Consider the following 56964-nt stretch of genomic DNA (forward strand, 5'->3'; position numbering starts at 1 on the left):
CGACTCCCACCCCCACACCAAGTGCCGTCTATAAGCCCGCCGATGCGACCGGACCGGCCCAAAACGTCCCGGTTCCCGTGCTTCCCGAGGTGGCTAAGACTGAGACGAAAGAAGGGGCAGAAGCCTTCACCAAGCATTGGTTTTCAGTTCTGAGCTATGCATACGAGACGGGTGATGCTGCCTTGTTCGAGAGCATTGCTCCAAGCCCCTGCGAAGCTTGTCAGAAGGTTAGCAAGGTCATTAGGGATTGGCACTCAGAGGGGCGTTGGTTAGTTGGAGGTAAGTTATCAACTCCCGTCACAAATACGACGTTCAGTAAAAGCCCGAATGGCACCTATCAAGTTGCAGCCCAGGTTCACCAGGAGCCTTTGTCGTATATGAGAGCCGACGGGACTGTGGCCCGGACCGATCCTCAGGGGCCTGACCAAGGAAATCTGCTTGTCCTTACCTTCGGTGAGGGCAAATGGTCGGTGGTTGAGCTCGGAAGCATAGTTGGATAGCAATGTCCGCTTCGCGACTGCTGTCCCTCCTCCTCGTAGCGGTCATGTCTGTTTTGTTTATTGCTTGCCCGGCGACGGCGGGGGGCGGTGATGACCCAGAATTTGGTGGTGCTTGGAGTCCCGGCCTCACGATGGGTGGGCACACTTGGGACGCTGAACGGAACGAGTTTGTTCCGGTAAACCCCGGTGAACCCTCCACCGACCCCAACGAGTACAAATACGAACTCCAATGCCATCTCGGCGGAGGCGACTTTGACACCCCTTGCCTCGGCCGCCAGCTTGACTGCAAGGACCGGGAAGACGGTGCCAAGGGCATTCCGGTCATGTGGCTGTCGCGGCCGCGGGGCGTGCCGGGAGCGGTGTGGGCACATCATTCCGGCCCCACCTGCCTCTACGATCCGAAGCCGGAGGACCTCTTGCCCCGGATCGCCGCAGATATCCAGCGGCAGTTCCAGAACCTGCCGGTCAGCGCAGGGATGGTCGTGGCCCAGCCCAGCCCCAACACACTGCGCGGCGCCGACACGAACTTCTACGCGGAAGCGGTTGAACAGCAGTTCGATATCACCATGTTTGGGCAGCAGGTCCACGTGGTGGCAACACCGGTGCAGTACACATGGAACTACGGCGACGGCACGGTCTTCGGCCCCCAACCTTCCATGGGCGGCCCGTTGCCGCAGGACCGGTGGGGCGAGAAGACCCGGACCAGCCACGCCTATTCATCCACGGGAGATTTCCAAGTCGTCTTGACCACCTCGTTCCAGGGCACTTACTCGGTGAATTCCGGGCCGCCGCTGCCCATCCCCGGTCAGGGCCAATTCAGTGCACCACCCCAAGGCATCAGCGTGTGGCGCTCCGTCACCCGCAATTACGCCGACGACTGCAACGCCAATCCACAGGGCCAGGGCTGCCCGGGCGTCGGAGGATCGCGCTAGGCCCAAAGGAAGCCTGTGATACCCGTCGCACCCGGGAAAGTCCGGAATAGTTGCACGCGCCCCACAGTTGGCATAGGCAGTACGTCTTCAGCCTTCGAAAGGAACTGCGCATGCTGTTTTCCCCGCTCACCCTCGGCGAACTTGAACTTCCCAACCGGCTGGTGATGGCACCCCTGACCCGCCTCCGCGCGGGTGAGGAGGGCGTCCCGGGCCCGCTCATCGCCGAGCACTACCGCCAGCGCGCCTCCCTGGGCCTGATCGTCAGCGAGGGCACGTACCCCACCCCCGCCGGGCAGGCGTACCCGGGCCAGCCCGGCATCGTCACCCAGGAGCAGGTTGCCGGGTGGAAGACGGTTACTGACGCCGTGCATGCCGAAGGCGGCCGCATGTTCGCCCAGATCATGCATGGCGGGCGCGTTTCCCACTCTGACATCACGGGTGGCCTGCCAATCGTCGCTCCCAGCGCCGTAGCCATTGACGGGGTGGTCCGGACGCCGGCCGGCAAGCAGCCGTATCCCGTGCCGCACGCTCTCACCACTGACGAGCTCGCCATGGTCATCCAGGAATTCGTCAACGCCTCGCTGAACGCCATCGAAGCAGGATTCGACGGCGTGGAGCTGCACGCGGCCAACGGTTACCTCCTGCACGAATTCCTGGCACCGAACTCCAACGTCCGGACGGACAGCTACGGCGGATCGCCGGAAAACCGCGCCCGCTTTGTCATCGAAACCATCAACGCCGTAGTGGCAGCCCTCGGCGCAAACCGCGTGGGCCTGCGCATTTCCCCTGAGCACAACGTCCAGGGCATCGCCGAGACGGACGCGGCGGACGTCCGGGCCACCTACGAGGTCCTCGTGGACAGCATCGCACCGCTCAACTTGGCATACCTGAGCATTTTGCACCACGAGCCCACCGGCGAACTTGTCCAGGACCTCCGTGCACGGTTCGGCGGCACCTTCCTGGTCAACACCGGCTTCGGCGTCATCACCACGCGGGAAGAAGCCGTGAACCTCGTGTCCGAGGGCCACGCTGACGCCGTCGTGGTGGGCCGCCCCGCGATCGCCAACCCGGACCTTGCCCGGCGCTGGAAGGAAAGCCTCCCGCTCAACGAGCCCGACGCCGCCACGTTCTACGCGGAGGGCGCCACCGGATACACGGACTACCCGGTGTACCAGGGCTAAGCGGCTCACCAGCCATCCCACATAGAACGACGACGGCGGCACCCACCATGGGGTGCCGCCGTCGTTGGCTGTCAGGGGTGCTGGTCCCGGGCAGCGAAGCCGGGAGGCCATCCGACGGCCGCCCGGCTGAAGAATAATGTGGCCCGCCGGACTCCATCGGATGCCGGCGGTGATCAGATGCTACTCCAACGAATGGACTCTTACCAGAGCCATTTTTGCTGCCCGGGAAAGAGGGCTACAGAACGGCCTCGCGGCCCGTGCCTTCCTTCATCAGCAGGCGCCCGTCCTCGATCGATACCAGCACGCTCTTCGGCTTCCCGCTGACCTTGGTGATGGCCTTCAGCCCCCGATTGGTGATTTCGACCCCCACCTGCGCGCCCTTGGCCGGCAGCTCCACGGACACCTCGGATGCGATGCCGAGCAACGGGTTGGTGGAGACCCCCAGGTCCCTGCGCACCTCCTTGCCGTTGACAGTCACAGTGATGTTGGCCTCGTCAAACCCCTCCCGAAACACCACAAGCAGTTCCCGCATGATGGCCTCTTCCTCGAGCATCGGCGCCACTAACGGCATGTCCACTACAGCACTTTGCGGGGCCCAGCGGAATACCCCTTCTTCTCCTGCTGCGTTCCCACCGGTCCAGCGTCCGGTGGAGCCGGGCAGGCCGGTAGGGCAAGATGTTCAGGTGACTCAACTGCCTGCACCTTCCACCGTTTCCGCCCCCGCCCGCACGTCGGCAGAGGACGCGATCTTTGCCCAGATCGCCGACGAGCTGGGTGTCATGGCCTGGCAGGTAAAGGCCGCGGTCGGATTGCTCGACGGCGGGGCCACAGTTCCGTTCATCGCCCGGTACCGCAAGGAAGCCACCGGCACGCTGGACGACACCCAACTCCGCGACCTGGACGAACGGCTGCGCTACCTCCGCGAACTGGCAGACCGCCGTCGTGCAGTCCTCGAAGCGATTGAGGCGCAAGGCCAGCTGACGCCTGAGCTCCGCAAGGCGATCCTGGCCGCGGATACCAAATCGCGGCTCGAGGACATCTACCTGCCGTTCAGGTCCAAGCGCCGGACCAAGGCCCAGATTGCCCGGGAAGCAGGGCTGGAGCCGCTCGCGGATACGCTGCTGAAGCGGCCGGACCTCGATCCTGTACGCGAGGCTGGGAAATACCTCAACACTGACCACTCCATCGGCGACGCCGCTGCCGCGCTCGCAGGTGCCCGGGCCATCCTGGTGGAGCGGGTGGCCCAGGATCCTGACCTTGCCTCGAACCTGCGGGACAGGATGTGGACCCAGGGCCGGATGGTGTCCCGCGTCAAGAAGGGCAAGGAATCCGAAGGCCAGAAGTTCGCGGACTACTTCGAGTTCGCGCAGGCACCGGACCGGATGCCGTCGCACCGGGTGCTTGCGCTGTTCCGCGGGGAGAAGGACGGCGTCCTTGAGCTGGACCTCGCCGAAGCCGATCCATCGGACGACGCCGCCCTCACCGCCGCCCGCGCCCGCTACGAGTCCGCAGTGGCCAGGTTCCTCGGGGTCGCCGACCGAGGCCGTCCCGCCGACGCGTGGTTGATGCAGACAGCACAGGTGGCCTGGCGTTCACGCGTGCTGGCCCGCCTCACCTCCGACCTCCGGGCCCGGTTGTTCGCGGCAGCTGAGGACGAAGCGGTCAGGGTGTTTGCCGCCAACCTCAGGGACGTCCTGCTGGCTGCGCCGGCCGGAAACCGTGCCACGCTGGGGCTCGACCCTGGACTGCGGACCGGGGTCAAAGTAGCCGTAGTGGACGGCACCGGCAAGGTGGTGGCCACTGACACGGTCTACCCGCACGCGCCAGCGCGGAAGTGGGACGACGCCCTGGCCTCCTTGGTGCGTTTGGCGCGGCAGCACGCCGTCGAACTTGTGGCTATCGGCAACGGTACGGCGTCGCGCGAGACGGATAAACTGGCTGCCGAATTGATCAAACTGCTTCCGGACGTCGACCGGAAACCGCAGAAAATCGTAGTGTCCGAGGCCGGCGCGTCCGTCTACTCCGCGTCGGCGCTCGCCGCCGCCGAACTGCCGGGCATGAACGTTTCGCTGCGTGGCGCCGTCTCCATTGCGCGCCGCCTGCAGGATCCACTCGCCGAACTGGTCAAGATCGACCCCAAGTCCATCGGCGTGGGCCAGTACCAGCATGACGTGACGGCGTCGAAACTGGACCGGAGCCTCGACGCGGTGGTGGAGGACTGCGTGAATGCCGTGGGTGTTGACGTCAACACCGCGTCGCCCGCGCTGCTGAGCCGAGTGGCCGGCGTAGGACCCCTGCTGAGTGAAAACATCGTGGCCTACCGGAACGAGCACGGACCCTTCAACAAGCGGACAGACCTCAAGAAGGTGCCGCGGTTGGGCGCCAAGGCGTTCGAACAGTGCGCGGGCTTCCTGAGGATCACCGGGGGCGCCGACCCCCTGGACGCGTCGAGCGTCCACCCGGAATCGTACGCCGTGGCGCGGAAGATCCTGGTGGCCGCCGGTTCGGCGCCGGCGTCCTCGCTGGACCCGCAAAAATTCGTCGACGACACGTTCGGCCTTCCCACCGTCACGGACATCCTCGCTGAGCTGGACAAACCGGGCCGTGACCCCCGGCCCGCCTTTACCGCTGCCACGTTCTCGGAAGGGGTCGAGAAAATCTCGGACCTGGTGCCGGGCATGATTCTCGAGGGAACGGTAACCAACGTCGCGGCATTTGGGGCCTTCGTTGACGTCGGAGTCCACCAGGACGGCCTGGTCCACGTCTCCGCGCTGGCCAACCACTTTGTGTCTGATCCACGGGAGGTGGTGAAGTCCGGCCAGGTGGTCCGCGTGAAGGTCCTGGAGGCTGATCCGGAGCGGAAGCGGATTTCGCTGACGTTGAGGCTCGACGACGAACCGGCCGGTGGCGGCGCAGGTTCCGGACGGCGGGATTCAGGCAGCCGAAAGGCTGAGCGCAGCGGACGCCCGGGCCGGCAACAGCCGGGAAAGCAGCCATCGGGCAGGGCTGGCGGTAGTGGCCGCCCCACTCCCGCACCCGAGCCCGTCAACACGGCAATGGCGGAGGCGCTCAGGAAAGCAGGGCTGGGCAAGTAGCTGTTCGGGGGACTTTTGGCAGTGGCCGCATTTCTGCAAGGGTGGAGTATGACCTACTTCCTGGAGTACACCGTTCCTGTTGCCCCCGGCGATGCCGAGTTCGAGTTCCCCAACGATGAGATCAACCCCGGCACCACGGTTCCGCTGACCCAGACGGACGCCGACGTGGTGCACACACCGGTTCTCCCGGCCCGCACCGGAATCGTCGGCGCAACCGTGCCCGAGGCGAAGCTCGAGGCTGAACAGCTGATTACCCACAGCCGCGCGTCGGAAGCATCCCTGTACTTCGATCCGTCGAACTCCCTGCAGGCGGGCGTGGGCACCTTGGTGAGCACTTTCAGCGAGGGCCGGGGCTGGCAGGACGTCTAAGGATTGATGCTCAGCCGTGATCCGGGCGTTTAGCCCTTGGCGCCGACCAGGCGTGGCCGCCCAAATCTGGTCCGGACACCGGGGGAGTAAAGGACTGACTCCGGCGGCCCGCTAACGCTGATGCCGGCCGCGTTGGTCAATCCGTCGCTGAACTGATGGACCTCCGCGCCGAAGAGTGGCCACGCTTGGTGCGTGTTCGGTACGTAGGCGGTCCTTCCGTAGAAGCGGCCGTGCATGCCGAACCTGGCGGTTAGAAAGATGGACAGGGGATCCGTGGCGGTGGTGCGGAGCCTGGGGACCACGGTGAAGTCGCTGCGTGCCGCTGTGCGGCCGAACCGGCGTACGGAATAGCCGACAGGGAATTCGTCCGTGATGGCGCCGGCCTCGGACGCGCCCTTGTCCTGCTGCCGCAGGCCGCCATTGTCGGGAAAGGGCGGCCATTGCCGGATCCGCGACCAGACGTAGGGAATGCCCACCGCCCGCGTTGCCAGAACGACGGGCAACCGGTTCGCATCCAGGCTCAGGAACACTACTCCGCGAGTCCCGTTTGGTTCCCGTGAGTAAAGCCGAACATTGACCTCGTTGAAGCTTCCCAGGTAGGGAATTCCGGGACCGCGTCCAAGTCCCGCCTGCTCCATGCGAAAGCCGATCAGGCCCACCCATGAACTGCCGTCGAACACGTCCGGTCGGATCCCGTCAGGCATAAAATTGGCGGCCTCTTCCTCCGGGATGCGCCAGTGGAGGAATACGGCGTCAAGCCACCGCTGGTCGGAGAATACCGGCGCGGGAAGTTCAGGCGGTCGCGGCCACACGGCTGGGGCACTCCAGTTTCCGGTCAAGGTCCGTCTGCTCCTTCGGTCGGTCCAGGTGAAGAAGCTCCCGGGTTTCAGCCCCGGCAGCTCTTAGTTCAACGGTCGTGTGTCCTCAGGAAGCTGGCCACCGGCGAGAAGTTTGGCAGCCGTGTTAGCCAGGGCAGTCAGTGCGACCCTCTGGGTCCAGGGGCCGTATGAAATGCGGGCCACGCCCAGTTCCTGCAGCTTTGCCGGCGGCAGGGACCCCGGGACATTGATGACTGAGACCTTGTTCCAGCCGATTCCCTCTACCAGCGCCGTTACCGTTGATTCGTCTAGGAGCCCAGGGACAAAGACAGTAGTGGCACCGACATCCAGGAAGGCCCTGCCGCGGGCGATGGCATCCGCCAGAACGTCTTCAGGGTCTCGGTCCTTGCCCTTCAGGAAGGCGTCGGTCCGGGCGTTCAGGACGAAGTCAATGCCCTCTGCCGCGCCGGCATGAACTACGGCTGCCATCTGGTTCACCGCGTCCTCCAGCGGGCGCATCTGGTCTTCAATATTTGCGCCGACGATCCCGACTCCGATGGCCTTGCGGGTGGTTTCTCCAGGGTTGCCATAGCCGGACTCAAGATCAGCGCTGACCGGCAGGTGGGTGGCCGCGGTTATGCGGCCAACAAAGCTGATCATCTCGTCGACAGGAATGTTCTCGCCATCTTCATAGCCCAGTGTGGCGGCAATGGAATGGCTGGCCGTGGCGAGTGCCGTGGTTCCCGGAACATCGGTCATGACCTTGGCGGTGATGGCATCCCAGACATTGACCACGTGAAGGATGTCCGGGGACTGATGGAGGCGGAGAAGTTCGGACGCTTTGGCGCTGCTGGTTTCGGTCATGGGTGAAGCCTAACGGACAGCCTTCGCACACTATTCACTGTCGTGGGTGGGGTGGTGGTGGTTTGAAGTAGTGGTTTTGTTGGGGGTTTTGGGTGGGGTCGATGTGGGGTGGGGGTATGAACGACGGGGTGTCGTGGGTGGTGGTGATGGTCCATTGTTCTTTGTGGATGAGGTGGTGGTGGTGGCTGCAGAGCAGGACGCCGTTGCTGGTGGTGGTGGGTCCGCCGTGTGACCAGTAGGTGATGTGGTGGGCTTCGCACCAGGGGGCGGGGATGGTGCAGTTGGGGAAGGCGCAGCCTTGGTCGCGGGTGGTGAGAGCCAGGCGTTGGGCTGGGGTGAAGAGTCGGGTTTTGCGGCCGAGGTCGAGGATTTCGCCTCTGGTGCCCAGGAGTGCGGGGATGATGTCGGCGTCGCAGGCGATTTTGCGCAGGGTGGTGGCGGCGACGGGCCCGGTGAACATGAAGGCGCCTGCCCCTGCCCCCGGCTGTTGTGCTGTGCGTGTTCCCGGCACTGTTTCTGTCCCCGTTGCTGTCCCGTTTCCCGCGCCTGTCCCGCTCCGTGTCCCTGGTTCTGGGCTGGTGGTGTTGGGGAAGAGGTCCTGGTAGTGGATGGTGGCGATGATTTGGGGTCGGTTGCCGCCGGTGGTGGGCAGGGTGTTGGTGGCGAGGGCGGTTTTGGCGGCGATGATGATGCCGTCGAGTTGTCTTTGGGCCCGGGTGCGCCGGTCCAGGTCAATGTCCTCGGGTTGCCTGGGTGCTTCCCGGTCCGCTCCGGTGTCGGGGGCGGTTCCACTGGCGGCGGTGCCGGCGCCCGTGGCGCTGGTGTCCCTGTTGGTGGTGTCTGGGGTGGTGGTGCGGGGGTTGGTGGCGGTGTTCATGACGGTGAGGAGGTGTTCGTATTGGTCGGTGTTGGCGAAGATTTCGAGGTGGTGCAGGCCGTGGCGGGGTTTGCGGATGAAGGCGCCTTGGGTGTGGCGGAGGGCTTCTTCGGTGGGTTCGGTGCCGTCGGCGTCGATGGTGTCGGTCCAGCGTTGGGCCAGGCGGGTGAGGAAGTCGGGGTCGGCGGTGGTGGCGGCGTGGGTGAGGTGGTGTTCGATCTGGTCCAGGGTGTCCGGGGTGGTGTGGTGCTGGAGCCGGTCCAGGGTGGCGGTGATGATGGTCGCGGCGTGTGAAGACACGGCCGGGCCCTGGACGTTCCCGTCGGAACCTCCGGTTGTGGCGGGGGTGAGGGCGGCGGCCAGGCGTGGCCGGGCTGGTGGGAGTGGTTCGCCGGTGAGGGTGGTGCCGGGCAGGACCTGCTGGGCGAGGGTGAGCCGGCGGCGGGCTTCGCGGATGGGGATCCGGAGGCGGAGGCGGAGGAACTCTGCGGTGTTCCGGCACCCGTCGTCGGCCGGGGAAGTCACTACCGGGGGGTCTGGCTGTGCGGGGAGGGCAGGGCAGTCGGCGTCGGTTTCGTTCGGTGCGCCGGTGTGGTTCAAGGCGCCGATGGCTGGCGTAGCGTTCAGGGTTTCGACACCGTTGGCGTCCCACCCGGTGGTCCAGCCCCGGGAGCGGCCGGCGCGGGTCTTGGTGGTGGCGGTGTCGCTGATGGCCTCGGTGCGGGTCCGGTCCACGGCGCCGGCCGAGAGAATTTGCAGGTACTCCGCGGTCCGGACCAGTTCCTCGACTCCGTCGGCGAAATCGGCGGCCTCGACATAGGAGGCGGATGCCAGCACCTCCGGGGCGGCCAGGGCAGCGGCCGCAAGCTGCTCAGCCAGCTGCCTGAGCCCGTCCCGTGCGACAGCCGCTCTCGACGATGGAAGGCCCTGGGATGGCTTTGAAGGCTGAGACGGCGTGAAGGTGGGCCGGGCGCGTCAGCCACCTGTCGGCGTCGTCCGCCTGCCCAAGATCTTCCCCAATGGCCTCCATAACCCAACCCTGCCAGCCACCACCGACAATGAAGAACCCCCAAAGCCCCTATGTGGAAAAGTCCTTGGAGCCTTAGCCTGCCGGGGCGGTGGTACCAGTACGGGCCGCTGCCGGTTCCTTTTGCCACGGCCAGCGCCCCGTAATTTCCAACTCGAGCGAGAAGCTGAGGAACGTCCTGATCAGCACGATAATGGCCAGCACCCCAACGCTGACGAACGTGGGCGTGACGGCAACGGTGCGGATGATGTCCGCAGCCACGAGCAGCTCGAGGCCCAGGAGGATGGACCTTCCCAGTAACTGCCGGTAGGAGCGGTAGAAACTCAACCTGTCCGCGCCCGGTGGGAGCTGCCGCGGCTGATGGCCCCGGAGTGCCATCGGGAGGGACACCACCGCCCCGATCACCATGACCGCGACTCCTGCGAAGTCGACCAGCTGCCCAACCGTTTCGATGATCTGCCGAAAATCCATGCCCTGCCTTACTCCGTGCCGTGCGTGCCCGCGACGACCAACTGCGCGGCCACCCTGGCCGGGATCACGGGACGACGGCCCGGGTCACGGATGGCGGACGCCGTTCCCTGCCATAACGTCCCTGTACCCTTCCCGGAACGTCGGAAACGTGAAGGTAAACCCGGTGCTGCGGAGCAGTGCGTTGCGGCAACGCTTGTTGCCCCCGCGGGCGGGCCCGGCATCGCCGACGGGCGGCGAGGGCTGCCCCATTTGGGTGGCCAGGAAGCGCAGCACGCTTCCCAAGTCAGCTGGCTCGTTGTCTACACCGATATATGCGGGCGCGGACACAGCTTTCAACGTGGCGAGATGCACGATGGCGGCTGCGGCGTCGTCGCGGTGGATCCGGTTGGTGTAGCGCACGTCCTCAGGAATCACGGCGGAGCCCGCCCTCACCTGGTCAATCAGCCGCGTCCGGCCCGGCCCGTAAATGCCGCCCAGCCTGAGCGAGATCCCCGCAGTGCTGGTTCCTGCAAGCCTGGCCTTCAGGAGCGCCTCGGCTTCCAGTAACACCCGGCCGGAAAAGCCGCCCGGATGGGGCGTGGTGGATTCATCGATCCAGCCGCCACCGGCGTCCCCGTAGACGGCGGTGGAAGAAACAAAGATGATCCGCTCCGGTGCCACTGCATCACGCTCCAGCGCATCCAGGACGTTTGCCACCCCGCGTACATACGCGGTCCGGTATGCCTCCTCAGTGGGGGCATCGGCGGCCACGGCAATGACGACGGCGTTGGTATCCGCGGGGACGGGCGGCAGCTCCACCGATCCCAGGTCCGCCGCGGCACCTTCGATTGCTGCCGGCAGTTTCGCGGGGGAGCGGCGCCACCCCACGACCCGGTGGCCCAAGGCAGCAAAACGCAGCCCTGCCTCGGTGCCCAGATCGCCGCATCCCGCCAGAAGAACCGTCATGGCCTACGGTGCCTCCACCGGGAAGAACACGCGGGGGTCCTGCAGAAGGGCGGGGTAGGCGAATGCCGTACGGTCAATGATTTCCGTGACTTCGAAATTCCGTCCAAAACGGCCGTCGTCGAGGGTAAGGGGGCGCCCCACCACCTGTCCCACGGCAAATCTGGCCCCGTTCTCGAACGGAACCGCAACAGGCGTCTTTCCCGGAAGGGTCCGGAAGGCCTCCTCCTGCGCCAGGCGCTTCCGGGTGGGCTTCTTCGCCTGCGGCCTGGGTGGTGCCTTCTTGGGCGCCCGGGACGGCCGGCGGGAGCGGTCGTCCACATAGACGGGGGAGTAGCCGTCATCCCCGGCGGACATGGCGGCCGCGGCAGCAGCGCTCCGGTTCACCGGCGGAAGTGCCACGGTGGTAAGGGACTGGGGGTCGACGTCGTCATGCGGCTCCCGCAGGATCCACAGAATGTCCCCTTCCGGCTCCTGCGGCAGGAATTCGTGCCGCGGCTCCGGCCAGACGTAGTCCATCTCCGGAATCGCGTCAGGGAAGACGGGGGTATAGAACTTGGGTTCCTTGTGCACCAGCTTGGAACGGTGGCTCAGGTGGAAGTCCGGGTCCCCGAGCCACGGCGGCATCACAATTTTGGCGGCGTAGTCAGGGTGGGCTGCCTGCGGGGCGAACTCTGCAATGTTTGCGCGGGTGTTGTCCGGGTGGCCGCGCTCGATCCATTCGTCCACCATCGCCAGTCCATACATGGTGAGGGCCGGCACGTGCCCCATCCACATCCGGATGGCGGGATGGGTCTGCCAGCCATACCCCGGAATCACCAGGGCCCGGAGGGTTTGCAGGGCTTCGACCCGCTGCTTGCCCAGCCGTGCGGTGTCCAGGGCTTTGGCGCTTTGGCGGAAGTCAGGGTACGGGAGGAAGGTTTGCATCCATTCAGTTTGACGGTCCCCGGCGGAAGTGCCAATTGCTGTGCCCGCAGCCACACGCGCAAACCCATCCTGTCCAAATAATGGACGCCTGCATACGGCTTTCAGGTTAAAGCACTAAGATCACCGCAACCACCCCCGCGTTTTGGAAGCTCTCTCATGACATCTACACCTGACAAAGCCGTCGACCACGCCCGCGCCGCCCTGCCCCGGTACGGACAGATGCTGGGCCCTGAAGCCCAGGGAATCCTGGTTCTCGACGAATTCATTATCGATCCAGCCGCCGCACGCAAGGATCAGCACCGGTTCCGCGACGGCATGGCCGCCGTGGCCCGGACGGTCCGCCGCATTGCTGCCCTCAGGGTAGTCATCGCACTCGTGGCTATTGGAAACCTGCCCCTGTTCCTGCTCGCCAGCGGCTGGTGGATCTACGGTGTTTCGCTGACCCTCGTGGTTGCAGTGCACGCCGCCGTGACGCTGCTCAACCGGCACGAGCCGCGGCTAAAGCAGCGGTCCGCGCTGGAACTGCACATGCACCGCGAACGCAGCGCCAACTACCGCAAGCTGCGCGACGCCGTGAAGTACATGATCGACACCCCCACCCGGATGAACGAGCACCTCTACCTGGAGTTGCTGGCCGTCAAGCGGGTTGCCCTGAACCTTGCGCATGGCACCGTCGCCTTGCTGGATACCAGCGATGAGTCCGCCTGGAAGGTACGGATCGTCCGCGAGCTCCCTGCCAGCTGACCTGCTGAGGCCTGCTGAAGCCTGTTGGCCACTGCGGCAGCGGCCCGCTGATTTAAAGTACGACGCCGGCACATCCCTTGTGGGGGTGTGCCGGCGTCGTTCTTTGGTCAACGGAATTTGTCTATCGCCGACCTGCCTGTGTCGCCTTGGAAAGGCGGGGCGGCTAAGGGCCGCTGGTGAAACGTCCGCTGCTGTTAGGCGGGGAGCTGGATGACCTGTCCCTCGAACACGAGGTTCGGATCCGAAATGGTGTCCAGGTTGGCGTCGGCAAGGTGCTGCCAGCCACCCTGGATACCCAGCTTCTGGGCAACGATGCTCAAGGTGTCGCCGGCCTGCAGGGTGTAGGTCTCGCCGCTGAGCGGAACCGAGGTGGCGTGCCGCGGCGCTGGTGCCTGCTTGACCGGTGCGCTCTGGACCGGCGCGCTTTGGACCTTGGTGCTCTGGACCGGTGCGCTCTGTACGGGGGCGCTCTGGACCGGTGCTCCGCCGCCGCCGCTCAGTCCAAGCTGGGACGCGCAGGACGGCCAGGCGCCCCACCCCTGGGAGGCCTGCACCCGCTCGGCAACTGCGATCTGCTGTTCGCGGCTGGCGTTCTCAGGGGACCCGGTTCCGCCGTAGGCGGACCAGGTACTGGAGGTGAACTGCAGGCCGCCGGAGAAGCCGTTGCCCGTGTTGGTGGACCAGTTGCCGCCGCTCTCGCATTGGGCGAGTGCATCCCAGGTGGACGTGGGGGTTGCTGCGTTGGCCGCCGTGGCTGAGAGGGCCAAACCTGCCGCGGAGACGGCGGCCAGGGTGACTCCGCGGCGTGCGGCAGTACGGAATTTGGTGTTTTTCATGATGGTGATGCTCCTGAAGGCCACCTGCGCTGGTTCCGTCCCCGGAGATCGTCGCGCCACTGCCCGCCCCTGACGAATAGAGGTCATTGTCGGTGGCTGCCGCTGGGCAGTTCTGGTGGAGGCAGCACCGGGCAATCAAGAAGCCCGCCGAACGGGCATGCATTTCACGCTAAGACATCGTTTGGTCGTTATCAAATCGAGATTCCAGCGGGCGTGTTGAGTGTGGGGCATGGCACCCCGCGCGATGCCTGGCCCACCGCCTCAATGAGCACGGGCAGGCGCAAAACCGGGAGGGGCACTATCCTGACCGGATGGACAACTTTCCCGGCGGCAGCACCATGCCCGAAACCGAAACGGACACCGCGGAACCTGCGGTCCCTGCCAAGCCCCTCCCGGTGGCCGAACTGCACCTGCACATCGAAGGCACGCTGCAGCCCGAGCTCATCTTTGCCCTGGCCGAGCGCAACGGCATTGAGCTGCCGTACTCCGGGCTGGAGGAACTCCGCGAAAAGTATGAGTTCACGGACCTGCAGTCCTTCCTGGACCTCTACTACGCCAACATGGCCGTGCTGCGCACCGAGCAGGACTTCGCGGACATGACCCGGGCGTACCTGGAACGGGCTGCTGCCGCCGGGGTCCGCCACGCGGAAATCATGATGGACCCGCAGGCGCACCTCTCCCGCGGCATTCCGCTGGAGGCGTGCGTCAACGGGGTGGCCTCGGTGCTGGCAACGTCGGAGGAGGACTACGGCATCTCCACCGTCCTGATCGCTGCCTTCCTGCGCGATCTGCCGGAGGAATCGGCACTGGAAGTCCTGGGCCGGCTGCTGGCCATGGACGCACCCATCGGCGCCATCGGGCTGGACTCGGCCGAGGTGGGAAACCCGCCTTCCAAGTTTGAGCGGCTGTATGCGAAGGCGCGTGAAGCAGGCCTGCGGCTGACGGCGCACGCGGGGGAGGAGGGCCCGGCGTCGTATATCACCGAAGCCCTGGACATCCTGGGCGTGGAGCGGATCGACCACGGCATCCGCTGCATGGACGATCCCGACCTTGTGGAGCGCCTTGTGGACGCCCGCATTCCCCTGACCGTCTGCCCGCTGTCCAACGTCAGGCTCCGTGCCGTTGACACCCTGGCCGACCATCCATTGCCCGCCATGCTGGCCGCCGGACTGAATGTTTCGGTCAACTCGGACGATCCTGCCTACTTTGGCGGCTACGTGGATGACAATTTTGCGCAACTCACCTCGGTGTTTGACCTCTCCGATTTCGACAGGGCGCGCCTGGCAGCGAACTCCATCCACTCTTCCTTCGCGTCGGAGGAACGGAAGGCGGAGCTGGTGGCGGAGTTGAACGGCAGGGAAGTGGCCGACTGACCGCTGCTGTGTCGGGCGCAACGGCAGGGCTTTCTGCCCGGTAAACTAGGTGCCGCAGGCGTGTCTGGGGAGTGCAAGGCAGCACCCATGTCAGCGCTTCAGGGTTATGCAGACAGCCCTTACCCGAGACCTCCGCCTCACTTGCGGCACCATCCGCTTCACAGTCGGTCACGACACGCAGAGTTAACCAATTAAAGTCGCGCGATTTAATGGGCAGTTGGCAAGATGCCTAAGACCGATCGCTTTTATATAAGGGGAATCATGGCCAAGTCCACCGCAGAAAACACTTACCTTCGACTCAAGACCGTCCTGGATGTCCTGACCGAAGGCGTGTGGTCAGGCGATGCACTGAATGCAGGCCAGGTCCTGGCGGAGGCAACCGCCCGCGTGCCGTTCAACGACCATGAGGCCGAACTCCTCAGCGGCGGCATCCCGCGCGGCCACAAGACCCTCACTTCGGCCACCGCCAAGCTGGTCAAGGCCGGCTGGCTGGTCAAGGGCCGCTCCGGCTGGACCATCACGGAGGATGGCATGCGCGCCACAGTCGCCTTCCCTGACGCAGACTCCTTCGGTGCAGCGCTCGACGCCGGCACTCCCGTCCCTGCCGGCACCCCGGTTCCCACGGCTCCGGCAGGCTTTGTCCGCCCGGTCTCCGCCGCCGCGGCAACGCTGGAGGTTCCGGCCAAGGAGGAGGCGCCGAAGAAGACCGCCCGGAAGACCCCGGCGAAGAAGGCTGCCTCCGCTGTGGGCAAGGCAGCCAAGGCGATCGAAGACGCTGTCGAGCCCGTGGTGAAAGCCGTCCGCAAGGGCAAGTCTCCGGCCAAGGATGCAGCTGCGCCGGCCGCTGCCGATGCTGCTGCCGAGCCCCTGGAAGGGCCCGATGTCGAAACCCTGCCGCAGCCCGAAGCTGTGGCCGTGGCCGGTGACTTCAACACCATTCTGGGCGCCCCGGAGAACTGGGCGCCGCAGTACGACGAAGCCCAGATGGAGTTCGACTTCCTGGACCAGCTGTGGAAGAAGAGCGCCGAGCTTCCCGCCGGCTACTACACGTTCAAGATCGCACTGAACCGCTCCTGGACCGAGAACTATGGTGCCTTCGGCACGTTCGATGGCCCCAACCACGAACTGCACCACACCGGCGGAACCGTGACCATCCGCTACAACCACGCCACGCGCGACATCACCATCAACTAGGCGGCGCCCCTCCTCCCAACTGGGTAGCGCCAAGTGTTGTTCTGGAGGCTCAGAGCGACACTTGCTGCTATCTGGTTGGGCGGGGACGGCCAGTCCGGAGAAGGAGCACCATGGGCAGGCATGAACGCCCGGCGCGGGATGACTCAGCACCGGGCAGTTCCCTGCAGGAATCTGTGCGGCTGGACGCCCGGGTGTTCGGGATGGTCCAGGGTGTGGGCTTCCGCTACTGGACCATGGGCATGGCCGAGGAGCTGGGGCTGTCAGGCCAGGTGAAAAACCTCGACGACGGCTCGGTTTCCGTGACTGCAGAAGGGCCCAGGCAGCAGGTCCAGGAGCTCCTGGACTGGTTGAACTCGGACCGGACTCCCGGCCAGGTGGACCGGGTGGATGGTTCGATGTCCAAGGCCGGGGGGAATTTCCGCGGCTTCCGGGTGGGCTGACGCCTTTACTTCCTATTCCCGGGGGCTGAGTCCGATAAAGGCTCCGAGCTCCTCCAGCGCGGCGGGCTTATGCGGCATGTAGCTGGTGAGCTCCGGGGAGCGGATGATGACGGCGCGCCACTGGCCACGGGAAACCGCCACGTTGATGCGGTTCCGGTTCAGCAGGAACTCTGCGCCGCGCGGTGCCTCGGCCACCGCTGAGCAAGCCATGGAGACCAGCACCACAGGAGCTTCCTGGCCCTGGAACTTGTCCACGGTGCCAACACGGACCTCGGACAGGCCGGCTTCGGCCAGGTGCTTGCGGATCAGGTGGACCTGGGCGTTGTAGGCAGCAACCACCAGCAGGTCCTGCTGCTCCAGGGGGCGGGATTCGCTCCCCGGGCCGCTGGTCCACTTCAAACCGAGATGGCGGCGGGCCTGGCGCACCACTTCCTCCGCCTCCTCCCTGGACGCTGTGGCGTTGCCCGCGTGGTTGACCAGGACCGTCTCCACGCCCGGCGCCAGCTGCTCCAGTTCGCGGAGGGACGCGGCAGGAGCAGAGTGCAGCTTTCCTTCGTAGCTGAGAGTGGATACTGCCCGGCACAGCTCCGGATGCATCCGCCAGGTGTCGGCAAGGAAGTAGCCCAGGCTCGCGGGAAGGGTGGCATGCCCGGCCGCGAGCCAGCCCAGGGCTGACTCATCCACAGGTTCCGGGTGCGCGCCCTGCGTGACCTGCGGGAGCTGCTGGGGGTCACCCAAAAGGAGCAACCGCGAACCGGCGCGGCTGACCGCGAGGGTGTTGGCCAGCGAGAACTGCCCGGCCTCGTCAATGACCAGGAGATCAAGAGACCCGGCGGGGACTTCCTTGCCCGTCATGGTCCACGCGGTGCCGCCCACCAGGCATCCGCCCGGAGACGTCAGCAGGCGGCCCACGTCGCCTTCGGAAGTGAACGCCCAGGGAACGTGGTGCGGGGAAGCCAGTTTCTTGCCAACCACCTGCGGGTCCACGCCGCCGGTCTCAATGGCCCGGCACAGCAGGTTTTCCACCACGTTGTGCGACTGGCCCACCACACCGATCTTCCAGCCCTGGGCGACGAGCCTGCCGATAACGTGGGCGCCGACGAAGGTCTTGCCCGTGCCGGGAGGCCCTTGGACGGCCAGATAGGAGTGGTCCAGGTCAAGCAGTGACTCAGCAATGGCCCCTGCATAGTCGGCGGCACCATCGTCACCGTGCTGCACTTCCGCTGGCCGTTGCCGCGAGCGGAACCGCGGCGGCAGCTTGCGCAGGATGTCCAGGCCCGGCTGCGCGGGGAGGGACGGCACGGAGGAGCCGACGGTCCGGGCTATCTCCGCGATGGCGGCTTCAATGCTGGCCGTGGCCAAGGGCTGGTCCTCGGTCAGGGCTACCGGCAGGTGCGGGTAGGCCTGGACCTTTCCGCTCTCCCGCTCCGCAATGGTGATCAGGTGTTCCGGGCTGTCCGGCGCGGCTTCCAGCTCACTGATCCTGGTCCCGAACGTGTAGGCCCTGGTCCCGGGTGCGGCCTCGGGGGCGGTCATGCCGTCAGGGCCGGGCGCGTCATAGAGCCGGCACCAGTTGGAATCGGGGCGGAAGTCGGAGCCTTCCGTCATGGTGCCGCGGAGCTTCAGGACGCGCGTGCGCATCCGTTCCCTTGGCTTGGCCAGGGCCCAGTCCGACAGGACTTCCGCCGAGGACACGACGAACACGTTCCGCTGGTCGGACCAGCTATCCAACGGTGCCTCGACACGGTCGAAGTGCTGCCACCAGAACTGCTTGCGTTCGCGGCGGTGGTAGCCGGTAGCGGCGGCAACCATGGCAATGGCGCGCTCGTCATCGGTCCAGGGGCGGTTGTCCGGCAGGCCTGCAAGATACTCGCGCAGGCTCCCTTCCTCAGGCCACCCGTCCGCAGGGGATGCCTCATCAGTTGCAGCTCCTGCCCTGGCCGGTACCCGGGCTTGCCCGGCCACAGCATCCGGGCCACCTGCAGCATCAAGCGTTCCAACCGCCTCACGGCCACGCTCCCCGGAGGCCCTGGCTTCCTGACCCAGCCCAAGCAACCAGTCGCGCAGCCGAAGGGTGGAGAGGCAGTCGTACTGGTTGTAGTCGGAAATCGAGGCAAGGATCGTGTCGGCTTCGTCTCCGTTCCCCTCGTCACGGGCGGCGCAGTAGCCGGCATAGGCCACCACGGAGGCGCCGGCGTCCTTGACGTCACCGGACCGCAGGTTGTCTCCCATGTACAGCGGTTCCAGCTTCTTGATGGAGTACGACGCCTCCGAGATCCGGATGGAGTGCCGGACCGTTGCGTACAGGTCCACCAGCAGGCCCTGCCGCAGCCAGTCGTCCACGATCTCCTCGCCGGCCTGGTGCGCGAGGGAGAGATTCCGCAGTGCCGTTTTCTCGTATGGGGCGTAGTGGTAGACATGCATCTCCGGATACCTGGCACGCCGCTGCTCCACATAGTCCAGGAAGTCCAGGAAGGCGCGGCGTTCCCCGGAACGGGAGTGCGCCCAGAACGGACGGAACACCGGCTCGCTTTCCACGCCCGCCACCGGGGCCTCGATGACGCCGAAGAGATACTCAATGCCCCAGGCGCCGGTGGCCGGGTCCTGCCACAGCGGATCGCCCTCAAAGTCGAAGAAGATGTCCCCGGCGCTTGGAGCAGGAAGCGCTCGGATGGTGTTGTCCGGCAGCACCGTGTAGGAGACCGTGTGCGGCTGGCCATCCTTGGTAAACGTCCGCGAGCCGGTCGGCTGGTCCAGGCCCAGCTGCATCCGTGCCTGCGCCCGGAGCCGGACCACTGAGCTCCTGGCGTCGCCGGCCGGCATGGACGCCAGTTCATCGATGGTTGTGATGCCCGCTGCATGGAGTTTCCGCCGCTGGACCACAGACATGCCAGCCACCATCAGCAGGTCCCTGTGCAGCGTTACCTGCTCGGAGCAGTAGTCGCAGCGCCCGCAGTGCACAACTCCGGGCTGCTGCCACTGCGCGGGAGCATCAGAGGCGCGGTGGCTGGCTGTGAGGCGGCCGAAGCGCCGCCGTCGCTCGCGGAAGACGGGCAGCAGGTCCGGCAGGGAGTGGCTGCTTCGCAGCCAGTCGTCGCCGATGCGCGTGCCGAGCACCAGCGTGACGACGGGGGAAGGGTCAAGCCCCATTCCGAGGAGCTGGTCGCCGTAGGCGGCAAGCTGCAGGAGGGCTCCCACCTTGGCGTGGCGCGCCAGCTTGGTGTCCCAGACTTCGTAACGGCCGGGGTTTCCCGTACCGGCGGCCTCATTGACCAGGAAGTCGGCGTAGCCCAGGAATTCGCCGTCGAAGAAGGTGGCCTGGAAGACGACGTCCGCTCCGGATCTTAGGGCGAGTTCGGTCTCTGCATGTTTAGCCTGCAGCTCGCCACGCAGGTTCTCGCCGCGCTCCAGCGAGTAGACGCCCGACCCGCGGCTGGCATCCCATTCGCCGTACTTGGCCACCAGGCTTGCGAGCACGGTCTGCTCGTGCCGATCGCCCAGCTTACCGGCACGCCTCTGCATCTCATCAGTGGGGAATTCTGCCTTGGGAGCGCGTCCCAGCTTTTCGTCCAGGATGCGGAGGGTGCGGTATTCACACTCGGATGCCGCAACAAGGTCGCTGGCAGAAAAGACCAGGTCCGGCGGCGCAGCGGATCCGTCATGACCAACGGCAGCGTCCAGCAGAAACACGGGGCCTCCCCAACTGTTTGCGGGCCCGGAGACGGTTCCCCTAGCCTGGAATCAAACCTAGCAAGAGGGACTGACAAACAGACGCGGCGTCAGGACATGCGCCGCTTGCTCCCGGCGGGAAACTGGGCGGGCGTCCAGCTACGCGAGGCGCGCAACGCTCCGCCGGGAGGGACGCTGGGCCGCGCCGTCGGAGAACAGTTCCGGAGTGGATTCCTGGATCCGCTGGACATCCTCGAAGACCGCGCGCAGGTGAAGCCGCAGGCTGCTGTCGGCATCGGAAAGGTCGTTGGCTTCGAGCGCGTCCACCACCGCCCTGTGCTGCCCGATCAGCGTGGAAACGGGCCGGGTGTCCAGCAGGCTCATCCGGCGCGCCCGATCCAGATGCGCCTTGGCCGAGTTGACCGCGCCCCAGGCGGACCCGTGTCCTGCCAGGCGCAGGAGTTCCCGGTGGAAGTCCTCGTCCAAGCGGAAGAATTCCTCCACGTCACCGGCAGCGTCAGCATCGGTCTGTGCCTGGAGGATTGCCCGCAGGCTGGCGATGCCCGCGGGATCTACGGCAAGATCGCGAAGCGACGCGCACTCGATGGCCTCGCGAATGAACTGCGCTTCGGAGACGCGCGCCAGGTCCACCAGCGAGACGAAGGATCCGATCTGGGGAAAAACCTGAACCAGACCTTCCTCCCGAAGCAGGATGAGGCTTTCGCGCACCGGCGTGCGGCTAACTCCCAGTTCCTGCGCCAATTCGTTCTCAGACAGGGGCTCCCCGGGTGGCAGTTGCAGCGAGATGATCCGGCTGCGGAGCGTCTCCAGCGTTTGATCGCGCACCGAAAGCCGGGGGGAAGCACCTCTTTTGTCCGTTGCCATGCCATCAGTCTAGACCGTTGACACACTAGAATGGTAGTGCTTGTATGGTAGTAGAAAACAGCGTGCTGCCGGTCACCGACGCTCACGACGCAAGGCTTCCACCCGCCAGCCCACCGCCTTTTCACTGTTTGCATTCCCCTTCATACTCCTCACTCCCGTTCGACAGCATCACCTGCAAAGGAGCAACTGATGACCGAAAGCATTGCCCCACCCACCAGCAGCCGGGCCGAGGCCCGCAACACCCGCGACCTTGCCAAGGTGGCCGTCTCCGGCTGGCTCGGGACGGCCATGGAATTCATGGACTTCCAGCTCTACTCCCTCGCAGCGGCCATCGTCTTTAACAAGATCTTCTTCCCCGATGTCAGCCCGGTTATCGGGCTGATTGCCGCTATGGCCACCTACGGCGTGGGGTACGTCGCCCGGCTCTTCGGCGCCGTCTACTTTGGCCGCATGGGTGACCGGATCGGCCGCAAGAAGGTCCTGTACATCACCATCGCCTTGATGGGCGCCTCCACCACCCTGATCGGTGTTCTGCCCACCTACGCCATGGTGGGCATCTGGGCGCCCATCCTCCTGGTGGCACTGCGCCTTATCCAGGGCTTCGGAGCCGGCGCGGAAATCGCGGGCGCAACGGTCATGCTGGCGGAATTCGCATCGGCGCGCCGGCGCGGCATCATTTCCTCCCTGGTTTGCCTTGGCACCAACTCCGGAACCCTTGGCGCCTCTGCGCTGTGGGCCATCCTGGTCAGCTCGCTGTCGCAGGAGGACCTGTTGAGCTGGGGCTGGCGCATTCCGTTCCTGGCCAGCTTCGTGATCATGCTGTTCGCCATCTGGATCCGCCGCTCCATCAAGGAAAGCCCAATCTTTGAACAGCGTGCCGACGTGGTTGACGGCGTGGCCCTCACCAAGGACAAGATCAGGAGCGCCGCCAAGGCTCCCGAGCTCACCGGCGCCAGCACCATCGAAGCTGCCCTGCACCAGAAGAAGGGCAAGGCGTTCCTGATCGCCCTGGGCCTGCGCTTCGGCCAGGCCGGCAACTCCGGACTGGTACAGACCTTCCTGGTGGGCTACCTGGCCACCGTCCTGCTCACGGACAAGAGCGTGGGCACCAACGCGATTATGTACGGCTCGCTCCTCGGCTTCGTCACCATCCCGCTGGTTGGCCTCCTCGGCGACCGCTTCGGCCGCCGCCCGCTGTACCTGGTGCTCAGCGCCCTCACCGCCGTCTACGCCATCCCGATGATGCTCATGATCACCAGCGGCAACCCCACTGTCATCACCATTGCCATGGTCATCGGACTGAACCTCGGCGTGCTGAGCCTGTTCGCCATGGAAAGCGTCACCATGGCGGAGTTCTTCGGCGCCCGTACCCGCTTCACCCAACTGGCCCTCGCCAAGGAAATCGGCGGCATCCTCGCCACAGCCATCGGCCCGCTGCTGGCAGCCACCCTCACCGCAGTCACCGGACACTGGTGGCCGCTGGCCGCAATGCTCATCGGCTACTCGCTGATCACCCTGGTCTCCGCAGCCGTTGGCCCCGAGGTCCGTGGCCGCGACATGGTCCGGCTCGAGGACGCCGTATGAAAGCTGTTGTTGTCCACGGCGCCAATGACCTGCGCATCGATGACCGGCCGGAGCCGGTTGCCGGCCCGGGAGAGGTAGTGCTCGACGTCGAATGGGGCGGCATCTGCGGAAGCGACCTTTCGTACTGGCGCCACGGAGCGTCCGGGACGGCGGCGCTGAAGTCACCGCTCGTCCTGGGGCACGAGGTTTCGGGCCGGATCGCACAGCTGGGTGCCGGCGTCGACCACCTCGAGGTGGGCCAGCCCGTAACGGTGCACCCTGCCGAACTCGTGGGCGACGGCACCTTGCCGGAGCGCCTGCGGGGGCGGACCAACCTCTACCCGCAGATCCGCTACTTCGGCTCGGCGGCGTTCGACCCCCACACCGACGGCGGGTTCAGCGAGCGGAAGCTCGCCAAGGCGTTCCAGGTCCGTCCGCTGCCCGCCGGAGTGGACACGCTGCGCGGGGCACTGGCCGAACCGCTCGCCGTCGCCATGCATGCCGTCAGCCGCGCCGGCAGCCTTCAAGGCCGCGACGTGCTGGTCAACGGTGCCGGGCCCATCGGGTCGCTGGTCACCGCGGCCGCCAAGTACGCCGGAGCACGGACCGTGATTGCCACCGACATCAGCGATGCGTCCCTCCGGATTGCCCAGGCCATGGGCGCAGACGAGGTGCTCAACGTTTCGGACAACCCGCTTCCGGCTGACATGGAGCTAGTCTTCGAGGCCACCGGGATCCCGGCTGTCCTGGGCGGAGTCCTGCGTGCTACTGCCCGGGGCGGCACCATCGTTCAGGTGGGCAACTTGCCCGGCACGCCGGCAGCTTCCGCGCTGGGGGACCTGGTCACCCGGGAGATCACCTGGATCGGGTCCTACCGGTTCGTGGACGAGATCACCGATGCGCTGCGCGCCATGGCGAGCGGGCTGGACGTCTCGCCTATCATCACCCACAAGTTCGGCATTGACGAGGCACAGCAGGCCATGCAAACCGCAGCGGACCAAACCGCGGGCAGCAGCAAGGTCATGCTCCGGCTCAGCACGGACTGACAAACCACTTTAACCAAGCAGCAGTAGGTGCTCGTTTTGAGCCTTCACAACGAGCACCTACTGCTGCCGAACACCGCATACCACCATAAGAAGGACTCCCAGTGAAGATCACCGACGCACGGGTTGTGGTTTCGTCGCCCGGACGGAACTACGTCACGCTCGTAATTGAAACCGAGGACGGCATCACCGGCATCGGCGACGCCACCCTTAACGGTCGCGAGCTGGCAGTAGCCTCCTACCTCTCCGAGCACCTCTGCCCGCTGCTCATTGGGCGCGACGCCCGGCGCATCGAGGATGCCTGGCAGTACTTCTACAAGGGCGCCTACTGGCGCCGTGGACCGGTGACCATGACAGCTATCGCGGCCATCGACGTCGCGCTCTGGGACATCAAGGGCAAGGCCGCCGGCATGCCCGTCTATGAACTCCTGGGCGGAGCGGCCCGTGAGGGCGTGATGGTCTACGGCCATGCCAGCGGCACCACGCTTGAAGACCTCAGTGCAGACTTCCAGCACCACCTGGACCTTGGCTACAAGGCCATCCGCGCCCAAGCGGCCGTGCCGGGCCTGGACAAGACCTACGGCATCGCCCCTGTGGACGGAAAGCTGTACGAGCCCGCCAGCGGCAACGTGCCCCAGGAAGACGCCTGGGAAACCACCGCCTACCTGGACTTTGCCCCGAAAATGATGGCGCACGTCCGCGAGCAGTTCGGCTACGGCGTCCACGTCCTGCACGACGTCCACCACCGGCTGACCCCCATCGAGGCCGGCCGGCTCGGCGCCTCGCTGGAGCAGTACCGGCCCTTCTGGATCGAGGATCCAACCCCGGCAGAGGACCAGTCCGCGTTCCGGCTGATCCGCCAGCACACCACCACGCCCATCGCCGTGGGGGAGGTGTTCAACTCCATCTGGGACTGCCAGCAGCTCATCACCGAACGCCTGATCGACTACATCCGGACCTCCGTCTCGCACGCCGGCGGCATCACGCACCTGCGCCGCATCTTTTCGCTGGCTGACCTCTACGGCGTCCGCTCGGGATCCCACGGCGCCGGCGACCTGTCCCCGGCCTCATTCGCAGCTGCGCTGCACGTTGACATGAGCATTCCCAACTTCGGCATCCAGGAATACATGGGCCACCGCGACCCCGCAGGCGAAGTCTTCAAGACCTCCTACACGTTCACCGACGGCTACATGCACCCCGGCGACGCCCCCGGGCTGGGCGTGGAGTTCAACGAGGAAGCCGCCGCACGGTTCCCCTTCGACCCCAAGTACCTGCCGGTCAATCGGCGCCTGGACGGATCGGTGCACGACTGGTGAACACTGCAGCCCACGAAGCCTATGACGTGGTGGTGATGGGGGAGATCCTCGTCGAAGTCGCCACCGACCAGCCCTTCGCCCACGGCGTTCCCGCGCAGCTGGGCATTTCCGGCGATGCGCTCAACGTCGCAGCGGCCGCAGCGTCGGCCGGCGCACGCGTGGCCTTGCTGTCCGTGCTGACCGACGACGACTTAGGCCAGGCAATCGCCGCCCGGATCGCGGAGCTGGGTATCTCCACGGCGCTCCTGAAGTTCCGCACGGGACAGCAGGGCGTTTACCTGGTGCACAGCGACCCCGACGGCGAGCGCGAGTTCTCCTACGCCCGCAGCGGCAGCGTGGGTTCCACCTTGGGACCGGACGACGTCGACCCGGAAGTTTTCACCGCGGCAGGTGCCGTTGTGGCGGGCGGGATTGCCTGCGCCATTTCGACGACGGCACGCGCCGCCGTCGTCAAAGCCGCCTCCCTGGCCGCACGCTTTGTTTACGATCCCAACTTCCGGCCCCGCCTCACCACTGTGGCGGACGCGGCGGCGGCACTGACCGAACTTGCCCCTCAGGCCTTCCTGGTGACGCCCTCCTTCCCCGGCGAGACGGCTGCCCTGATGGGGGTGTCCTCCGCGGACGAAGCGGCGGCAACACTGCGCTCGCTGGGGGCCGCAAATGTAGCTGTCACCTGCGGCGCCAAGGGCGTCCAGCTCGAATGGGCCGGCGAAACCGGCCGGCAGTCCGCCTGGGTTCCGGCCATTCCGGCACCCGCGGTCGTCGACCAGACCGGCGCCGGTGACGCGTTCGTCGGAACTCTGACCGCACGCCTGGTGCTCGGCGACGACTTCCCGACGGCGGCCCGGTACGGCGCGGCCGCATCCTCCCTGGTGGTGGGCGGCAAGGGCGGAACCGGCCTCATCCCCACGTTCGAGCAGACCCGGGCCCATGCCGCGGTCCGCCCGGTGGAAGGGACTGTGTCATCGAACGCCTGAGCAGCTCCGCCCTGGCGGCCAGCGGCCGGAAACCTGCCCTGGAGAGGGACCAGCTGCGGCCAGGCATCGTCCACCTGGGCCTGGGTGCCTTCGCCCGGGCCCACACCGCAGTCTTCACCGAGGACGCCATGCTGGCCGCCGACGATCCCCAGTGGGGGATCGTCGGCGTCACCCAGCGCTCCGACGCCGTGGCCCGGCAGCTCGTTCCGCAGGACGGGCTCTTCACCGTCGCCGAGCGCGGCGAAGGCTCAGCCCCGGCACGCGTGGTCTCCAGCATCATCGAAGCCCTCTCCGGACGGGACAACCCGGAACGGGTGGTGGAACGGATTGCCGCCCCGGACACAAAGATTGTCACCCTCACCATCACGGAAAAGGGATACCGGTTCGATCCGCAAACGCGGACGCTCGACTTGGAAGACCCGGAAGTCCAGGCCGACCTCGCCGGGCGTCCGCCGCACACGGCAATTGGGCAGATCGTCCGCGGACTGCAACAACGCGCACTGACTGGTGCCGGCCCGGTCACAGTGCTGTCCTGCGACAACCTGCCCGGCAACGGCGAACTGACTGCTGCTTTGGCCAGGGACTTCGCCACCGCCCTGCCCGCACCCGAAAGCGGACCCCTGCTGGCCTGGCTGGCAGGAAACGCAACCTTCCCCAGCACCATGGTGGACCGGATGGTACCGGCCACCACTGAAGGCGACCTGGCCGCCGTCGAACATGAACTCGGCCTGCGGGACGAGGCCGCCGTGGTGGCTGAACCCTTCAAACAGTGGGTCATGGAGGACAACTTCGCCGCCGGCCGTCCGCGCTGGGAGGACGCCGGCGCGCTCTTCAGCCGCGACGTGGCCGCGTGGGAGGCAGCCAAGCTGCGGCTGCTCAACGCCAGCCACTCCATGCTCGCCTACCTTGGCCTCGCCGCGGGCAAGGAAACCATCAGCGATGCCGTGGCCGTGGACTCGTACCGCTTTGCCTGCCGGCGCATGATGCTTGAGGAAGCACTGCCGAGCATCAGCCTTCCTGCCGGCCTGGACGGGGAGCAATACTGCGATGAGGTGCTCCGCCGCTTCGCCAACCCGGCACTCGGCCACACAACGGCCAAGGTTGGCAGCGACGGCTCACAGAAAGTCGGGCTGAGGCTGCTGACGACCGCCAGAGGAACGCTCGACGCCGGCCGCGAACCGAAGTGGGCTGCGCTCGCCGTCGCCGCGTGGATGCACCACGTGGCCACCACCCCGGAAACGGACCTGAACGATCCCTTGGCGAAGGAGCTTCAGGGCGTCCTTCCCCAGACCCGCACCGCAGACACCGTGGTGCCGGCCCTGCTCGGGTTCCGGCCCGTCGTCGAACCCGGCCTCGCCGGGCACCAAGGCTTCCAGAGCCTGCTCCTGCACTGGTACCGCATCATCGACACCAACGGGCCGGAAGGCCTGGGAAATGAGATCAACCATGGCTGACACCTCCGGCGTCCTCCGCACTTCACCCGTCATCCCGGTGGTCACCATCGACGACCCCCAGGATGCGGTGCCCCTGGCCCGTGCCCTGGTGGACGGCGGCGTGAAGATCATCGAGCTGACACTCCGCACCGATTCCGCGCTGACCTCGCTGAAGCTGATCGCCGAGGAAGTGCCGGACATCCTGGTGGGCGCAGGCACCATCCTGACCCCCGTCCAGGCCGACGCCGCCGTGCAGGCGGGTGCCAAGTTCCTCGTCAGCCCCGGGGTCACCCCAGCCCTGCTCACCCACATGCTGTCGCTGCAGGTCCCGGTGCTGCCCGGCGTCGCCACGGTGGGGGAGGTCATGGCCGTCCTGGAGCAGGGCCTTGACGCCATGAAGTTCTTCCCGGCTGGTCCGGCGGGGGGTCCGTCCTACCTGGCCGCAATCGGCGCACCCATCCCGCATGTGCAGTTCTGCCCCACCGGCGGCATCAGCCTGGCCAGCGCGCCGGACTACCTCAAGCTGCCCAACGTGGACTGTGTGGGCGGCAGCTGGCTCGCCCCGGCCGACGCCCTGGCCGCGAAGGACTGGGCCCGGATCACCACCCTTGCCAGGGGCGCGGCCGCCCTCGCCCGGTAAGTCAGCTCTCTGCGGCGGCGGCCCGCACCTGGGCCTTGTCGTGCTCGTCGTGGGCCTTCCGGATCAGGTCCAGGAACTCGGTTTCGTTGCGGACCAGCCTCTTGTACTTCTCGGGGAGCTTGCGGATTTGGTCCTCCTCGCGGACCATCCGGGCAAAGATCTTGTCCCGCTCCGCCATGTCCGTCTCATAGTTGAGGTCCACGTACTCGGTCGCATGCCGCCGGGCCCCGGAGACGGCGTTCTTGGCCTTGCCCTTGGGGCTGAAGACGGACGCCAGGATGGTAACCACCAGCACGCCAAGGATCACGCTGAGTGACACGCCGGTACTGACCTCCACCACGTTAACGTGCTTTCCGTCGTTGATGAACGGCAGGGTGTTCTCATGGAGGGCGTGCAGGATGAGCTTCACGCCGATGAATCCGAGGATGACGGCCAGGCCGTACGAAAGGAAGATGAGCCGGTCCAGCAGGCCGTCGATCAGGAAGAACAGCTGGCGAAGGCCCATCAGGGAAAAAGCGGTGGCAGTGAAAACGATGAAGACGTTCTGCGTCAGGCCGAAGATTGCCGGGATTGAGTCCAGGGCGAACAGGATGTCCGTGCCACCAATAGCCACCATGACCAGCAGCATCGGCGTCAGGACCCGCTTGCCGTTCTCCACCGTGAAGAGCTTGTCGCCGTCGTAGTGTTCGGACGCCGGCAGGAGTTTCTTTGCAAGCCGGACCACCAGGCCGTCGGAGTCGTCGTCGTGGCTGTCCGGCTTGAGCAGGTTTCCGGCCGTGACCAGGAGGATGAGCCCGAAGATGTAGAACACCCATGCGAAACTGTTGATCAGCGCCGCGCCCAGGAAGATGAACGCCGTGCGCGCGATCAGGGAGAACACAATGCCGAACAGCAGCACCTTCTGCTGGTCCGCCCGGGGCACCTTAAAGCTGGCCATGATGATAAGGAAGACGAAAAGGTTGTCCACGGACAACGCCTTCTCCGTGACATAGCCGGCGAAGTACTCAGTGCCCATGTCGGGTCCGCCGAACAGCAGCACACCCAGCCCGAACACCACCGCGATGGTCACATAGATGGCGGACCAGGTGGCGGATTCCTTGAGGGAAGGGGTGTGGGCTTTGCGGACGTGGAAAAAGAAATCGAAGGCCAGCAGCCCTATGATTCCCGCAATGGTCAGGGTCCAGACATAAGCAGGTACTTCCACGCGGCGGGCCTTTCGTCGGAGCGGTCCACCCAGCCTACCTAAGCGGGCTTGAGGAGTTGGTGCTCCACGACGGCGGACCGGGACAGCGTCTTGTACCCTTCCTGCTCGAAGAGCACCGTGATGACATCGTCCTCGTGCCGCATGACCAGGCCCGGTCCCCACTCCTTGTGGACCACCGTGGACTGCAGCGGGAAAGGCTCGTCGGCGGCGGTAGCCGGCGCCCCGGCGTCGGACGTCTTCTTGCCCCGGTGCCCTTTCCCGGACTGCTCCGTCCCCTGCTCCGCTGCGTCCTCCCGCAAGCCGGCAGCGGCCGTGCACCCATCGCAGTTCCCGCACGGCTCCGGCAGGTCCTCGCCAAAGTAGCCCAGCAGGAACTGCCGCCGGCAGCCGTCCGTCTCCGCGTAGGCACGCATCATGGTGAGCCGGGAATGGTCCACCCGCTGCCGGGCCTCGGCGAGTTCGACGGCGTCGCCCACCAGTGTGGGCAGCTTGGCTTTGGACACCAGCCGGATTCCCCGTTTGCCGGTGCTGACCGCGCCAATCTCCTCGAGCTGGTTCACCAGACCCGTGATGCGCCGGGCGGGGAACCCGGTCAGCTCTGCCAGGGACGACTTGGGCGCAGGGGCCGTGGCCGACTTGAGAATCTTCAGCACCGCAAGGAGCGACTCGGGATCAGTGGAGTGGGTGCCGAAGAATTTCCGCAGGCCCAGGTCCTCGGAGCGGTAATGCAGCACCGCGGAGGCAGGCTCGCCGTCCCTTCCTGCCCGTCCGATCTCCTGGTAGTAGGAGTCCAGCGACTCGGGAATGTCGGCGTGGACCACGAAGCGGACATTGGGCTTGTCGATACCCATGCCGAACGCGGTGGTGGCGACCACGACATCCAGCTTGTCGTTCAAAAACAGCTCGTGGATGTGTTCCCGGTCCCGGGCGGAACGGCCCGCGTGATACGCCTCGGCACGCAGCCCCTCCTTGGCCAGCTTTGCCGCGTATTTCTCCGTGTCTTTACGGGTGGCAGCGTAGAGGAGGCCCTGCCCCTTCCTCGCCAGGCCAGCTACCTGCTCCAGTACGGCCTTGCGCTTGCCCTTGTCTTCATGGTGCCGCACCACGTCCAGGGCGATGTTGGGCCGGTCGAAGCCATGGACCAGGACCAGGGGGTCCTTCATGCCCAGCCGTTCCACGATTTCGTCCCGCACGGGCGGGGAGGCGGTAGCGGTCAAAGCGGCCACGGGCGGGTTTCCCAGCTGCTCGCGGACGTTGCCGAGGGCCAGGTAGTCCGGGCGGAAGTCGTGGCCCCAGGAGGACACGCAGTGGGCCTCGTCCACCACGAACAGTGAGATATCAAGGGCTTTGATCCGGTCCACGGTCGACTGCTTGGCCAGCTGCTCCGGGGCGAGGAACAGGAACACAGCCTTGCCGTCCTCGGCGGCCTGCCACGAGGCCTCGACTTCGGTGACGCTGTGCGAGGAGTTGATGGCCACCGCGGCGTCCGGCCCCAGTATCTGGGACAGGCCATCCAACTGGTCCTCCTGCAGGGCGATCAGCGGTGAAACCACGACGGCGGGACGTCCCGTTGCCTTGTGCAGGAGCAGGGCTGCGACCTGGTAGATAGCTGATTTGCCGTAGCCCGTGGGCATGACGGCCAGGACGTCGCGGCGGTTGGCGAGGGCGTCCATGCCGGCCAATTGTCCGTCCCGAAGGTCCGGCAGGTTGAAGGATGAAGCAGCAAGGGCCCGGAGGGCGGGTTCGTCGGACATGAAAAGTGGCTCCGCACAGAAGAAAACCGGGGCCGCTTGCTTCAGCCGTAGGACCACCCTACGCCAGCCCCGCCCGCCGTCGTAAAATCCGGGCCTGTGTGGAAAACCGCTGGCAAGGAGCGCCGGCGCCGGACGCCGGCGCTCCTTCCCGGACGGGCGTTGCTCTACGAGTCGATGGTGGACATATTCGGGTAGCGGGCGCCCGCAGTGGACCCCGCCGGTGCCAGCTGGTCCAGTAACTGAAGCTCGTCCTGGGTAAGATCCACGTCCACGGCGCCCAGGTTCTCGCGCAGCCGTTCGCGCTTCTTGGTGCCCGGGATCGGGACAATATGCTCACCCTGCGCCAGAAGCCAGGCGAGGGCCAGCTGGCCGGGGGTGCACTGTTTCCGGTCCGCCAGCTCCTTGACCCGGTCCACGAGTTCCAGGTTCCGGGTGAAGTTTTCGCCCTGGAACCGCGGGGAGTGCCGGCGGAAGTCGTCCTGGGCGAAGTCGTCCACACTGCGGATCTGCCCCGTGAGGAAGCCGCGGCCAAGCGGGCTGTAGGGCACAAAGCCGATGCCCAGCTCCGCGAGCACGGGAAACACCTTGGTCTCGGGCTCCCGCTCCCATAGTGAGTATTCGGTCTGCAGCGCGGTGATGGGGTGCACGGCATGGGCCCGCCGGATGGTCCCGGCGGATGCTTCGGACAGGCCAAGGTGCCGGACCTTCCCCGCTTGGACCAGCTCCGCCATGGCCCCCACCGTGTCCTCGATGGGTACGGTCTTGTCCACCCGGTGCTGGTAGTAGAGATCGATGTGGTCCACACCCAGCCTCTGAAGGCTGGCGTCGCAGGCGGACCGGACGTATTCGGGCCGGCCGTTGATGCCCACCCAGGAACCATCCTCGCGGCGTTCGTTGCCAAACTTGGTGGCGAGTACAACGTCCCCACGGCGGCCGGCAATGGCACGGCCCACCAGTTTTTCATTTGTGAAGGGGCCGTACATGTCTGCCGTGTCCAGCAGGGATCCGCCGGCGTCCAGGAACTCGTGGATGGTGGCAGTCGACTCGTGCTCGTCGCCGTCACCGTAGAACTCGCTCATGCCCATGCAGCCAAGGCCAAGGGTGGAGACTGTCAGTTGTCCAATAGTGCGCGTTTTCATGCCGTTCTCCTCAACGGTAGAACTTGCCTGGGAACCGGCCAGCCTGCTTGCGCGGAGCCGGTGGTGCAGCGTACGCCACTATAGGCGCTTCCCCTGTGGAATGCTGCCGTAAACAAGGGGCTCTTACCCCTAGACCGCTTAGGGGGCCGTGCCTAGACTGGGCGAATCCCCACCCGGGAACCGGTACCTGACCATGCCAAACATCAGGACGCACCAATCGGCCAGGGCTGTTGCCCATTCGGGATGTCCCACCTACCCAGATCACGGCCGTCCCACCGGACGCCTGACTACAGGAGCGATAGATGACAGGGAACAAAGCCGTTGCCTACAAGGAAGCCGGCAAGGTCGAAGTAATTGACATTGATTATCCAACGTTCGAGCTTAAGGACGGGCCAGGGGTCAACCCCGCCAACGTAGGGCGCCCGGTCAACCATGGGGTCATCCTCAAGACGGTGGCCACCAACATTTGCGGCTCGGACCAGCACATGGTCCGCGGCCGCACCACGGCTCCGCCCAACCTGGTGCTGGGCCACGAGATCACCGGCGAAGTGGTGGAGGTGGGCCGCGACGTCGAGTTCATCAAGGTGGGCGACCTCTGCTCGGTCCCCTTCAACATCGCCTGCGGCCGCTGCCGGAACTGCAAGGAGCGCAAGACCGGCATCTGCCTGAATGTGAACCCCGCCCGCCCCGGCGCCGCGTACGGATACGTGGACATGGGCGGCTGGGTTGGCGGCCAGGCCAACTACGTGCTGGTTCCGTACGCGGACTGGAACCTGTTGAAGTTCCCGGACAAGGACCGGGCCATGGAGAAAATCATGGACCTGGCCATGCTCTCGGACATCTTCCCCACAGGGTTCCACGGTGCAGTATCGGCAGGTGTGGGCGTGGGCTCCACCGTGTACATTGCCGGGGCCGGTCCGGTGGGCCTCGCAGCGGCCACCAGCGCGCACCTGCTGGGGGCCGCCGTCGTGATTGTGGGCGACATGAACGAAGACCGGCTGGCCCGGGCGCGCAGCTTTGGCTGTGAGACCGTGGACCTGACCAAGGGTGAGCCGAAGGACCAGATCGAGCAGATCCTCGGCGTCCCGGAGGTGGACTGCGGCGTCGACGCCGTAGGGTTCGAGGCGAAGGGCCACGGCCACGACGCCAAGGAGGCACCGGCGACGGTCCTGAACTCCCTCATGGAGCTGACGGCCGCCGGCGGAGCGCTTGGCATCCCCGGCCTTTATGTCACCGGCGACCCGGGCGGCATTGACGAGGCCGCCAAGAAGGGTGCCCTGTCCCTGAGCCTCGGCACCGGCTGGGCAAAGTCGCTGAGCTTCACCACCGGCCAGTGCCCGGTGATGAAGTACAACCGCCAGCTGATGATGGCCATCCTCAACGACAAGGTCAGCATCGCCAAGAACGTCAACGCCAAGGCCATCCCGCTGGAGGAGGCACCGAAGGGCTACGCGGAGTTCGACGCCGGCGCAGCCACTAAGTACGTCCTCAACCCGAACGGCTACTTGAGCTGACGCGGCGGTGGGCGGGGATGTCGCCAAGGATCTCTTGCTTGCGGAAATAAGTGCTGCCCGGGCCGGGTTAGGCTTTGCACGGTCAGCACCAACCCGCAACTGAAGGAGTTTCCCTTGAGCGACATCACCGTCCGCCACACCCCTGGGCGAGAACGCTTCGAGATCCTCGACGCCGGCAACGTGATCGGCAAGGCGGCGTACAAGGATTACGACGGCGGGGAGTCGCCGCAGCGGATTTTCTACCACACCGTGATCAACGAGGAATACGGCGGGCAGGGCCTGGCCGGCCGCCTCGCCACCACTGCCCTGGACAGCACAGTGGAGGCCGGCATCGGCATCGTCCCGGTGTGCCCGTTCATCAAGAAATTCCTGGCCAAACACCCGGAATACATGGGCAGCGTGGTGGCCGTTGCACCGGCCCACCTGGAATTCCTGGAGACCGCGATCGCCGCCCGCACCCGCGGCTAGCTTTCGACGCGCAAAGTGGGTTCCCGACGCGCACATTGATTCCCGACGCGCGGGTTACGGCCCGCTACCAGGATTCCCTGTGTGTCAGCCTGTTGTGTGACACTTCGGGGCGGGGAAGGAACGCCCATGGAAATTCCGACTCGTCCCACAAAGTTTCATCGGTTCTCGGCCCAGCAGAAGTGGGATTTGTTGCTGGAATACGACAAGTGCGTGGACTGGGGTTCCAAGTCCGAGTTTTGCCGCCGGGTTCAGGTGCACTCCGCGACCTTCCGTGATTGGCTTGCTGCCCGGGATGAAGGGCGGCTCCTGCCGCCGGGGGTTCAACCCGGGACAGGTGAGGGGAAGGCATGGATGACAGCGCGTGACAGGGATGAACTCAAACACCTTCGGACAGAGAACGAGCGGCTGAAGCAAAAGCTGGAGAAGTCGGAGGCCGCGGTGGAGATCCTGGGAAAAGCTGCCGCGCTCCTGGACGCTATGGCCCGGAGCGCGGCAGCAACAGATCCCCACTTGGACGAACCGGAACCAGGCCGGCCAGAGTGGCTGAAGAAGCCCGTCGACGGGACGTCCTCCTCGGAGTGATCACCGCGTTGAGTGGTGTCGGCTACGGAGTCCGCAGGGCCTGCAGCCTGCTGGGGCTCTCCCACGAGACCTGGTACCGGTATCGCAGAGGCACCAAACGCCCCGGTGTTGTCGTTGCACACCGTGACCGGTCCTATCCGAACAGGATCAGCCCCGAGGACGAAGAGAAACTGCTCCAAACCATTAACAACGAGGAGTATTCCGGGCTCTCCGTCACACAAGCCGTGAGGAGGATGGCTGATGCCGGGGACATCTATTGCTCGATGGCATCTGCCCACCGGATCGTCCGTCGGCATGGCCAGAACGGGGACCGACGCCGCCGAAGATCCGCTGGCGCCGCAACAACCTCCCGCGCGAAACCAGTCCTCCAAGCCACAGCGCCGAATCAGCTATGGTCCTGGGACATCACGATGCTTCGTGGGCCCGGCAGACAACACCTCAAGCTCTACACCATCATTGACGTCTTCTCGCGGAAAGTCATGGGCCACCGAGTCGAGCAGGTCGAGGACACAGCACTCGCCCAGGACCTCATCCGCAGCGCAGTCCTGGCTGCCAGGACAGCCCCGAAAGTGCTCCACGCGGACAACGGAGGACCCATGAGGTCCGCCCGGACATGGGAACTGCTGCGCACCTTGGGGATCCGTCCCTCGCATTCCCGCCCGAGAGTCTCCAACGACAACCCCTACATCGAATCCCTCTTCAAGACCGTGAAGTACTCACTCGAATTCCCCGAGCGCTTCGAATCGCTCAAACAAGCTAGAGACTTTGCGCGCTGGTTCTTCGATGACTACAACAACAACCACCTGCACAGTGGCCTGAACTGGTTCACACCCACTTCAGTGCACGATGGCAGCGCAGCAGACATCCGGAACCACCGCCAACACGCCCACGAGGCCTACTACCGCCGACACCCCGAACGCTTCCGCAGCCCCCCGGTCACTCCGGCACCGCCCGGGGAAGCCTGGATCAACCAACCCAACCAAACACCCAAACTGTCACAGACAGCTTGATTTATTCCGGATTCGGGCTGCGCAATGGAAGTCGCGCGTCGCTAATGGTTTTGCGTGTCGGCGGGACGGCCCTGCGGAATACCCGGCAAGCCTTCAGGAAGCTCCCAACCTCCGGTGATTTAATCAGCATCTGTCAGCGCGGCTCAACGCCGCGCTGACGTTGTTTGTGATTGCCGAGGCGGGACAGGAGCCCTTGTATGTCCGTGCACCCCGTGGTGCCTAAACCAGGCCGCGCCGCGCCGCCGCCGGCACCGGGCAAGCCCTCTTCCAGCAAGAGGCGGGGCAACAGGCGGCTGCTGATCCTGGCCCTTGCTGTAGTGCTGGTCATTGTCGGCACCATCACCCTGGCCGTGGTCCGGTCCGAGCCGCCGTCGGGCGCAGTAGTTCCCACCCAGCCCGCGGTGCCGGCGGCACCTGTGGCGGCAGCCCCGGCGTCGTTGCAGGACAGCGTGGACAACATCCTCAGCGAAGCGGACGAATACCGGATCGGGCTGGCGCTCGCCGACGTGTCCGGCGGCGCGGAACGGACGTTCGGCGACGAAAACACGTTCACTGCGGCCAGCACGGCGAAGGTCCTGACCGCAGCCGCCTACTACCACCTGGTGGAAAACGGGCAGGCGAGCCTGGACGATCCCATGGGCGACTACGACGCAGCTTTCCAGCTCAAAGCCATGGTCAACGACAGCAACAACGATTCCTGGCTGCTGCTCATGGACGCCGTGGGCTACCCCCGTCTGATCGCCTACGCGGACTCCATCGGGGTCACCTACGACCCCGAACAAAACCTCCTGACCGCGGCGGACATGGCCCTGATCCTGAAGAAGCTGTACGCGGGGGAGCTCCTGAACAAGGACAACACCGCGCAGCTGCTGGGCTACATGCAGGACACCAACAACGAGGATCTCATCCCTGCGGGTTCGAGGGCTGGTGTGGACGTGCACCACAAGTACGGGGAAGTTTCCGGCGAACTGCACGACGCCGCGCTCCTGAGCTACCGCGGATCGACGTTCGCGCTGGTGATCTACACGGAGAACCCCGAGGGCGTGCCGGATGACGGGCAGGCCGAGGTGATCCGGGACCTCACCCGGGCCGTCGAGGACGCACTGTTCCCGGTGGGACTCACAGCCAAGTAGCGCACGCCACACTACGCTGGCAGTCCGCCAAGTCGTCCCCGGCCGCCCCTTTAGGCCAAACTGTTACCGTGAGCAACAACCCCCGGACTGCCCTGGCCGTCGCCGGCCTCAGCCTGGGCACGGCACTGAACCCGCTGAACTCTTCCATGATCGCCGTGGCCTTGGTGGTGCTGCGCGCCGACTTTGGGCTCGACGTCGCGGCTGTCACCTGGGTGGTCACGTCCTTCTACCTGGCCTCGGCAGCCGGGCAGCCGGTCATGGGCAGGCTGGCCGACCGGTTCGGACCGCGGCGGATGTTCATGCTGGGCATGGGGCTGGTAGCCATCACCTGCGCCCTGGCCCCGCTGGCCCCGAACTTCGCGCTGCTCTGCGTCGCAAGGGCCGTCATGGCGCTGGGCACAGCCACCGCGTATCCCAGCGCGGTGGTGATGGTGGGTGCACTCGCGCACCAGGCGAAGGTTGATTCGGCGCGTCCCCTGGGCCGGCTGCAGATGGCCAATACCTCCGCGGCTGCGGTGGGTCCCGTCGTCGGCGGACTGCTGGTGGGATTCGTGGGCTGGGAGTCGCTGTTCCTGATCAACGTTCCCCTGGCACTGGCGGCGCTGCTGATCGTGCGGAAAGCCGCGCCGCCGGACCCGGCCCGGGAGCGCGGCAGAGTTGCGGAGCTGGTACGGGACTCCGACCTCCCGGGCATTGCCGGGTTCATCGGCGCCCTCCTGCTGGTCATGATGGCGGCGCTGAACGTGGCGCCGGACTACCGCTGGCTGATGCTGGCCGGTGGAACCGTGACCGCGGCGCTGTTCGCGTGGCGGGAGCTGCGGTTCGCCAAGCCCTTCCTGGACCTGCGGCTGCTGGGCCGGAACAGGCCGCTGATGCTGGTGTACCTGGCCTTCGCCGTGTTCAGCAGCGTCTACTACTTTGTCTTCTTTGGCCTCCCGCAGCTGCTGCAGGAAGCCGGCGGCTACGGGCCCGGCGTGGTGGGCCTGCTGATGCTGCCGCTGGCCGGCATGTCCGTGGTAGCCACGCCGTGGGCAGTCTCCGCGATGGGAAGGTTCGGTGTCCGGCGGGTGCTGCTTGCCGGCGTCGTCCTTTTGACGGTGGTGGCGGCCCTCATGTGGCTGCTGACAGGCACGCTGGCCATCCCCTTCGTGGTGGTCCTGACAGCCCTCATGGGCATCCCTTACGGGACCGTGAGCATCGCCTCCAACCAAGGCATGTTCGTCTCCACCCGGCCGCAGGACCGCGGCGTCGCAGCCGGTATCTACCAGACCTGCCGTTACGTGGGCGCGATTACTGCCACCGTGATGATCGGGGTTTTTGCGTCCGGCGGCGTGCACCAGGACAGTTGGATGCGGATGGTCCTGGCCATGCTGGTCCTCTGCGCTGTGACGTTCGGGATTTCACTATTTTGGCGGCAGCAAAAGGCGTAGCCCCGCCTCTGGAAGGTCCCGGGGGAGCGTGCCATGCTGGCCCCATGGGAAACATGATGGCTCTGGGTAACGCCGCTACGTCGGTGCATGCCTACGTCAGCGAACCTGCCGGGACGCCCGTTGGCGGGCTGGTGGTGGTCCATGAAGTGTGGGGGCTGGTGGACCACACGAAGGATGTGGCAGACCGCTTTGCGGCGGAAGGCTATCTCGCGGTCGCCCCGGACCTGCTGTCCGGAGCCGGGGGTACGGCCGACCTCACCGGAGAGCTGCAGGAGGCGGCGTTCGATCCCGAACAGCGCAGCAACGCCCAGCCGCGGTTGCGGAAGCATATGGCGCCGATGCGCGCGCCGGAATACGCCAAGCATGCCGTCGCCGCCCTTCGCGCGTGCTTCGACCACCTGGAAGGCATGCCCGGACTGGCCGGCCGGGTGGCCGCAACCGGCTTCTGCCTGGGCGGGACCTACACCTTCTCCTTGGCCGCTGCCGAGCCCCGGCTGCGCGCCGCGGTTCCGTTCTATGGCCACGCCGAGTTCCGGGACGCAGAGCTGCGCGCCATCAACTGCCCCGTCCTGGCGTTCTACGGGGAGCAGGACGAAGCCCTCATGGAGGAGTTGCCCGGACTGAAGTCACGGATGCGGGCAGCCGGTGTGGACTTCGAAGCTGTGGTGTATCCGGGCACCGGCCACGCGTTCTTCAACGACACCAACAGGTACACCTATGACGCGGAAGCAGCCGCCGATTCGTGGACCCGCACGCTCGCATTCCTGGAGCGCAGCCTGACGGCCTAGGACCAGCGGCCGCTTTGGGCGTCCCGGCATTGGGGCGCCCAGCCCGCGTCACGGGCAATAGTGCGCCTCGCGGTCATATTGGACGGAGTTCCGCACCTGGTGGGAATCCTCCCGTTCCCAGCACTGCCGGGTGCTGTCCGTGGTTTGCTCCCGGTAATGCTGGCCGATCTCGATGAGCTGCCCGTTCCGCATGAGTGTGTGCGTGTGCGTCTGGGTCTGGATGGTGTTCAAGACAGTTCCGCCGTTCGTGGCGGTCAAGGTGTCCGTGTAGTTGCCGGAGGACGAGGTGGACTGGATGCCGCTGGGGGTAGAAACCTGGTGGCTGACCGCTATACCCGTACGGCAGGTCTGGACCTCGCTGTAGGCCGTACATTCGTTAAATTTGGTGACGTCTGCGCCGCTGCTGCTTGCGGCCTGTGCGGGTGCCGCGAGGGCCGCAGCAGCAAGCGCCAGGGTGGCGCCGATGAGGGTGGTGCGTTTCGTGAACATTGTGGTGTGTCCTGTCTGCCGGGGTTTGGGAGCACCGTGCCCGTGTGCCCCGTGGATAGGAAGCGGATACGGGCTCCAGCCCCTTCTGGCCGTTTAGGCCAGCCGCTCTTTAACTGTGACCGGTACCAGGCCCTGCCCGTGGGGCCATTGGTCCCCGGACGGGGCGCGTGGCGGCTTAGGAGCGGAGCCTGCGTGCCGCCGTCGCGCCTTTCAGCCTTAGCCAGTCAGCCTGCCGGGCCGGTGACCGGTGTGACCCGGACGCGGGCAATCCGGAGCCTGTCCATGCCCAGGACCGTCAGGACGTATCCCGGGATCCGCACCCGGTCACCCTCCTTGGCCAGGCGCCCCAAGCGGTCCATCATGAACCCGGCCACCGTCTCGTAGTGCCCCTCCGGGAGGGCGATTCCGGAGGCGGCCCTGAACTCCTGCAGGATCAGGCCCCCGTCCACGTCGATGGCTCCGTTGGCCATGCTGATCCGGTCCTCGTGCTCAGCGCCGGTGTCGTACTCGTCATAGATCTCGCCCACCAGTTCCTCCACGAGGTCTTCAAGTGTGACCACGCCGTCTGTTCCGCCGTACTCGTCCACCACCAAGGCGATGTGCTGGTTCGTCTTGCGCATCCGGGAGAGCGACGGCAGCACCCGGTTGGTCCCGGGCAGCGGAAGGATTTCCCTGGCAAGGTCACGCACCGGCGACTGGTCCTGCACCTCGTCACGGGGCATGAGGTCGCGGATGTGGACGAAGCCCAGGACGTCATCCGGGCTCGTCCCGATCACCGGGAACCGCGAATACGGGCCGTCCCTGACCATCCTGCGGGCGTCGGCAACGCTCATGGCGCCGTCGATGAATGTCACCTCCGTACGGGGACGCATCACTTCCTGCAGCGTCCGGTCCCCGGCGCCGAACACATCGGCCACGATGTGCCGGCTGCTCTCTTCGAGGAGTTCGCTCTCCGCCACCATGTCCCAGAGCTCTTCGGAACTGATGCCCTCCCGCTTGGCGTGCGGGTCGCCGCCAAGGAGCCTGACCACGGCATCGGTGGAAACGGACAGGAGCCAGATGACGGGCCGCATGACTCCGGAGAGGCCGATCAACGGCGTGGCCAGCACCTTGGTGAACGCGACGGGCCGTTGCAGCGCCAGCCTCTTGGGGGCGAGCTCGCCCAGGACCAGGGACAGATAGGCCACCAGCAGGGTCATGCCGATGAAGGACACCGGCCCGGCCGCAGCACCCAGCCCAAGGGCTTTGAGGAGGGGAACGACGTCGGGCGCGATCGCCGAGGCGCCATAGGCTGCCGAGAAGAACCCGGACAGGGTCACCCCAATCTGGACCGTCGAGAGGAACCGGTTGGGGTTGCGTGCCAGGGCGGCGGTCCGGGCTCCGGTGTCGCCGGACTTCTCGATGCGGCGCAGCTGGCTCTCGCGCAGGGACACCAGGGCCATCTCCGCCGCGGCGAACACCCCGCCCAGCAGCACGAAACCGAGTACCAACGCGATATTGACCAGGGCGCCGCTGTCCATGACATGACCTTACCCAGCCGCGGACCGGTTGGCGCCTGCCTGGGCCTCGGCGTCAGGAGGCCACAGCGCGGGGCCGCAGCCGCAGTGCCTGCATACCACCGTCAACAGCCAGGTCCACACCCGTCGTGGAGCCGGCGAGCGGGCTGGCCAGGTAGGTGACGGCTGCAGCGACCTCCTCCGGGCATACGAGCCGACCGTGCGGCTGGCGGGCCTCGAGCGCGGCACGCTCGGCCTGGGGGTCTGCCGCCGTGGACAGCAGCCGGCCGATCCACGGAGTGTCAGCGGTGCCCGGGTTTACGCAGTTGACCCTGATCCCTTCCTGGAGGTGGTCGGCAGCCATGGCCAGGGTGAGTGACAGCACGGCGCCCTTGGTGGCGCTGTACAGGGCCCGCTGCGGAATCCCTGCGGTGGCCGCGACGGAGCAGGTGTTGACGATGGCCGCGTGGGCGGACCGGCGCAAGTATGGCAGGGCGGCCCTTGAAACGCGGACCATCCCCAGCACATTGATATCGAACACTCGGTGCCACTCGTCGTCGTCGTTGGATTCAATGGTGCCCTGCGCACCCACACCGGCATTGTTGGCCAGGATGTCGATTCCGCCCAGGCGCTCCGCTGCCTCCTGTACGGCCCGGCGGACAGACCCGTCGTCGGAGACGTCGCATTGGATTGCCGTAACCCCCTCCGGCGCCTGTTCGGGGCGGAGGTCAAGAACAGCGACGGCGGCGCCGCGCTCCTGCAGCAGCTGGGCCGTTGCAGCCCCTATCCCGGAGGCTCCCCCGGTGACGATTGCCTTGAGTCCCGCAAACTCCATTGTCTGGTCCTTTCATGGTGGGCTGGCTAGCCCTGGAAGAATTCCTGGCGCTGGCGGCCGAGTCCCGCCACTTCAATTTCGACGACGTCCCCGGCCTTCAGGTAGGGGAAGCGCCCGGACAGGGCTACTCCCTCCGGGGTGCCGGTGCAGATCAGGTCACCCGGCTCCAGGACCAGGAACTGGCTGAGGTCGTAGATCACCTGCTCCACCCCGAAAATCAGGTCGCGGGTGGAGGAATCCTGGCGGAGTTCACCGTTCACCCAGCTGCGCAACTGCAGGTCGCCGGCATCCACCTCATCGGGGGTGGCCAGGTACGGGCCGGTTGGGCAGAATCCGGCGCAGCTCTTTCCCTTGGACCACTGGCCGCCGGATACCTCCAGCTGGAATGTGCGCTCGGAGAGGTCATTGACGGTGACATAGCCGGCGATGTGGTCGCGCGCCTGTTCCGGGGATTCCAGGTAGGAAGCCCGCCGTCCAATGACCACGCCCAGCTCAACCTCCCAGTCCGTCTTGGTGGACCCGCGGGGAATCGCTACTGCATCGAACGGGCCGGCCACGGTGTTCGGGGCCTTGTGGAAGATGATGGGCACTGATGGGGGAGCGGACCCTGACTCCGCCGCGTGCGCAGCATAGTTCATGCCCACGCAGATGACCGATGACGGCCTGGCGATCGGGGCGCCGATCCGGGCAGCATCAACTTCAATCTCTGCCAGTTCCCCAGAAGCAAGCGCCGCCGCTGCGCGCCCCAGCCCGTCGGATTCCCAGAAGCCGGCATCGATGTCCGCAGTGACCTGTTCAAGGGAGTAGTACTTCCCGTGGTGCAGGACAGCGGGTACTTCCTTGCCCGGTTCGCCGATGCGTGCAAACTGCATGGTCCTTCTTTCGTTAATTGGGTGTTGTTGGTTTGGAGGTTAAGTGATGAGGCCGCGGTGGCGCAGGTCAGCCCACAGCTGGTCCGGGACTGCCTGCGATGCAAGATCGAGGTTTTGCTTCGCCTGCTCCGGTGTCCGCATGCCCAGCACCACGCTTGTCACGGCGGGGTGCTGGTACGGGTAGTTCAAAGCGGCGGCCGGGAGGGTAGTTCCATGGGATTCGCAGATGTCCGCGAGCAGGTTTGCCCGGTCCAGAAGCTCCTGGGGGGCGGGCTGGTAGTTGTAGGTGGCATCGCGGGCCGGACGGTCTTTGGAGAGCAGCCCGGAGTTGAAGACCCCGACGTTGACCACTCCCACTTCCCGCTCCAGGCACGCCGGCAGCAGCTCCTGTGCCGCTCCCTGCTCGAGCAGCGTGTACCGGCCGGCCAGCATGATCACATCGATGTCCGTTTCGGCGACGAAACGGGCAAGCATTTCGGATTGGTTCATGCCCGCGCCCCAGGCGCCGATGACGCCCTCGTCCCTCAGGGCAGACAGGGCGGGCACGGCACCGTTGATGGCTTCGGTCCAGTAGTCGTCCGGGTCATGGATGTAGACGACGTCGATCCGGTCAGTCCCGAGCCGCTGGAGGCTTTCCTCGATGGAGCGCAGCACTCCGTCGCGGGAGTAGTCACGGACGCGGGTCAGATCATCTGGGACGTCGAACCCCTCGTTGTCCTTCCCGCTCGGGGATGGATTGGGTCGCAGCAGACGTCCCACCTTGGTGCTGAGCACGTAGCTGTTGCGGTCCTTGCCGGTGAGGGCTCTTCCAAGGCGGCGTTCCGAGAGTCCCAGCCCGTAGTGCGGCGCTGTGTCGAAGTACCGGACGCCGCCCTCCCAGGCTGCTTCGACGGCGTCGAGCGCCTCCTGCTCCGGCACTTGCCGGTACAGGTTGCCGATGGGGGCGCCCCCGAACCCGAGGACGGGCAAACGCACGGCCGTGCCGGGGATGGTGCGGGTTTCTGTTTGCATGGTTAGTCCTTCTCATATTCTGGGTTTGCCGAACCCCGGATTGCCTCGAGGCGGTAAACGCGAACTGCGGTTCCATGTGCGACGCTTTCGCGCTCGCCGGTGGGTGCTCCGGCCAGCGCCTGCTCCACTGTGTTCATCCAGTCCTGGTACTCGTCCGGGCCGGTAAGCGAGACGGGCCAGTCGCTGCCGATCATGCACCGCCCGGCCCCAAAGAGGTTCAGGGTTTCCTGAATGAAGGGCAGGGCCTGCGGCGCAAGTGGGCGCGTCCGGTCAGCTTCCGCACCCGCGCCCGAGATTTTCACGACGACGTTCGGCTGCTTGGCCAGGCCACGCATCGCGGTGCTCCATTCGCTGAGGCAGCCGGCTGCGATGGGTGGCTTGCCCATGTGGTCCAGCACGATGCCCAGTTCCGGTACCCGGGCAGCAAACGCTGCAAGTTCCGAAAGTTGGGACGAGCGGACGCACGCGTCAAAGCTAAACCCGGCCTTTCCTACTTGGCGGGCTCCGGCGAGTGTTTCCGGTGCCAGCATGAAACCGGCCTCCCTGTCCTGGAACAGTTGGCGTACCCCGCGGACCAGGGGCTGCTGTAGCAGCCCGGAAAGGTCATGGGACACACTGTCCCCGCGGCTGATGGGGGCAAAAGCCACAATCGCCGCCAGCGCCGGCCAAGTGGCCCCCAGGCTGGCCACCCAGTCCACTTCCTTCAACGCCTGGTCATCACGGCAATCAGCCTGGACAAAGATGGCCCGCGTCCCGGGCGTGTGCGGTAGTTCCTGAGGTAGAAATGGCCGGTTCAGTTCGGTAAGGCCGTTCAACCAGTCGTAGCCGAGCACGGCGGGGTCCCACACGTGGACGTGTGAGTCAATTACCTGAGTCACCTGCCGGCCCTCATGCCGTTCCGTCGGGACGGACGCCGATGGTCAGCAGCAGGTTGGCGTAGTGCCGGGTGTCCCCGCTGGCTATGACGACGGCGACATTCGGCGACCGCGCGGCGTCGTAAAAGTCGAAGCGCTGGTGGGAAGTGATGGGAACCCCTCTGCCCAGTGCGCTTTCGTAGCCTCTGACTGCCTCTGTCCAGTTTCCGTCCGGAGGTGTCATGACCGCGGCGGCTTCGAGCGGAACGGCGTCGATCAGCACCTCCAGGATCTGGTCGATGGTCAACAGGCCAGGCCTCAGATTCAGGGCTATCCGCCGGGCGACTGCAGGGGCACCGGTATTGTGCGGGTAGTTGGCGTCCGCCAGGAGGATCTGCGAGCCGTGGCCGGATTCGGCGAGGGCCGCCAGCAGGCCCGGATGGATCAGCGTGTAGTTGATCATGCCTGTTCCCCTACCCCATTCCCGGTCTGTGCCCGGGCGAAGGCAACACCGCGTTCAGAGTGCGCGGACCCCCATGCCTGTTCCGCCCGGCCGGCATCGGTGCCGGCCCAGTAGCTCCCACGGGGAAAGGAATATTCCTGCAGTGTCTGCTCCTTCAGCTCGGACGAGTACCCCGGGTTCGCCGGCATGACGTAGGCGCCGTCCCTGATGATGCACGGGTCCACAAAGTGCTGGTGCAGGTGGTCCACGAATTCCGTCACCCTTCCGGTCAGGTCTCCGGAGATGGCAACGAAGTCGAAGATGGACAGGTGCTGGACGAGTTCGCACAGCCCCACCCCGCCGGCGTGCGGGCAGACCGGGATGCCGAACTTGGCCGCCATCAACTGGACGGCCAGCACTTCGTTAATGCTGGCGAGCCGGCACGCGTCCAGTTGGCAATAGTCGATCGCCCCGGCCTGGAAGAGCTGCTTGAAGAGGACGCGGTTCATGCCGTGCTCTCCGGTGGCCACCCCGATCGGTTGGACCGCCCTGCGGATCTCGGCGTGGCCCAGGATGTCATCCGGGCTGGTGGGCTCCTCGATCCACAGGGGATTGAATTCAGCAAGCTGCTTGACCCAGTCGATAGCCTGCGGAACATCCCACACCTGGTTCGCGTCGATCATGAGGTTGCCCTCCGGTCCGATGACCTCGCGGGCGATTCCCAGCCGGCGGATGTCGTCCTCCAGGGAGGCGCCCACTTTGAGCTTGATGTGGCGGTAGCCCTGGTCCACGGCCTCCTGGCAAAGTCGCCGCAGCTTCTCGTCCGAGTAGCCCAGCCAGCCGGCCGACGTGGTGTAGCACGGGTAGCCGTCCCGGGCCAGTTGGTGGATTCGCTCATCCCGGGTCGGGGCGAGGCGATCCAGAATACCCAGCGCTTCCTCCTGGGTGAGGGCATCCGAAAGGTAGCTGAGGTCGGCAGCGTCAACGATCTGGTCCGCCGTCATGTCCACGAGGAAACGCCAGAGCGGCTTTCCTGCGCGGCGGGCGGCCAGATCCCAGACGGCATTCATCACGGCGCCGAGGGCAAGGTGCTCCACACCTTTATCGGGCCCCAGCCACCGCAGTTGGGAATCGCGTTTCAGGCCTCGGTAGGCCTCCCCAAGGCTGCCGCAGAGGACGTCAGCGTCCTGGCCAATGAGGGGGCGGGCGCGCAGCTCCATCGCCGCGGCACACACCTCGTTTCCCCGGCCAATGGTGAAGGTGAAACCGCAGCCGTAAAGGGCCGGATCGTCAGTTTTCAGCACGATGTACGCGGCGGAGTAGTCTGCATCGTGATTCATGGCGTCTGAGCCGTCCGCGGAAAGCGACGTGGGAAACCGCACGTCGAAAACGTCGAAACCGGTGATTTGTGGCATGGTAAGCCCTCCAGGTTCAGGCTGTGAGGACGGCGCTCCAGCAACATCGCGAGCGTCATCTGATGTATCAGGAAGTATTTGATGACAATATAGGAATCAGCGTCCCGTTCCAAGGGATACATCTGATGAAAGTGAATTATGGTGCAGTGTCAGTCGACGGAGCACCAGGAAAGGTGGGGTGCGGTGACCAACGGCAATCCCGCTGGGGCGATGTCCCAGACCGACGTCGTGATTTCAGGCGTAAAGCACATGCTGTCCTCCCGCCGGCTTCGGCCCGGCGACCGGCTGCCCATTGAGAAGGACCTGGCAGCGGAGCTGCAGGTTTCCCGGGGCTCTCTTCGGGAGGGCGTGCGTGCGCTGTCCACCATGGGCATCCTGGAAACCAGGCAGGGCGCCGGCACCTTCGTGACCAGGCTGGAGCCGTCGGCACTGCTCTCCGCCATGGAATTCTGGGTGGGTCTGCAGGACGGAGAGCGGGCGAACCAGGTGCATACCGTCCGCCGGGCCCTGGAGACAGAGGCCGCAGCGGCGGCGGCCGTGTGTATCGACAGTTCGCGGCTTGACGAGGCCGAAAGCATATTGGAGCGGGCGAACAAAGCCATTCATGCCTCACCCATCGACCATGCCGGCGCCATGCAGTGTGACGTCGAATTCCACCGGCTCATTGCTGATGCCTCAAAGAACCACGTGCTGTCGGCACTGATCGAGACCGTCTCCACGAACACCATCCGTGGCCGGATGTGGCGGTCCATCCATGACAACGAGGGCCTTCTGGCCACGCATCGGGAGCATCTGGGAATCCTCGAGGCGCTGCGGCGGCATGACGCGGACAGGGCCAGGACCCGCATGGCAAATCACCTGTATGCGGTGGAGGACTACGTCACGACAATTCCCGCTCCAGAGCTTGAGGAGCAGGTCGAGATGTAGGATTCGTCAGATCTTGTCTTGGCCAATTCCGGAAAAATGCGGATTTCGATGAACTCTGACGCAGTGAGCGCTAAAAAGATCTGATGATTCCTTGACTTTCCAAACTGGGGGGAGTCATCCTGTTGGGAACAAGGGTTGCGGGGATCACATCGGCCAGGCCACGAGGACGTCGCCGGGCAACCTTTGTCCCCAGCTATTGAAAGGACATTCGTCGTGTCGACTAACAGTCTTACCGGCAAGCTGCTGACAGCTGCAGCGGTTGCAGCGCTGGCTGTAGGAAGCCTTACCGCATGTGGTTCCTCAAGCGGGAGTTCTTCATCGGGAGAGAGCAAGGAAGCCTCCTCGATGTACACCTGGATCACTAATGAAAACGACCGGGCCCAGTGGCAGGCCTTCGTGGACGCGGCCAAGAAGAAGGACCCCGCATTCAACCTGACCCTCGAAGGCCCGAGCTTCAACGATTACTGGACCAAGGTAAAGACCCGACTCTCCAGCTCCGGAGCGCCCTGCATCATCACCACGCAGGCTGCACGTGCACAGGAGCTCAAGGACCTTACAGTGCCGCTGGATGACATGGTCAAGAGCAACAACATTGACGTGTCCATGTACAACAAGGCCATGATTGACGGCCTGACCGTTGACGGCTCCCTCCGTGGGATTCCCTACGACGCGGAACCGGTGGTCCTCTACTACAACAAGGATCTCCTGGCCTCGGCAGGCGTGAAGGAGCCCGCAACCAAATACACCACCAGCCAGTTCGCGGATGACCTGAAGGCGCTGACAAAGAACGGCGTGATGGGCCTCGCTGTGCCGCCGGGTTTCGGCTCGGGCCCGGGACTTCCCATGGCCTTCGCCAACGGCAACGAACCGGTGAAGGATGGAAAGCTTGACCTCACCAACCAGGGCCTCGTCAACGACCAGCAGTTTGCGTTCGACCTGGTGGCGAAGGAGAAAGTTGCGAATGCACCGCAGGCATCGGACGGGACCGATGTGCCGGAGCAGCAGTTTATGAGCGGCAAGGCGGCGATGATCATTGACGGACCCTGGATGTACGACACCCTGACCACCAAGACGCAGGGCAAGGTGGGCATCGCCGTCGTCCCTTCCACGTCGGGTGAGAGCATCGGCATGATCCAGGGGTCCGCGTTTGCCATCGCAGCGTCCTGCAAGGATAAGGAGGCAGCCTTCAAGAACATCATGAAGATCACCACCCCCGAGGTGATCGGGGCTGTTGGTGCTGCCCGCGGGACCGTCCCTTCTGTTGAGTCGGCGGTGAAGGACTGGGCTGGAACCAAACCGGCAGCCGACGTCGCGGTTGTGGAGGCTCTGCTTAAGAGCGGACGGCCGCTGGTCACCACGCCAAGCTGGAACCAGGTGGAGACCAACTTCACCCAGTACTCCGGGGAGGGCTTCCGCGGCAGCAAAACCGCGCAGGAACTCTTCTCCACCATCATGAATTCAGCCAAGTAATCTCCCGGGGGCGGGCTCCCGCGCCGGAGCCTGTCCCCTTCATGGAACAGGTCAACGATGACTGCTTTACCCACACTTGCTGTAAAAGACGTGAAAAGGACCCCTGCGAGGGGCGGCCAGGGCCGGCTCGCAGCGGTCTACCTCGCCCCCGGGATGCTCGGGTTCCTGATTTTTATTGTGCTTCCGCTGGTGGCTTCGCTGGTGATCAGCCTGTTTGACTGGCCCTTGTTCGGGGCACCCAAATTCGTGGGGCTGGACAACTACGCGCGACTCCTCACCGGTGATCCGGTGTTCTGGACGGTTCTAGGCAACACCCTCTTCTTTGCCGTCTGCTACACCGTGTTCAATCTCGTCGCGGCCCTGGCTGTTGCCACCTGGCTTCATAACCTGGGCAGTTGGGGCCCGTTCTTCCGGGTGCTGTTCTTCATTCCGGTTGTGACGCCCATGGTGGCCAACGCGTTGGTGTGGCGGCTGATGCTGACTGATGACGGCGTCATCAACAGCTTCCTGGCCAACCTTGGTATCCAAGGCCCTTCGTGGCTTAGCGACAGCCAGTTGGCCATGGGGTCGCTGATCGCCATGTCAGTCTGGCAGGGGATCGGCTACAACATCATCGTTCTTGGTGCCGGGCTCAACGGCATCTCGCCGAATCTGCTCGAGGCAGCCCGCATCGACGGGGCAGGAGCCTGGCAACGGTTCTTCCGGGTGGTGCTGCCGATGATGTCGCCGTCGCTCTTCTTCTGCACGGTCATGACCATCATCGGCTCGTTCAAGGTGTTCACCCAGCCGTTCCTGCTGACGCTCGGCGGCCCTGGTGATTCCACCAACACGATCGTTCTTTACCTCTACCGCAACGGTTTTTCCTTTGACAAGCTCGGATATGCTTCGGCCCTGGCCTGGGCGTTGTTCGTGATCGTCATGCTCATCACAGCACTGCAGTTCTCGCAGCAAAAGAGGCTGGTCAACTATGACAACTGAAACGCTCGCCCAACCGGCAGTCGACAAGCGCTTCGCCCACCGCCGGCACGCCACGGCGTTCCGGAGGAAACGGAAGGCGGGCCACTACATCAGCCGTATCGGCGTCGTCCTCGTCGGCCTTGCCTTCTCCTTCCCGTTCTTCTGGATGTTCGCCACGTCGCTGAAACCAACCTCCGAAATATTCTCCAGCGGTGCCAGCCTGCTCGCGTCGCGCGTGGAGTGGTCGAACTACCTGACAGCCTGGACCGCAATCCCATTCGGGCAGGTCATTATCAACAGTTTTCTGGTGGCCGTCACTGGAGCGGTGCTGACAACTGTCGTGTCATTGCTGTCCGCATATGCTTTCGCCCGGCTGCAGTTCAGGCACCGGGACAAGTTGTTCCTCGTCTTCCTGGGAACGCTGGTACTGCCGCAGGAAGTCCTGGTAATTCCCCTCTACATCATGATGAACAAGCTGGACATGGTGAACTCCCTGCCGGCACTCATCGTCCCGTTCGCATTCGGCGCCTTCGGTGCCTTCCTGATCCGCCAGTTCCTGCTGTCCCTGCCGGTTGAATTCGAAGAGGCAGCCCGTATCGACGGTGCCGGATCAATCAGGATCCTGTGGAGCGTGATCCTTCCGCTGGTCCGCGCGCCACTGGCCGTCGTGGCCGTCTTCAGTTTCATCGACTACTGGAGCAGTTTCCTGTGGCCGCTGATCGTCATCAACGACGTGTCGCAGGCGACCATTCCGTTGGGGCTCTCCATGTTTTCCGGCGAACGCGGTACGGACTGGGGACCGCTAATGGCCGCGGCTACCGTGGCGGTGATTCCCAGCCTGCTCGTCGTCATCCTCCTGCAGCGCCAGCTCGTGAAAGGCGTGAGCATGGGCGGCTTCGGAGGGCGCTGAGCCTCCTGTATTACCGGGCGGAAGCTGAACCCCACATTTCCCCTTTCCAAGAAATTCCTGATCCAATGAATTGGAGTGCACTATGACCGAGCCTTTGGCCAACCCGGAGGAATGGAAAAAGCTGTCCAGGCCGGTGCCTGAATGGTTCCAGAACGCCCCGTTCGGAATCTTCATCCACTGGGGCGCCTACTCAGTCCCAGCCTGGGCCGAGCCCATCGGCGCCCTGGGCACCATCGACGACCGCGAGTGGTTTACCCACAACCCTTACGCGGAGTGGTACTACAACACCATCCGCATTGACGGAAGCCCTGCCCAGCAGCACCACCGGGACGTGTTCGGAGGTGGGGACTACGACGCATTCCTGGACCAATGGAAAGCAGAACAGTTCGATCCGGCGGACTGGGTGGAGCTGTTCAAGTTCGCCGGTGCAGATTACGTGGTGCCCACCACGAAGCACCATGACGGCATCGCGCTCTGGGATGCTCCGGGAACAGGGGAGCGGAACACTGTGCGCCGAGGGCCGGGAAAGGACCTCATCGGGGAGATTGCACAAGCCGTCAAGGGCAAAGGCATGAAGCTGGGCCTGTACTATTCCGGGGGACTGGACTGGCACGTACGCCCCTTCCCGCCACACGTCACCAGCGAAAGCGTCCACGACACTTCCCGCCCCAAAGACGCCGGCTACGCCGAATACGCCTACAACCACGTGGTGGACCTGGTGGACAAGTACCGCCCGCACGTCCTGTGGAACGACATTGAATGGCCCGACGCCGGCAAGCATTTCGGCGAGCACGGACTGGGAAGCCTCTTCGAACACTTCTACGCCGTAAATCCCGAAGGCGTGGTGAATGACCGGTGGGGCGCCACCCACAAGGATTACGCCACCAGCGAGTATGAAGCCGCCAGGGAGAACGAGTCCGAATCCGAGTGGGAGAACTGCCGGGGCATCGGGTTCTCCTTCGGCTACAACCAGGTGGAAGGACCTGAGCAATCGCTGACCGGCAAGGAGTTGGCCCGCCACCTGACGGACGTTGTATCCCGCGGTGGGCGCTTCCTGCTGAACGTGGGACCGCGGGCGGACGGCACCATCCCCGACATCCAGCGACAGGCCCTGACCGATCTGGGGCGCTGGATGGAAACGGCCAAACAGTACCTTGTAGGTGCACGCCCGCTGGCAGCGGGGACGGCGGTAAGCCAAGGCGATTCCTGGGTCCGCTGGGTTGACCGTGGTTCTGAGGCGGTGGCCTTTGTCGATTCGCCCAGCGGGGGGCGTGAAGTCGTCCTGAAGCTCAGCGGGGACGGGTTCTCCCCGGCCGGAGCATCGGTCGAGGGCCCCGGCGGCAGCGTGGATCTTGACGGCCTGGAACTGAAGGTGACCCTGGACGCAGAGCGTACGGGACCCGTCGTCGTGCGCATTCCGCGCAGGTAGCCCCACCCGGAGCCTGCGACGGCGGCGGGCAGCACCCGCCGCCGTCGCAGGCTTCCGTGTACGAGCCCTATGTGTACATCAGCGAGCCGGGCGTGGTGAGCTTTTCGCCGGTCTCCAGCCAGGTTTTGAGGCCGGAGAGGATCATCGGCCAGCCGCCGTAGAGCTGTTCGTTGGCGCCCTCGCGCAGGTCGCTGTGCGTGACCGTGAGGTGGCAGGAATCGCCCACCGGTTCGATTTCCCAGGTGACCTTGGACGTTCCCTCGGCCTTGACGTCCTCGCCCCACAGGGCGCGCATGGTCTGGACCAGCCGCCGGGGCGGGTCCACTTCCAGGTTTTCGCCCTCGCCCAGCAGCGCACCGGCTTTGGGGTTGCCCATTTCGAACCGGCCGCCGGGAACCCAGTCGGACTTGAGGGTGTTCCCGAACTGGTACTTGCTGCGCATATCGCTGTCAGTGATGGCTTCCCAGAGCTTCTCCGGGGTGGTCTTGATGTAAATCTCAAAGATCTTTTCCATGGGACTTTCCAATCTGGATTTGAGGTCGCTGAGGGCAGCGGCCCATGGTTCTGCGTATTTGCTGACCCAGCGGTCGTGGACCAGGCGGATGGGGACCGGATTCAGGAAGTGCAGCTTTTCCCGCCCGCGACGCCGGGTCACCACCAGGCCTGCGTCCTCCAGGATGCGGAGGTGCTTGGCGATCCCGAACCGGCTCATGCTGAACCGTGCCTCAAGCGCACTCAGGGTCTGGCCGTCCTCGCGGAACAGCTCATCGAGCAGGTCCCGCCGGGTGGGGTCGGAGAGCGCCTTGAACACGTCGTCCATGGAAGCAATGATAGGTGACTAAATGGTCACATATCAAGGGTTTTGCGGAAGTTGGATCAGTTCCGGGAGGCCAGGTTCCGGTCGCGCTCCTCGAACACCTCATCGCCCGGGCCGGTGAAGGCGCGCGACCGCTCCACAGCTTCGATGGAACCGGTGAACAGCTGTGATTCGTGCGGGTCTGCCGGCGGGCGCTGCCCGCCTGCCTCCGGCGAACCCAGCCCGCGCAGTGGTGCCCTGCGCCGGGTGGCCGTGCCGGCGTCGTCCGCCGCCTGCTCCCAGCGCTGGTGCGGCAGGGCCTGCGGATGGTTCTGCTGGAGGAACGTGACCATGGTTTCGCGCACCAGGCAGCGCAGGTCGAAAAGCGCGGCGCTGTCCGCGGCGCTGACCAGGATCCGGACGCGGACAAAGCCGCCGGTGGCATCCGTGATCTGCAGGACGCCAACGCGCTCATCCCACAATTCGGTATCGGCCAGGGCCCGGCGAAGCTCGGTGCGCATCTCCTCCACGGGGGCGCGCCAGTCGAGGTCGAACTCCACGGTGCCCATGACCTCGGACTGGCGGCGGGTCCAGTTCTCAAAGGGGGTGGTGGTGAAGTAGGTGGAGGGCAGGATCAGCCGGCGGTCATCCCACAGGTGCACCACCACATAGGTGAGCGTAATTTCCTCGATCCGGCCCCACTCCTTCTGGACCACCACCACGTCGTCAACGCGGATGGCGTCAGTGAAGGCCAGCTGCATGCCGGCGAAGACATTCACCAGGGACGTCTGCGCGGCGAGGCCGGCCACGATGGAGATCACACCCGCGGACGCCAGCAGCCCGGCCCCCAGCGCCTGGATGGCGGGGAAGGTCAGCATGGCCGTGCCGACGGCGAGCACCACCACCAGTGCCACGGCGATCCGGCGGGCCAGGATCATCTGCGTCCGCAGCCGCCGTGCCCTCCGGTTATCAGCCACGTCCACGCTGTGACGGTTCAGGACCACGGCCTCCACGATCAGCAGGACCGCAATGGCAAGCCATGCGAACGCGCCGATCATGGCAATCAGCAGGAGATGGTCGACGCCGGCATGCCAGCTTTGGCTCCCGGCCGTCAGCCCCAGCGCGGCCCGGACGCCCACCAGGCACAGCGCCAGCCGCAGCGGCTGGCGGGCTACCCGGGAGGTGGCCTGCAGCTCAGGGCGCTTCCGGTTCAGGCGAAGGACCACCTTGCGGAGCAGCCAGGACAGGGCGAGTCCGGCAACCACCGCCAGGGCCATGGCGATGAAGGGCAAGGCGGGAAGAAGTAGGTCGTGCATTTCTTAACCTCTATCAACTTCGGGCTGGCGGGGCGAAGTTGACATGGGCCGGCGGCGTGTCCGCCCTTTGCGGACGGACGCCGGGGACTACGGCCCGAGCGGGAGCAGGAGCAGGGCAATCAGGGCCGGCAGTGTAGCGGCGAGCGTTCCCGGTACGCTTTCCCACTTTTTGGGGTAGTGGCCCTGAAGGTCCGCGAGCAGCATGGTGGGTGCGGTGAGGACCATGTTGGCGCAGCAATAGATCACCAGGGTGTAACCCACCACGAGCTGTCCCATATTGGCGGCAACGACTCCCGCGATGACCCCGAGGGCAATCACCAGGTTTTTGTACCCGGTAGGAATGGCCCACATCATCACGGCGGGGACGTTCTCAGGCGGCGTGCTCAGGAACTTTTGGGCCCACCGGTGGCGGCGGAGGAGGAAACTCTCCACTGGAAACACGAAGATGTAGATGACCGCGGCGAGCACCGCGAAGATCTGCGATACGGCGTTCATGCTTGAAGAGTAGGCCGGCCCCGGCACGCGATCCATCCCCGGAACGGGGGATTGCCGGCGGCAGCCCGGGGAGGATACTGGAGCTATGTGGGAGGAACGCTCTTAGCGTGCCCGCCGCGAAATTTCGGCGTTGGCCACCAATTCCCCCGACCTCGCGGCGCTGTACCGGTCCGCACTCGGAGTAGTCCGACAGGCCGTACCCTTCGACCAGGCCTGCTGGGCCGGCGTCGACCCCGAAACCCTGGCTATGAACTCGGTGACCAACGTCCCGCGCTGGCCGGTGAGCGCAGAATATGCCGTCCGGTTCGTCGAATCCGAATACGGCGGCCGGGAACCCAATTCATTCGCAACGCTGTCCCTGCGCCCGCAACCAGTCGCCAGGATTTCCGACGCTCCACACAGCGAGGTAGCCGGCAGCGTCCGTCTCAACGATTTGCTCAGGCCGCAAGGGCTTGTCCATGAGCTGCGGGCTGCGTTCCGGATGGATCAGGCCTGCTGGGGAGTCGGGAGCCTGTTCCGCGCGAGCGGGCCGGATTTCACCGATCGGGAGGTGGAGTTCCTGGCAGCCGTCACTGCGGCGCTCGCGGCGGCATCCCGGGTGGCCATCCGCGTGGGGCGCCAGGCGTGGCCGCAGCCGGAGGGGCCCGTCATCGTTTTGGCCGGCGAACAGGGGCAGTTGCGGGCTGCGACTCCGGCCGCAGCGTCATGGCTGGCCAAGCTTGAGGAGGAGGCACCTGGGCGGTTCGGCGTCGTTCTGTACTCAGTGGTAGCCCAGGCCAAAGCGGCGCGGTCGGGAACCGCGTGGCTGCGGATGCTCGACGCTGGCGGCAGCTGGGTGGTCCTGCAGGCCAGCCGCCTTATCACCGGTGATGACCCTGAACAGATGGTGGTCACCGTGGAGCCGGCCACTGCCCAGCAGCTCCTCAACCTGTTCCTCTCCGCCTATGGGCTTACGCGTCGCGAGCAGGAGGTATGCCTGGAGCTGATGTCGGGAGGCTCCAGCGTCGACATAGCCCGCCGCTTGTTCATCTCTCCTCACACGCTGCATGACCACCTCAAATCGCTCTTCGAAAAAGTGGGGGTGGGAAGCCGGGGCGAATTGGTCGCCAGGCTGACAGCCAATGGGTAGCCTTGGGCCCATGCAGAAGATATCGATCGGCGCGCTGGCCCGGCAGCAGCTCGAGGCGGCAGTAGTCTCCACCAACGGCCGCGCAGCGGACACCGTGTACGGCGGCCATGAGAAGGTCCTCCGGCAGTCCGTCATGGCCATGAAGGCTGGAACCCAGCTCAGCGAGCACCAGAACCCTGGCGACGCCACCGTGTTCGTGATCCAGGGCTGCGTCAGCCTGAATGCCGGCGGGGAGTCGTGGCAGGGCAAGGCCGGCGACCTGCTGATCGTCCCGCCGGGACTGCACAGCCTTCACGCAGAAGAGGACTCCACCTTCCTGTTCACGGTGGCCAAGTACCGGGATTAGGCCTCATCCATTGCTCCGTAAGTGTCCTTTTGGGCGCTGAAAACGGCATCTACGGAGCAATCGCTGCAGGGTTAGACCGGATCCTTGACTGTGTCTTTCACGGGCCGGGGTTCCAGCCAGATCCGTTCCCGCGGGCCGGGAGGGTAGGCATACCTCTTGCCGGCGAGGGTGATCACAAACGCGGCAACCACCGGGATTGCCGCCGCGGCCGGAACCAGCAGCGGGCCCCCAACCACCAGCGCCGCCGAGCCGTAGAGCGCGCCGATGGTGATGCCCAGCTGGATGGTGAGGACCGTGAGTCCGTTCGCGGCCTCACTGTATTCGCCGCCGGCCCGGAGAATCGCGGACTGGTTGTAGATGCCGATGGCGCCCAGGCCCGCTCCCCAAACGGTCATGAGGACCAGGGCCAGGGGCAGGTTTCCCACCGCGAAGGGCAGGAGGAACATCGATGCGGCGATGGCCGCCGTCGTGATCAGCAGCGAACGGCGGGGACGCGAATCCACGGTGAGTCCGGCAATCCAAATGCCCAGCAGGCCTGACCCGCCCAGCACCGTGAGGGAGAGGCTGGTGGCGTAGTCCGGCAGGCTCGCCTCGCGGATGAAGGGTGCGATGTAGGTGAACAGGGCGAAGTGGGCCA

At 65.4% G+C, this 56964-nt stretch carries 54 protein-coding genes (2 of these 54 only partly in view); 29 read left to right on the top strand and 25 right to left on the bottom strand.

The window, feature by feature from the left end:
• The 3 genes from ACTAQI_RS21325 to ACTAQI_RS21335 form a co-directional block, all read left to right on the top strand.
• Window positions 1–500 carry the 3' portion of a DUF6318 family protein gene (locus tag ACTAQI_RS21325; RefSeq protein ID WP_457948573.1) on the top strand. 184 nt of this gene lie to the left of the window's left edge, so the window shows 500 of its 684 coding nt (coding positions 185–684); its start codon lies beyond the left edge, outside the window; its stop codon occupies window positions 498–500.
• A gap of 131 nt (window positions 501–631) precedes the next feature.
• Window positions 632–1432, top strand: a complete 801-nt coding sequence (locus ACTAQI_RS21330; RefSeq protein WP_457948575.1) for a PKD domain-containing protein — start codon at window positions 632–634, stop codon at window positions 1430–1432.
• Between the two features lie 110 nt (window positions 1433–1542).
• Window positions 1543–2613, top strand: coding sequence for an alkene reductase (locus tag ACTAQI_RS21335; RefSeq protein WP_457948576.1), 1071 nt, complete (start codon window positions 1543–1545; stop codon window positions 2611–2613).
• 235 nt (window positions 2614–2848) lie between these two features.
• On the opposite strand, the gene ACTAQI_RS21340 is transcribed toward ACTAQI_RS21335, so the two are convergent.
• Window positions 2849–3166, bottom strand: a complete 318-nt coding sequence (locus tag ACTAQI_RS21340; protein WP_457951127.1) for a hypothetical protein — start codon at window positions 3164–3166, stop codon at window positions 2849–2851.
• 130 nt (window positions 3167–3296) lie between these two features.
• Between ACTAQI_RS21340 and ACTAQI_RS21345 the strand changes: the two genes are divergently transcribed.
• On the top strand, window positions 3297–5708 hold the full coding sequence (locus ACTAQI_RS21345) for a Tex family protein (protein ID WP_457948578.1): 2412 nt from the start codon (window positions 3297–3299) through the stop codon (window positions 5706–5708).
• A 48-nt stretch (window positions 5709–5756) separates the two neighbouring features.
• Window positions 5757–6077, top strand: a complete 321-nt coding sequence (locus tag ACTAQI_RS21350; RefSeq protein ID WP_457948579.1) for a hypothetical protein — start codon at window positions 5757–5759, stop codon at window positions 6075–6077.
• A gap of 29 nt (window positions 6078–6106) precedes the next feature.
• Here the strand turns inward: ACTAQI_RS21350 and ACTAQI_RS21355 are convergent, their stop codons facing one another.
• The 6 genes from ACTAQI_RS21355 to ACTAQI_RS21380 form a co-directional block, all read right to left on the bottom strand.
• Complete coding sequence (locus tag ACTAQI_RS21355; RefSeq protein ID WP_457948581.1) at window positions 6107–6916, bottom strand: YqjF family protein; 810 nt, start codon at window positions 6914–6916, stop codon at window positions 6107–6109.
• A gap of 63 nt (window positions 6917–6979) precedes the next feature.
• Window positions 6980–7759 (bottom strand): isocitrate lyase/PEP mutase family protein, encoded by a 780-nt coding sequence (locus ACTAQI_RS21360; RefSeq protein WP_457948583.1) that lies wholly within the window; start codon window positions 7757–7759, stop codon window positions 6980–6982.
• Between the two features lie 34 nt (window positions 7760–7793).
• On the bottom strand, window positions 7794–9473 hold the full coding sequence (locus tag ACTAQI_RS21365) for a DUF222 domain-containing protein (protein ID WP_457948584.1): 1680 nt from the start codon (window positions 9471–9473) through the stop codon (window positions 7794–7796).
• Between the two features lie 265 nt (window positions 9474–9738).
• Complete coding sequence (locus ACTAQI_RS21370; protein ID WP_457948586.1) at window positions 9739–10134, bottom strand: DUF1622 domain-containing protein; 396 nt, start codon at window positions 10132–10134, stop codon at window positions 9739–9741.
• A gap of 84 nt (window positions 10135–10218) precedes the next feature.
• Window positions 10219–11079, bottom strand: a complete 861-nt coding sequence (locus ACTAQI_RS21375) for an NAD-dependent epimerase/dehydratase family protein (RefSeq protein WP_457948587.1) — start codon at window positions 11077–11079, stop codon at window positions 10219–10221.
• 3 nt (window positions 11080–11082) lie between these two features.
• Window positions 11083–12003 carry an MSMEG_6728 family protein gene (locus ACTAQI_RS21380; protein ID WP_457948588.1) on the bottom strand — a complete coding sequence of 307 codons (921 nt, stop codon included), beginning with the start codon at window positions 12001–12003 and terminating at the stop codon, window positions 11083–11085.
• A gap of 156 nt (window positions 12004–12159) precedes the next feature.
• On the opposite strand from ACTAQI_RS21380, the gene ACTAQI_RS21385 reads away from it, so the two are divergent.
• The gene (locus tag ACTAQI_RS21385) at window positions 12160–12747 is read left to right on the top strand and encodes a hypothetical protein (RefSeq protein ID WP_457948589.1); all 588 of its coding nucleotides are present in this window, start codon (window positions 12160–12162) and stop codon (window positions 12745–12747) included.
• Window positions 12748–12941: 194 nt separating this feature from the next.
• Here ACTAQI_RS21385 and ACTAQI_RS21390 read toward each other — a convergent pair whose 3' ends face one another.
• Window positions 12942–13583 (bottom strand): transglycosylase family protein, encoded by a 642-nt coding sequence (locus ACTAQI_RS21390; RefSeq protein ID WP_457948590.1) that lies wholly within the window; start codon window positions 13581–13583, stop codon window positions 12942–12944.
• Between the two features lie 311 nt (window positions 13584–13894).
• Here ACTAQI_RS21390 and ACTAQI_RS21395 point away from each other — a divergent pair, with 311 nt between their 5' ends.
• From ACTAQI_RS21395 to ACTAQI_RS21405, 3 genes are all read left to right on the top strand, one after another.
• Entirely contained in the window at window positions 13895–14956 is a 1062-nt protein-coding gene (locus ACTAQI_RS21395) for an adenosine deaminase (protein ID WP_457948591.1), read from the top strand.
• Window positions 14957–15217: 261 nt separating this feature from the next.
• Complete coding sequence (locus ACTAQI_RS21400) at window positions 15218–16150, top strand: pullulanase X25 domain-containing protein (RefSeq protein WP_457948592.1); 933 nt, start codon at window positions 15218–15220, stop codon at window positions 16148–16150.
• Between the two features lie 110 nt (window positions 16151–16260).
• Window positions 16261–16590, top strand: coding sequence for an acylphosphatase (locus ACTAQI_RS21405; protein WP_457948593.1), 330 nt, complete (start codon window positions 16261–16263; stop codon window positions 16588–16590).
• A 12-nt stretch (window positions 16591–16602) separates the two neighbouring features.
• Here ACTAQI_RS21405 and ACTAQI_RS21410 read toward each other — a convergent pair whose 3' ends face one another.
• Window positions 16603–20280: a TM0106 family RecB-like putative nuclease gene (locus ACTAQI_RS21410; RefSeq protein ID WP_457948594.1), complete on the bottom strand. Its 3678-nt coding sequence runs from the start codon at window positions 20278–20280 to the stop codon at window positions 16603–16605.
• A 138-nt stretch (window positions 20281–20418) separates the two neighbouring features.
• On the bottom strand, window positions 20419–21144 hold the full coding sequence (locus tag ACTAQI_RS21415) for a GntR family transcriptional regulator (RefSeq protein WP_457948595.1): 726 nt from the start codon (window positions 21142–21144) through the stop codon (window positions 20419–20421).
• Between the two features lie 189 nt (window positions 21145–21333).
• Between ACTAQI_RS21415 and ACTAQI_RS21420 the strand changes: the two genes are divergently transcribed.
• From ACTAQI_RS21420 to eda, 6 genes are all read left to right on the top strand, one after another.
• Window positions 21334–22728, top strand: coding sequence for an MFS transporter (locus ACTAQI_RS21420; RefSeq protein ID WP_457948596.1), 1395 nt, complete (start codon window positions 21334–21336; stop codon window positions 22726–22728).
• Complete coding sequence (locus tag ACTAQI_RS21425; RefSeq protein WP_457948597.1) at window positions 22725–23753, top strand: L-idonate 5-dehydrogenase; 1029 nt, start codon at window positions 22725–22727, stop codon at window positions 23751–23753. Before ACTAQI_RS21420 ends, ACTAQI_RS21425 begins: the two co-directional genes overlap by 4 nt.
• 101 nt (window positions 23754–23854) lie before the next feature.
• On the top strand, window positions 23855–25066 hold the full coding sequence (manD, locus tag ACTAQI_RS21430; RefSeq protein ID WP_457948599.1) for a D-mannonate dehydratase ManD: 1212 nt from the start codon (window positions 23855–23857) through the stop codon (window positions 25064–25066).
• The gene (locus ACTAQI_RS21435) at window positions 25063–26043 is read left to right on the top strand and encodes a PfkB family carbohydrate kinase (RefSeq protein WP_457948600.1); all 981 of its coding nucleotides are present in this window, start codon (window positions 25063–25065) and stop codon (window positions 26041–26043) included. Before manD ends, ACTAQI_RS21435 begins: the two co-directional genes overlap by 4 nt.
• 74 nt (window positions 26044–26117) lie before the next feature.
• Window positions 26118–27497, top strand: coding sequence for a mannitol dehydrogenase family protein (locus tag ACTAQI_RS21440; protein ID WP_457951128.1), 1380 nt, complete (start codon window positions 26118–26120; stop codon window positions 27495–27497).
• Complete coding sequence (gene eda / locus ACTAQI_RS21445; protein ID WP_457948602.1) at window positions 27490–28116, top strand: bifunctional 4-hydroxy-2-oxoglutarate aldolase/2-dehydro-3-deoxy-phosphogluconate aldolase; 627 nt, start codon at window positions 27490–27492, stop codon at window positions 28114–28116. The genes ACTAQI_RS21440 and eda overlap by 8 nt, the downstream gene beginning before the upstream one ends.
• A 1-nt stretch (window position 28117) precedes the next feature.
• Here eda and ACTAQI_RS21450 read toward each other — a convergent pair whose 3' ends face one another.
• The 3 genes from ACTAQI_RS21450 to ACTAQI_RS21460 form a co-directional block, all read right to left on the bottom strand.
• Complete coding sequence (locus ACTAQI_RS21450; RefSeq protein ID WP_457948604.1) at window positions 28118–29320, bottom strand: TerC family protein; 1203 nt, start codon at window positions 29318–29320, stop codon at window positions 28118–28120.
• Window positions 29321–29358: 38 nt separating this feature from the next.
• Window positions 29359–31074, bottom strand: a complete 1716-nt coding sequence (locus ACTAQI_RS21455; RefSeq protein ID WP_457948605.1) for a RecQ family ATP-dependent DNA helicase — start codon at window positions 31072–31074, stop codon at window positions 29359–29361.
• A 164-nt stretch (window positions 31075–31238) separates the two neighbouring features.
• Window positions 31239–32213, bottom strand: a complete 975-nt coding sequence (locus ACTAQI_RS21460; RefSeq protein WP_457948607.1) for an aldo/keto reductase — start codon at window positions 32211–32213, stop codon at window positions 31239–31241.
• Window positions 32214–32515: 302 nt separating this feature from the next.
• Here ACTAQI_RS21460 and fdhA point away from each other — a divergent pair, with 302 nt between their 5' ends.
• The 7 genes from fdhA (at window position 32516) to ACTAQI_RS21495 (ending at window position 39138) form a co-directional block, all read left to right on the top strand.
• Complete coding sequence (gene fdhA, locus ACTAQI_RS21465; protein WP_457948609.1) at window positions 32516–33727, top strand: formaldehyde dehydrogenase, glutathione-independent; 1212 nt, start codon at window positions 32516–32518, stop codon at window positions 33725–33727.
• A 114-nt stretch (window positions 33728–33841) separates the two neighbouring features.
• The gene (locus ACTAQI_RS21470; RefSeq protein WP_457948610.1) at window positions 33842–34195 is read left to right on the top strand and encodes a GNAT family N-acetyltransferase; all 354 of its coding nucleotides are present in this window, start codon (window positions 33842–33844) and stop codon (window positions 34193–34195) included.
• Window positions 34196–34321: 126 nt separating this feature from the next.
• Window positions 34322–34777, top strand: a complete 456-nt coding sequence (locus tag ACTAQI_RS21475) for a hypothetical protein (protein WP_457946092.1) — start codon at window positions 34322–34324, stop codon at window positions 34775–34777.
• On the top strand, window positions 34735–35787 hold the full coding sequence (locus ACTAQI_RS21480; RefSeq protein ID WP_457946093.1) for an IS3 family transposase: 1053 nt from the start codon (window positions 34735–34737) through the stop codon (window positions 35785–35787). The genes ACTAQI_RS21475 and ACTAQI_RS21480 overlap by 43 nt, the downstream gene beginning before the upstream one ends.
• Window positions 35788–35984: 197 nt before the next feature.
• Window positions 35985–36920 carry a serine hydrolase gene (locus ACTAQI_RS21485; protein WP_457948612.1) on the top strand — a complete coding sequence of 312 codons (936 nt, stop codon included), beginning with the start codon at window positions 35985–35987 and terminating at the stop codon, window positions 36918–36920.
• Window positions 36921–36988: 68 nt separating this feature from the next.
• Entirely contained in the window at window positions 36989–38350 is a 1362-nt protein-coding gene (locus ACTAQI_RS21490) for an MFS transporter (RefSeq protein ID WP_457948613.1), read from the top strand.
• A gap of 44 nt (window positions 38351–38394) precedes the next feature.
• Window positions 38395–39138: a dienelactone hydrolase family protein gene (locus ACTAQI_RS21495; RefSeq protein WP_457948614.1), complete on the top strand. Its 744-nt coding sequence runs from the start codon at window positions 38395–38397 to the stop codon at window positions 39136–39138.
• Between the two features lie 48 nt (window positions 39139–39186).
• On the opposite strand, the gene ACTAQI_RS21500 is transcribed toward ACTAQI_RS21495, so the two are convergent.
• From ACTAQI_RS21500 to ACTAQI_RS21535, 8 genes are all read right to left on the bottom strand, one after another.
• The gene (locus tag ACTAQI_RS21500) at window positions 39187–39627 is read right to left on the bottom strand and encodes a hypothetical protein (protein WP_457948615.1); all 441 of its coding nucleotides are present in this window, start codon (window positions 39625–39627) and stop codon (window positions 39187–39189) included.
• Between the two features lie 224 nt (window positions 39628–39851).
• Window positions 39852–41147 carry a hemolysin family protein gene (locus ACTAQI_RS21505; RefSeq protein WP_457948616.1) on the bottom strand — a complete coding sequence of 432 codons (1296 nt, stop codon included), beginning with the start codon at window positions 41145–41147 and terminating at the stop codon, window positions 39852–39854.
• A gap of 52 nt (window positions 41148–41199) precedes the next feature.
• Window positions 41200–41958, bottom strand: coding sequence for an SDR family NAD(P)-dependent oxidoreductase (locus ACTAQI_RS21510; protein WP_457948618.1), 759 nt, complete (start codon window positions 41956–41958; stop codon window positions 41200–41202).
• A gap of 26 nt (window positions 41959–41984) precedes the next feature.
• Window positions 41985–42830, bottom strand: coding sequence for a fumarylacetoacetate hydrolase family protein (locus tag ACTAQI_RS21515; protein ID WP_457948619.1), 846 nt, complete (start codon window positions 42828–42830; stop codon window positions 41985–41987).
• 39 nt (window positions 42831–42869) lie between these two features.
• Window positions 42870–43841 carry an aldo/keto reductase gene (locus ACTAQI_RS21520; RefSeq protein WP_457948621.1) on the bottom strand — a complete coding sequence of 324 codons (972 nt, stop codon included), beginning with the start codon at window positions 43839–43841 and terminating at the stop codon, window positions 42870–42872.
• A 2-nt stretch (window positions 43842–43843) separates the two neighbouring features.
• Window positions 43844–44719, bottom strand: coding sequence for an amidohydrolase family protein (locus ACTAQI_RS21525; protein WP_457948623.1), 876 nt, complete (start codon window positions 44717–44719; stop codon window positions 43844–43846).
• Between the two features lie 10 nt (window positions 44720–44729).
• The gene (locus ACTAQI_RS21530) at window positions 44730–45158 is read right to left on the bottom strand and encodes an RbsD/FucU family protein (protein ID WP_457948624.1); all 429 of its coding nucleotides are present in this window, start codon (window positions 45156–45158) and stop codon (window positions 44730–44732) included.
• Window positions 45155–46552 carry an L-fuconate dehydratase gene (locus ACTAQI_RS21535; protein WP_457948625.1) on the bottom strand — a complete coding sequence of 466 codons (1398 nt, stop codon included), beginning with the start codon at window positions 46550–46552 and terminating at the stop codon, window positions 45155–45157. Before ACTAQI_RS21535 ends, ACTAQI_RS21530 begins: the two co-directional genes overlap by 4 nt.
• Before the next feature lie 183 nt (window positions 46553–46735).
• On the opposite strand from ACTAQI_RS21535, the gene ACTAQI_RS21540 reads away from it, so the two are divergent.
• From ACTAQI_RS21540 to ACTAQI_RS21560, 5 genes are all read left to right on the top strand, one after another.
• Window positions 46736–47479, top strand: coding sequence for a FadR/GntR family transcriptional regulator (locus ACTAQI_RS21540; protein ID WP_457948626.1), 744 nt, complete (start codon window positions 46736–46738; stop codon window positions 47477–47479).
• A 213-nt stretch (window positions 47480–47692) separates the two neighbouring features.
• Entirely contained in the window at window positions 47693–48949 is a 1257-nt protein-coding gene (locus ACTAQI_RS21545) for an ABC transporter substrate-binding protein (RefSeq protein ID WP_457948628.1), read from the top strand.
• Window positions 48950–49039: 90 nt separating this feature from the next.
• Window positions 49040–49927, top strand: a complete 888-nt coding sequence (locus ACTAQI_RS21550) for a carbohydrate ABC transporter permease (protein WP_457948630.1) — start codon at window positions 49040–49042, stop codon at window positions 49925–49927.
• Complete coding sequence (locus ACTAQI_RS21555; protein WP_457948631.1) at window positions 49917–50816, top strand: carbohydrate ABC transporter permease; 900 nt, start codon at window positions 49917–49919, stop codon at window positions 50814–50816. Before ACTAQI_RS21550 ends, ACTAQI_RS21555 begins: the two co-directional genes overlap by 11 nt.
• A gap of 82 nt (window positions 50817–50898) precedes the next feature.
• On the top strand, window positions 50899–52245 hold the full coding sequence (locus ACTAQI_RS21560) for an alpha-L-fucosidase (protein ID WP_457948633.1): 1347 nt from the start codon (window positions 50899–50901) through the stop codon (window positions 52243–52245).
• A gap of 67 nt (window positions 52246–52312) precedes the next feature.
• On the opposite strand, the gene ACTAQI_RS21565 is transcribed toward ACTAQI_RS21560, so the two are convergent.
• The 3 genes from ACTAQI_RS21565 to ACTAQI_RS21575 form a co-directional block, all read right to left on the bottom strand.
• Window positions 52313–53065: an ArsR/SmtB family transcription factor gene (locus ACTAQI_RS21565; RefSeq protein WP_457948634.1), complete on the bottom strand. Its 753-nt coding sequence runs from the start codon at window positions 53063–53065 to the stop codon at window positions 52313–52315.
• A 56-nt stretch (window positions 53066–53121) separates the two neighbouring features.
• Entirely contained in the window at window positions 53122–54357 is a 1236-nt protein-coding gene (locus tag ACTAQI_RS21570; protein ID WP_457948635.1) for a mechanosensitive ion channel family protein, read from the bottom strand.
• A gap of 87 nt (window positions 54358–54444) precedes the next feature.
• Window positions 54445–54852, bottom strand: coding sequence for a DUF1304 family protein (locus ACTAQI_RS21575; RefSeq protein WP_457948636.1), 408 nt, complete (start codon window positions 54850–54852; stop codon window positions 54445–54447).
• A 130-nt stretch (window positions 54853–54982) separates the two neighbouring features.
• Between ACTAQI_RS21575 and ACTAQI_RS21580 the strand changes: the two genes are divergently transcribed.
• Together ACTAQI_RS21580 and ACTAQI_RS21585 are read left to right on the top strand one after the other, a co-directional pair.
• On the top strand, window positions 54983–55981 hold the full coding sequence (locus ACTAQI_RS21580; RefSeq protein WP_457948637.1) for a helix-turn-helix transcriptional regulator: 999 nt from the start codon (window positions 54983–54985) through the stop codon (window positions 55979–55981).
• A gap of 10 nt (window positions 55982–55991) precedes the next feature.
• Window positions 55992–56327 carry a cupin domain-containing protein gene (locus ACTAQI_RS21585; protein ID WP_457948638.1) on the top strand — a complete coding sequence of 112 codons (336 nt, stop codon included), beginning with the start codon at window positions 55992–55994 and terminating at the stop codon, window positions 56325–56327.
• A 71-nt stretch (window positions 56328–56398) separates the two neighbouring features.
• Here the strand turns inward: ACTAQI_RS21585 and ACTAQI_RS21590 are convergent, their stop codons facing one another.
• Window positions 56399–56964: the 3' portion of an MFS transporter gene (locus ACTAQI_RS21590; RefSeq protein WP_457948639.1), read on the bottom strand. The gene runs 676 nt beyond the window's last position; the window shows 566 of its 1242 coding nt (coding positions 677–1242); the start codon falls outside the window, past its right edge — the gene reads right to left on this strand; its stop codon occupies window positions 56399–56401.

It is taken from the genome of Pseudarthrobacter sp. alpha12b, from assembly GCF_054130495.1.

Coding starts and splice junctions, on each gene's coding strand:
- ACTAQI_RS21330 (WP_457948575.1), top strand. CDS start 632: ATGGGTGGGCACACTTGGGACGCTGAACGGAACGAGTTTGTTCCGGTA.
- ACTAQI_RS21335 (WP_457948576.1), top strand. CDS start 1,543: ATGCTGTTTTCCCCGCTCACCCTCGGCGAACTTGAACTTCCCAACCGG.
- ACTAQI_RS21340 (WP_457951127.1), bottom strand. CDS start 3,166: ATGCTCGAGGAAGAGGCCATCATGCGGGAACTGCTTGTGGTGTTTCGG.
- ACTAQI_RS21350 (WP_457948579.1), top strand. CDS start 5,757: ATGACCTACTTCCTGGAGTACACCGTTCCTGTTGCCCCCGGCGATGCC.
- ACTAQI_RS21360 (WP_457948583.1), bottom strand. CDS start 7,759: ATGACCGAAACCAGCAGCGCCAAAGCGTCCGAACTTCTCCGCCTCCAT.
- ACTAQI_RS21370 (WP_457948586.1), bottom strand. CDS start 10,134: ATGGATTTTCGGCAGATCATCGAAACGGTTGGGCAGCTGGTCGACTTC.
- ACTAQI_RS21375 (WP_457948587.1), bottom strand. CDS start 11,079: ATGACGGTTCTTCTGGCGGGATGCGGCGATCTGGGCACCGAGGCAGGG.
- ACTAQI_RS21380 (WP_457948588.1), bottom strand. CDS start 12,003: ATGCAAACCTTCCTCCCGTACCCTGACTTCCGCCAAAGCGCCAAAGCC.
- ACTAQI_RS21385 (WP_457948589.1), top strand. CDS start 12,160: ATGACATCTACACCTGACAAAGCCGTCGACCACGCCCGCGCCGCCCTG.
- ACTAQI_RS21390 (WP_457948590.1), bottom strand. CDS start 13,583: ATGAAAAACACCAAATTCCGTACTGCCGCACGCCGCGGAGTCACCCTG.
- ACTAQI_RS21395 (WP_457948591.1), top strand. CDS start 13,895: ATGGACAACTTTCCCGGCGGCAGCACCATGCCCGAAACCGAAACGGAC.
- ACTAQI_RS21400 (WP_457948592.1), top strand. CDS start 15,218: ATGGCCAAGTCCACCGCAGAAAACACTTACCTTCGACTCAAGACCGTC.
- ACTAQI_RS21405 (WP_457948593.1), top strand. CDS start 16,261: ATGGGCAGGCATGAACGCCCGGCGCGGGATGACTCAGCACCGGGCAGT.
- ACTAQI_RS21415 (WP_457948595.1), bottom strand. CDS start 21,144: ATGGCAACGGACAAAAGAGGTGCTTCCCCCCGGCTTTCGGTGCGCGAT.
- ACTAQI_RS21420 (WP_457948596.1), top strand. CDS start 21,334: ATGACCGAAAGCATTGCCCCACCCACCAGCAGCCGGGCCGAGGCCCGC.
- ACTAQI_RS21425 (WP_457948597.1), top strand. CDS start 22,725: ATGAAAGCTGTTGTTGTCCACGGCGCCAATGACCTGCGCATCGATGAC.
- eda (WP_457948602.1), top strand. CDS start 27,490: ATGGCTGACACCTCCGGCGTCCTCCGCACTTCACCCGTCATCCCGGTG.
- ACTAQI_RS21455 (WP_457948605.1), bottom strand. CDS start 31,074: ATGTCCGACGAACCCGCCCTCCGGGCCCTTGCTGCTTCATCCTTCAAC.
- ACTAQI_RS21460 (WP_457948607.1), bottom strand. CDS start 32,213: ATGAAAACGCGCACTATTGGACAACTGACAGTCTCCACCCTTGGCCTT.
- fdhA (WP_457948609.1), top strand. CDS start 32,516: ATGACAGGGAACAAAGCCGTTGCCTACAAGGAAGCCGGCAAGGTCGAA.
- ACTAQI_RS21475 (WP_457946092.1), top strand. CDS start 34,322: ATGGAAATTCCGACTCGTCCCACAAAGTTTCATCGGTTCTCGGCCCAG.
- ACTAQI_RS21485 (WP_457948612.1), top strand. CDS start 35,985: ATGTCCGTGCACCCCGTGGTGCCTAAACCAGGCCGCGCCGCGCCGCCG.
- ACTAQI_RS21495 (WP_457948614.1), top strand. CDS start 38,395: ATGGGAAACATGATGGCTCTGGGTAACGCCGCTACGTCGGTGCATGCC.
- ACTAQI_RS21500 (WP_457948615.1), bottom strand. CDS start 39,627: ATGTTCACGAAACGCACCACCCTCATCGGCGCCACCCTGGCGCTTGCT.
- ACTAQI_RS21505 (WP_457948616.1), bottom strand. CDS start 41,147: ATGGACAGCGGCGCCCTGGTCAATATCGCGTTGGTACTCGGTTTCGTG.
- ACTAQI_RS21510 (WP_457948618.1), bottom strand. CDS start 41,958: ATGGAGTTTGCGGGACTCAAGGCAATCGTCACCGGGGGAGCCTCCGGG.
- ACTAQI_RS21515 (WP_457948619.1), bottom strand. CDS start 42,830: ATGCAGTTTGCACGCATCGGCGAACCGGGCAAGGAAGTACCCGCTGTC.
- ACTAQI_RS21520 (WP_457948621.1), bottom strand. CDS start 43,841: ATGCAAACAGAAACCCGCACCATCCCCGGCACGGCCGTGCGTTTGCCC.
- ACTAQI_RS21530 (WP_457948624.1), bottom strand. CDS start 45,158: ATGATCAACTACACGCTGATCCATCCGGGCCTGCTGGCGGCCCTCGCC.
- ACTAQI_RS21535 (WP_457948625.1), bottom strand. CDS start 46,552: ATGCCACAAATCACCGGTTTCGACGTTTTCGACGTGCGGTTTCCCACG.
- ACTAQI_RS21555 (WP_457948631.1), top strand. CDS start 49,917: ATGACAACTGAAACGCTCGCCCAACCGGCAGTCGACAAGCGCTTCGCC.
- ACTAQI_RS21560 (WP_457948633.1), top strand. CDS start 50,899: ATGACCGAGCCTTTGGCCAACCCGGAGGAATGGAAAAAGCTGTCCAGG.
- ACTAQI_RS21565 (WP_457948634.1), bottom strand. CDS start 53,065: ATGGACGACGTGTTCAAGGCGCTCTCCGACCCCACCCGGCGGGACCTG.
- ACTAQI_RS21570 (WP_457948635.1), bottom strand. CDS start 54,357: ATGCACGACCTACTTCTTCCCGCCTTGCCCTTCATCGCCATGGCCCTG.
- ACTAQI_RS21575 (WP_457948636.1), bottom strand. CDS start 54,852: ATGAACGCCGTATCGCAGATCTTCGCGGTGCTCGCCGCGGTCATCTAC.
- ACTAQI_RS21585 (WP_457948638.1), top strand. CDS start 55,992: ATGCAGAAGATATCGATCGGCGCGCTGGCCCGGCAGCAGCTCGAGGCG.